The sequence below is a fragment of the Azospirillum formosense genome (assembly GCF_040500525.1).
Classification (GTDB): domain Bacteria; phylum Pseudomonadota; class Alphaproteobacteria; order Azospirillales; family Azospirillaceae; genus Azospirillum; species Azospirillum formosense_A.
In genome coordinates, this window is record NZ_CP159402.1 from 1961108 (window position 1) to 2016476 (window position 55369).

General features: G+C 69.5%; 51 protein-coding genes, 2 tRNA genes and 1 other RNA gene (2 of these 54 cut by a window edge). 35 read left to right on the top strand and 19 right to left on the bottom strand.

Features of this window, described 5'->3' with window-relative positions:
* Positions 1-1683: the 5' portion of an amylo-alpha-1,6-glucosidase gene (locus ABVN73_RS09380; protein WP_353857756.1), read on the bottom strand. Its footprint begins 378 nt before the window's first position; 1683 of the gene's 2061 nt are visible here — the first part of the coding sequence; it begins with the start codon at positions 1681-1683; its stop codon lies off the left edge, out of view.
* The gene (gene treZ / locus ABVN73_RS09385; RefSeq protein WP_353857757.1) at positions 1676-3559 is read right to left on the bottom strand and encodes a malto-oligosyltrehalose trehalohydrolase; all 1884 of its coding nucleotides are present in this window, start codon (positions 3557-3559) and stop codon (positions 1676-1678) included. The genes ABVN73_RS09380 and treZ overlap by 8 nt, the downstream gene beginning before the upstream one ends.
* A 206-nt stretch (positions 3560-3765) precedes the next feature.
* Here treZ and ABVN73_RS09390 point away from each other — a divergent pair, with 206 nt between their 5' ends.
* The gene (locus ABVN73_RS09390; RefSeq protein WP_353857758.1) at positions 3766-4512 is read left to right on the top strand and encodes a ThuA domain-containing protein; all 747 of its coding nucleotides are present in this window, start codon (positions 3766-3768) and stop codon (positions 4510-4512) included.
* Between the two features lie 5 nt (positions 4513-4517).
* Here ABVN73_RS09390 and ABVN73_RS09395 read toward each other — a convergent pair whose 3' ends face one another.
* From ABVN73_RS09395 to ABVN73_RS09415, 5 genes are all read right to left on the bottom strand, one after another.
* Positions 4518-4778: a hypothetical protein gene (locus ABVN73_RS09395; protein WP_353857759.1), complete on the bottom strand. Its 261-nt coding sequence runs from the start codon at positions 4776-4778 to the stop codon at positions 4518-4520.
* 13 nt (positions 4779-4791) lie between these two features.
* The gene (locus ABVN73_RS09400; RefSeq protein WP_353857760.1) at positions 4792-5982 is read right to left on the bottom strand and encodes a zinc-dependent alcohol dehydrogenase; all 1191 of its coding nucleotides are present in this window, start codon (positions 5980-5982) and stop codon (positions 4792-4794) included.
* Complete coding sequence (locus ABVN73_RS09405) at positions 5979-6716, bottom strand: SRPBCC family protein (RefSeq protein ID WP_353857761.1); 738 nt, start codon at positions 6714-6716, stop codon at positions 5979-5981. The genes ABVN73_RS09400 and ABVN73_RS09405 overlap by 4 nt, the downstream gene beginning before the upstream one ends.
* Entirely contained in the window at positions 6713-7150 is a 438-nt protein-coding gene (locus ABVN73_RS09410; protein WP_353857762.1) for a DUF3775 domain-containing protein, read from the bottom strand. The genes ABVN73_RS09405 and ABVN73_RS09410 overlap by 4 nt, the downstream gene beginning before the upstream one ends.
* 79 nt (positions 7151-7229) lie before the next feature.
* Positions 7230-7436 carry a hypothetical protein gene (locus ABVN73_RS09415; RefSeq protein ID WP_353857763.1) on the bottom strand — a complete coding sequence of 69 codons (207 nt, stop codon included), beginning with the start codon at positions 7434-7436 and terminating at the stop codon, positions 7230-7232.
* Between the two features lie 262 nt (positions 7437-7698).
* On the opposite strand from ABVN73_RS09415, the gene ABVN73_RS09420 reads away from it, so the two are divergent.
* The 6 genes from ABVN73_RS09420 (at position 7699) to ABVN73_RS09445 (ending at position 12743) form a co-directional block, all read left to right on the top strand.
* Positions 7699-8358, top strand: coding sequence for a dienelactone hydrolase family protein (locus ABVN73_RS09420; RefSeq protein ID WP_353857764.1), 660 nt, complete (start codon positions 7699-7701; stop codon positions 8356-8358).
* 73 nt (positions 8359-8431) lie between these two features.
* Positions 8432-8806 (top strand): CidA/LrgA family protein, encoded by a 375-nt coding sequence (locus ABVN73_RS09425; RefSeq protein WP_353857765.1) that lies wholly within the window; start codon positions 8432-8434, stop codon positions 8804-8806.
* A complete protein-coding gene (locus tag ABVN73_RS09430) occupies positions 8803-9525 on the top strand; it encodes an LrgB family protein (protein WP_353857766.1) in 723 nt (240 codons plus the stop codon). The genes ABVN73_RS09425 and ABVN73_RS09430 overlap by 4 nt, the downstream gene beginning before the upstream one ends.
* Positions 9526-9914: 389 nt before the next feature.
* Positions 9915-11612: a 2-isopropylmalate synthase gene (gene leuA, locus ABVN73_RS09435; RefSeq protein ID WP_353857767.1), complete on the top strand. Its 1698-nt coding sequence runs from the start codon at positions 9915-9917 to the stop codon at positions 11610-11612.
* Between the two features lie 166 nt (positions 11613-11778).
* Positions 11779-12138: an IS630 transposase-related protein gene (locus tag ABVN73_RS09440; protein WP_353857512.1), complete on the top strand. Its 360-nt coding sequence runs from the start codon at positions 11779-11781 to the stop codon at positions 12136-12138.
* A complete protein-coding gene (locus ABVN73_RS09445; RefSeq protein ID WP_353857768.1) occupies positions 12090-12743 on the top strand; it encodes an IS630 family transposase in 654 nt (217 codons plus the stop codon). The genes ABVN73_RS09440 and ABVN73_RS09445 overlap by 49 nt, the downstream gene beginning before the upstream one ends.
* Positions 12744-12884: 141 nt before the next feature.
* Here ABVN73_RS09445 and glyS read toward each other — a convergent pair whose 3' ends face one another.
* From glyS to ABVN73_RS09460, 3 genes are all read right to left on the bottom strand, one after another.
* Entirely contained in the window at positions 12885-15131 is a 2247-nt protein-coding gene (gene glyS / locus ABVN73_RS09450; RefSeq protein ID WP_353857769.1) for a glycine--tRNA ligase subunit beta, read from the bottom strand.
* A gap of 4 nt (positions 15132-15135) precedes the next feature.
* Positions 15136-16023 (bottom strand): glycine--tRNA ligase subunit alpha, encoded by an 888-nt coding sequence (locus ABVN73_RS09455; protein ID WP_353857770.1) that lies wholly within the window; start codon positions 16021-16023, stop codon positions 15136-15138.
* Positions 16024-16111: 88 nt separating this feature from the next.
* Entirely contained in the window at positions 16112-16381 is a 270-nt protein-coding gene (locus ABVN73_RS09460; protein ID WP_353857771.1) for a hypothetical protein, read from the bottom strand.
* Between the two features lie 182 nt (positions 16382-16563).
* Here ABVN73_RS09460 and ABVN73_RS09465 point away from each other — a divergent pair, with 182 nt between their 5' ends.
* Positions 16564-16791 (top strand): type II toxin-antitoxin system HicB family antitoxin, encoded by a 228-nt coding sequence (locus tag ABVN73_RS09465; RefSeq protein WP_353857772.1) that lies wholly within the window; start codon positions 16564-16566, stop codon positions 16789-16791.
* Positions 16792-16965: 174 nt separating this feature from the next.
* Here ABVN73_RS09465 and ABVN73_RS09470 read toward each other — a convergent pair whose 3' ends face one another.
* The 3 genes from ABVN73_RS09470 to ABVN73_RS09480 are packed head-to-tail and all read right to left on the bottom strand — an operon-like array spanning position 16966 to position 18851.
* Positions 16966-17844, bottom strand: a complete 879-nt coding sequence (locus ABVN73_RS09470; protein WP_353857773.1) for a S49 family peptidase — start codon at positions 17842-17844, stop codon at positions 16966-16968.
* Positions 17845-17889: 45 nt separating this feature from the next.
* Entirely contained in the window at positions 17890-18633 is a 744-nt protein-coding gene (locus ABVN73_RS09475) for a methyltransferase (RefSeq protein WP_353859474.1), read from the bottom strand.
* A gap of 2 nt (positions 18634-18635) precedes the next feature.
* Positions 18636-18851, bottom strand: coding sequence for a DUF2007 domain-containing protein (locus ABVN73_RS09480; RefSeq protein ID WP_014241194.1), 216 nt, complete (start codon positions 18849-18851; stop codon positions 18636-18638).
* 110 nt (positions 18852-18961) lie between these two features.
* Here ABVN73_RS09480 and ABVN73_RS09485 point away from each other — a divergent pair, with 110 nt between their 5' ends.
* The 4 genes from ABVN73_RS09485 (at position 18962) to ABVN73_RS09500 (ending at position 20991) form a co-directional block, all read left to right on the top strand.
* Entirely contained in the window at positions 18962-19978 is a 1017-nt protein-coding gene (locus ABVN73_RS09485; protein WP_353857774.1) for a polyprenyl synthetase family protein, read from the top strand.
* A 109-nt stretch (positions 19979-20087) separates the two neighbouring features.
* Positions 20088-20164: transfer RNA gene (locus ABVN73_RS09490), tRNA-Pro, on the top strand.
* Between the two features lie 215 nt (positions 20165-20379).
* A tRNA-Pro gene (locus ABVN73_RS09495) sits at positions 20380-20456 on the top strand.
* A 121-nt stretch (positions 20457-20577) separates the two neighbouring features.
* A complete protein-coding gene (locus ABVN73_RS09500; RefSeq protein ID WP_353857775.1) occupies positions 20578-20991 on the top strand; it encodes a hypothetical protein in 414 nt (137 codons plus the stop codon).
* A gap of 4 nt (positions 20992-20995) precedes the next feature.
* Here the strand turns inward: ABVN73_RS09500 and ABVN73_RS09505 are convergent, their stop codons facing one another.
* Positions 20996-21385 carry a carboxymuconolactone decarboxylase family protein gene (locus ABVN73_RS09505; protein ID WP_353857776.1) on the bottom strand — a complete coding sequence of 130 codons (390 nt, stop codon included), beginning with the start codon at positions 21383-21385 and terminating at the stop codon, positions 20996-20998.
* 288 nt (positions 21386-21673) lie between these two features.
* Between ABVN73_RS09505 and ABVN73_RS09510 the strand changes: the two genes are divergently transcribed.
* A complete protein-coding gene (locus ABVN73_RS09510; protein ID WP_353857777.1) occupies positions 21674-23764 on the top strand; it encodes an ATP-binding protein in 2091 nt (696 codons plus the stop codon).
* A gap of 39 nt (positions 23765-23803) precedes the next feature.
* On the opposite strand, the gene ABVN73_RS09515 is transcribed toward ABVN73_RS09510, so the two are convergent.
* Together ABVN73_RS09515 and ABVN73_RS09520 are read right to left on the bottom strand one after the other, a co-directional pair.
* Positions 23804-23992 (bottom strand): hypothetical protein, encoded by a 189-nt coding sequence (locus tag ABVN73_RS09515; RefSeq protein ID WP_014241200.1) that lies wholly within the window; start codon positions 23990-23992, stop codon positions 23804-23806.
* A 163-nt stretch (positions 23993-24155) separates the two neighbouring features.
* Positions 24156-24386, bottom strand: a complete 231-nt coding sequence (locus ABVN73_RS09520; RefSeq protein WP_014241201.1) for a hypothetical protein — start codon at positions 24384-24386, stop codon at positions 24156-24158.
* 381 nt (positions 24387-24767) lie between these two features.
* Here ABVN73_RS09520 and ABVN73_RS09525 point away from each other — a divergent pair, with 381 nt between their 5' ends.
* Positions 24768-25649: an NAD(P)-dependent oxidoreductase gene (locus ABVN73_RS09525; RefSeq protein WP_353857778.1), complete on the top strand. Its 882-nt coding sequence runs from the start codon at positions 24768-24770 to the stop codon at positions 25647-25649.
* Between the two features lie 45 nt (positions 25650-25694).
* Here ABVN73_RS09525 and ABVN73_RS09530 read toward each other — a convergent pair whose 3' ends face one another.
* The 3 genes from ABVN73_RS09530 to ABVN73_RS09540 all read right to left on the bottom strand — a co-directional run bounded on the left by ABVN73_RS09530 (position 25695) and on the right by ABVN73_RS09540 (position 32365).
* Positions 25695-27098, bottom strand: a complete 1404-nt coding sequence (locus ABVN73_RS09530; protein WP_353857779.1) for an FAD-linked oxidase C-terminal domain-containing protein — start codon at positions 27096-27098, stop codon at positions 25695-25697.
* A 329-nt stretch (positions 27099-27427) separates the two neighbouring features.
* A complete protein-coding gene (locus ABVN73_RS09535; RefSeq protein WP_353857780.1) occupies positions 27428-31036 on the bottom strand; it encodes a hydantoinase B/oxoprolinase family protein in 3609 nt (1202 codons plus the stop codon).
* 771 nt (positions 31037-31807) lie between these two features.
* Positions 31808-32365 carry a GNAT family N-acetyltransferase gene (locus ABVN73_RS09540; RefSeq protein ID WP_353857781.1) on the bottom strand — a complete coding sequence of 186 codons (558 nt, stop codon included), beginning with the start codon at positions 32363-32365 and terminating at the stop codon, positions 31808-31810.
* Positions 32366-32688: 323 nt separating this feature from the next.
* Between ABVN73_RS09540 and ABVN73_RS09545 the strand changes: the two genes are divergently transcribed.
* From ABVN73_RS09545 to ftsA, 21 genes are all read left to right on the top strand, one after another.
* Positions 32689-33426 carry a TerB family tellurite resistance protein gene (locus tag ABVN73_RS09545; RefSeq protein ID WP_353857782.1) on the top strand — a complete coding sequence of 246 codons (738 nt, stop codon included), beginning with the start codon at positions 32689-32691 and terminating at the stop codon, positions 33424-33426.
* 215 nt (positions 33427-33641) lie between these two features.
* Complete coding sequence (locus ABVN73_RS09550) at positions 33642-35468, top strand: ATP-binding cassette domain-containing protein (RefSeq protein ID WP_353857783.1); 1827 nt, start codon at positions 33642-33644, stop codon at positions 35466-35468.
* Positions 35465-36343: an EamA family transporter gene (locus ABVN73_RS09555; RefSeq protein ID WP_353857784.1), complete on the top strand. Its 879-nt coding sequence runs from the start codon at positions 35465-35467 to the stop codon at positions 36341-36343. The genes ABVN73_RS09550 and ABVN73_RS09555 overlap by 4 nt, the downstream gene beginning before the upstream one ends.
* Positions 36344-36350: 7 nt before the next feature.
* Entirely contained in the window at positions 36351-37061 is a 711-nt protein-coding gene (locus ABVN73_RS09560) for an N-acetylmuramoyl-L-alanine amidase (protein ID WP_353857785.1), read from the top strand.
* Between the two features lie 62 nt (positions 37062-37123).
* Positions 37124-37526, top strand: an RNA gene (rnpB, locus tag ABVN73_RS09565) — RNase P RNA component class A.
* A gap of 553 nt (positions 37527-38079) precedes the next feature.
* Positions 38080-38577 carry an MraZ family transcriptional regulator gene (locus ABVN73_RS09570; RefSeq protein ID WP_038526524.1) on the top strand — a complete coding sequence of 166 codons (498 nt, stop codon included), beginning with the start codon at positions 38080-38082 and terminating at the stop codon, positions 38575-38577.
* Entirely contained in the window at positions 38574-39584 is a 1011-nt protein-coding gene (gene rsmH / locus ABVN73_RS09575) for a 16S rRNA (cytosine(1402)-N(4))-methyltransferase RsmH (protein WP_353857786.1), read from the top strand. Before ABVN73_RS09570 ends, rsmH begins: the two co-directional genes overlap by 4 nt.
* Positions 39581-40309 (top strand): hypothetical protein, encoded by a 729-nt coding sequence (locus ABVN73_RS09580; protein ID WP_353857787.1) that lies wholly within the window; start codon positions 39581-39583, stop codon positions 40307-40309. Before rsmH ends, ABVN73_RS09580 begins: the two co-directional genes overlap by 4 nt.
* A complete protein-coding gene (locus ABVN73_RS09585; RefSeq protein WP_353857788.1) occupies positions 40306-42111 on the top strand; it encodes a penicillin-binding protein 2 in 1806 nt (601 codons plus the stop codon). The genes ABVN73_RS09580 and ABVN73_RS09585 overlap by 4 nt, the downstream gene beginning before the upstream one ends.
* Before the next feature lie 37 nt (positions 42112-42148).
* Positions 42149-43561, top strand: coding sequence for a UDP-N-acetylmuramoyl-L-alanyl-D-glutamate--2,6-diaminopimelate ligase (locus tag ABVN73_RS09590; protein WP_353857789.1), 1413 nt, complete (start codon positions 42149-42151; stop codon positions 43559-43561).
* Positions 43558-45054: a UDP-N-acetylmuramoylalanyl-D-glutamyl-2,6-diaminopimelate--D-alanyl-D-alanine ligase gene (locus ABVN73_RS09595; RefSeq protein ID WP_353857790.1), complete on the top strand. Its 1497-nt coding sequence runs from the start codon at positions 43558-43560 to the stop codon at positions 45052-45054. The genes ABVN73_RS09590 and ABVN73_RS09595 overlap by 4 nt, the downstream gene beginning before the upstream one ends.
* Positions 45055-45064: 10 nt before the next feature.
* Entirely contained in the window at positions 45065-46150 is a 1086-nt protein-coding gene (mraY, locus tag ABVN73_RS09600) for a phospho-N-acetylmuramoyl-pentapeptide-transferase (protein ID WP_014241218.1), read from the top strand.
* 13 nt (positions 46151-46163) lie between these two features.
* Positions 46164-47567 carry a UDP-N-acetylmuramoyl-L-alanine--D-glutamate ligase gene (gene murD / locus ABVN73_RS09605; protein ID WP_353857791.1) on the top strand — a complete coding sequence of 468 codons (1404 nt, stop codon included), beginning with the start codon at positions 46164-46166 and terminating at the stop codon, positions 47565-47567.
* On the top strand, positions 47567-48688 hold the full coding sequence (gene ftsW / locus ABVN73_RS09610; RefSeq protein ID WP_353857792.1) for a putative lipid II flippase FtsW: 1122 nt from the start codon (positions 47567-47569) through the stop codon (positions 48686-48688). The genes murD and ftsW overlap by 1 nt, the downstream gene beginning before the upstream one ends.
* Before the next feature lie 5 nt (positions 48689-48693).
* The gene (gene murG / locus ABVN73_RS09615) at positions 48694-49848 is read left to right on the top strand and encodes an undecaprenyldiphospho-muramoylpentapeptide beta-N-acetylglucosaminyltransferase (RefSeq protein ID WP_353857793.1); all 1155 of its coding nucleotides are present in this window, start codon (positions 48694-48696) and stop codon (positions 49846-49848) included.
* Positions 49849-49931: 83 nt separating this feature from the next.
* A complete protein-coding gene (locus tag ABVN73_RS09620; RefSeq protein WP_353857794.1) occupies positions 49932-50111 on the top strand; it encodes a hypothetical protein in 180 nt (59 codons plus the stop codon).
* Between the two features lie 7 nt (positions 50112-50118).
* Positions 50119-51534, top strand: a complete 1416-nt coding sequence (gene murC / locus ABVN73_RS09625; protein ID WP_353857795.1) for a UDP-N-acetylmuramate--L-alanine ligase — start codon at positions 50119-50121, stop codon at positions 51532-51534.
* A gap of 11 nt (positions 51535-51545) precedes the next feature.
* Positions 51546-52472, top strand: a complete 927-nt coding sequence (gene murB, locus ABVN73_RS09630) for a UDP-N-acetylmuramate dehydrogenase (protein WP_353857796.1) — start codon at positions 51546-51548, stop codon at positions 52470-52472.
* Positions 52469-53419, top strand: coding sequence for a D-alanine--D-alanine ligase (locus tag ABVN73_RS09635; protein WP_353857797.1), 951 nt, complete (start codon positions 52469-52471; stop codon positions 53417-53419). The genes murB and ABVN73_RS09635 overlap by 4 nt, the downstream gene beginning before the upstream one ends.
* The gene (locus tag ABVN73_RS09640; protein ID WP_353857798.1) at positions 53404-54366 is read left to right on the top strand and encodes a cell division protein FtsQ/DivIB; all 963 of its coding nucleotides are present in this window, start codon (positions 53404-53406) and stop codon (positions 54364-54366) included. The genes ABVN73_RS09635 and ABVN73_RS09640 overlap by 16 nt, the downstream gene beginning before the upstream one ends.
* Before the next feature lie 68 nt (positions 54367-54434).
* On the top strand, positions 54435-55369 hold the 5' portion of the coding sequence (gene ftsA, locus ABVN73_RS09645) for a cell division protein FtsA (RefSeq protein ID WP_353859475.1). The gene runs 328 nt beyond the window's last position; the window shows 935 of its 1263 coding nt (coding positions 1-935); the start codon lies at positions 54435-54437; its stop codon lies beyond the right edge, outside the window.

A 55369-nucleotide genomic window follows, 5' to 3' on the forward strand; every position in this document is an offset into this window, starting at 1 on the left:
CCAGCGGGCGCGGTCGAGCACCGGGTTGTCGAGCGAGACGGCGAAGATCTGGTTGGGCCGGCAGGCGTCGTCGTCCCCCCGCTCCCCGTCCACGACGTCGTAGAGGTGCCCGGCGTGGGCGCACCAGAAGCGCGCGTTGAAGGAAGCGCGTGCCCGTTCCGCCAACTCCTCCAGCGGCCGGGCCGCCTGGGCGTCCCCCTCCTCGGTCAGCCAGCCGGCGGTCAGGCACAGCGCGTTGTACCAGAGCGCGTTGATCTCCACAGCCTTGCCCCGGCGCGGCGTGACCACCCAGTCCTCGACCTTCGCGTCCATCCAGGTGAGCTGGTAGCCCTCCCGCCCCTGGCGCAGCAGCCCGTCTCCGTTGTCCACGGCGATGCCGAAGCGGGTGCCGCGCCGGTGATGGTCGATCACCTCGACCAGCCGGGGCAGCAGCAGCTGCAGCGTGTGCCGGTCCCCTGTGGCCTGGACGTAGCGGTTCAGCGCGTGGAAGAACCACAGGGTGGCGTCGGCGGTGTGGTAGAGCCCCTCGTCCTTGCCGTCGGGAAACATGTTGGGGATCAGCCCGTCGCGGATGTAGTGCGCGAAGGTGCGCAGGATCCAGCCGGCCTCCATGTGGCGCCCGGTGGTCAGGGTCAGCCCCTCCAGGCTGATCATGGTGTCGCGGCCCCAGTCGGTGAACCAGTGGTAGCCGGCGATCACCGTGCGCACCTCGTCCCCCTCGGCGCGGGCGCGCATCTGGTCGGCGACGCGGCCCGCCGGTACGAACAGGAAGCTGTCCGCCGACAGCACCAGCTCGGCCATCGGCCCCTCGCGCAACGAGCGGTGCGCCGTCCCGACGATCCGCCGCCGCCGCTCCTTCTCGAAGCGCAGGACGTCGGCGGGCGGCAGCGCCCACAGCCGCTGCCACGGCTCGGTCGCCGCGACGAAGCTCAGCGTCTGTCCCTGGCTGAGCGGACCGCTGAAATAGCCGGGCGTCCACAGCGAGCCGCGCGATTCGTAGCCGCGCTCGGCCTCCACCGGATAGACGATGTCGCGTCGCGCCCCGCCGTCCAGCGTCAGGGGAAGCTCCGCCCCCTCGATGGTCATGCGCAGCACCGGCAGTTCGGGCCCGGCCCAGACCTCGTACTCATGGCCGCGGGCGGTGACGCGGTAGTCGCGGGCCAGCGGCTCGTCCACCGCCGATTCCAGCTTGCGGAAGGCCATCACCGGGCGAAGCCGCAGGCAGATCGGCTGCGGCGCCTTCACCACCCGGTAGGTGACATGGACGATGTTCTGCAGATGCGGCAGCACGATCTGCTTCTCGATCACCACCTCGCCGATCTCGTAGCGCCAGACCGGCAGCCCGGATTCCATGCGGAACTCGGCGAGGCCGGAGGGGGCGGCGTCCGACGGGTAGTTCGGGTCGGGCCACTGGTCCGCCTGCGGGTTGTGGCCGGTCAGCCGCCGCTCGGTGCCGTCCGGTTCGATCAGCACGTCGTTGAGCTGGCTCAGCATCACCACCCGGCCCAGCGGCGCCGGCAGGGCCGCCACCAGCAGGCCGTGATAGCGCCGCGTCACCGCCCCCGACAGGGAGGAGGAGGCGTAGCCGCCCAGCCCGTTGGCGACCAGCCATTCGCGGGACAGCGCGGCGTCCGGCGCGGACCGCAGGACGTCGCGGGTGATCTTGCGGATGAAGTCAGCCATGGGTCTCCTGATCGCTCGCGCCGTTGCCTTCGCCCCGTTCCTCGTCCGGACGGTCCTCGTCCGGAACAGCGTCGGTGATGGTCAGGACGACCGCCGCATGGCCGGGAAGCCGCCAGCCACCATCCGCCGCCTCCAGCGGGGCGATGCCGCAGCCTCCGTAACGGGGATCCTCGCTGGACCACAGGGGCGTCCAGTCCCTGCCAACCGGCGGCGCCAGCAGCGGTTCCGGCAGGACGTCCAGCCGCAGGTCGCGGCCGAGATTGACCAGCAGCAGCCGGTCGTCCCCATCCTCGCCGTAAAAGCGCAGGACGAACGCCTCCTCCCCCAGCACGGCGCCGTCCAGCCCGCCGTCGCCCTGGGCACGGAACACCGTGTCCTCCCGGCGCAGGCGCAGAAGGTCGCGGTGCATCCCCCAGACCTCGGCGTGGGAGTCCCGTTCCGAGTGGTCGAGCGCGCAGCGCCGGAAGGTCTCCTCGTCCTGCGGGCGCGTCAGGTGGGCGCGCATGGCGGGGGTGGCGAGGCTGGGGAACTGGGACAGGAACTCCGCCCGCCCCGCCTCCACCTTGCCGGCCAGATCGGGCTCGTGGTCGGCGAAGTAGTAGAAGGGCGCGCTGGCCGCGAACTCCTGCCCCTGGAACAGCATCGGCGTGCCGGACCCCAGCAGGGTCAGCGCGGTCAGCGCCCGGAAGCGGCCCGGCGTGGTCAGGGCATGGACGCGCTGGCCGCGGCCCGAATTGGCGATCTGGTCGTGGTTCTGCAGGAAGGTGACGAAGGCCGGCCGCGGCAGCCCACGGGCCGGCGCGCCGCGCCGCTTGCCCTGCCAGCGGTACCATTGCCCCTGGTAGAGGAAGCCGTGCTTGGCGGCCGACAGCAGCTCCTGCGGCGTGCCGCGGTAGTCGGTGTAGTAGGCCTCGTTCCGCCCGGTCAGCGCGACCATGGCCGTATGGTGGAAATCGTCGTTCCACAGCCCGTCCAGCCCGCAGCCGCCCTGCTCCACCGGAGTCGCCATGGTGGCCAGCTGGGGTTCGTTCTCGCCGATCAGCAGCGTGCCGCGCCCGCGCGCCGCGCGCCGGACGGCCTGCCCGATCTCCTGGATGATGTGCGGGGTGGAGCGGTCGAAGATCTGCTGGGTGGCGTCCAGCCGCAGCCCGTCCAGATGATATTCGTCGATCCAGAAGGCGGCGTTCGCGCGGAAGAACTCGCGCACCGGCCCGCAGTTCGGTCCGTCGAAGTTGAGCGCGTCCCCCCACTCGTTCTTGTAGCGGGTGGTGAAGTAATCCGGGGCGAACCGCGACAGGAAGTTCCCGCTGGGACCGAGATGGTTGTAGACCACGTCAAGGATCACCGCGAGGCCCAGCGCGTGGGCGCGGTCCACGAAGCGCCGCATGTCGTCCGGTCCGCCGTAGAGCCGTGTCGGAGCGAACAGGTCCACGCCATCGTAGCCCCAGCCGAAACGTCCCGGAAACTCCGCCACCGGCATGAGTTCGAGGACCGTCACCCCCAGGTCCACGAGGCCCGGCAGCTCGCGCTCCGCCGCCGCCCAGCTGCCCTCCGGCGTGAAGGTGCCGATGTGCATCTCGTAGATCACCTGCCCGCGCAGCCCGCAGCCCGTCCAGCCGGCGTCGGTCCAGGCGAAGGCGGAGGGGTCCACCACCTGCGACGGCCCTTCCGGCCCGTCGGGCTGGAAGCGGGAGGCCGGGTCGGGGAACGCCGGTCCGCCGTCGAGCCGGAACCGGTAGAGGCTGCCGACCGGCACGCCCTCCACCATCGCGGCGAAATAGCCGCCGCCTTCCGCGTCCAGCGCCGCCGCGCGCTCGTCCGGCCCGACCAGCAGGTGGACGCTGCGGCAGGCCGGCGCCCAGACCCGGGCCAGCACGCGATCACCGGGGGCCGGTTCGACCCCTACCGGAAAACGGCGGAGGGTGAAGGCCGAACCGCCGGTCTGCGCTGCATCGGGAGGACTCGACACGGAACGCTCCCACCGCAATGTTTCGACCATCGCCCCCAACAGGCGCCGCCTCCCTTCGTCCCATGGGCGATTCCATTGGAACCGACCCCACCCCCCCGGAAAGGACTTCCGCCATGCCGCACCCCTCGCCGCGCGTCCTGATCTGGAACGAATTCCGCCAGGAGCGTCGGGAGGAGGCGGTGACGGCTCAGTATCCCGAGGGGATTCACGAGGCGCTGGCCGCTCCCCTGCGCGCCGCCGGGCTGAGCGTGGAAACCGCCACATTGGACGAACCGGAGCATGGCCTGACCGAGGAGCGGCTGAACGCGGCCGACACGCTGGTCTGGTGGGGCCACCGCGCCCATGCCGAGGTGGCGGACGCGGTGGCGGAACGGGTGAGGCGGCGGGTGACCGAGCATGGGATGGGCCTGGTGGCGCTTCATTCCAGCCATTTCGCCAAGCCCTTCGTGGCGCTGATGGGCACCGGCTGTTACCTGAAGCACCGCGTGGCCGCGGAGAGGGAGCGGCTGTGGGTCGTCGATCCCGGCCATCCCGTGGCGGCGGGTGTTTCCGATTTCATCGAGCTGGACCGCGAGGAGATGTATGGCGAGTCCTTCGACGTCCCGCCGCCGGACGATCTGGTCTTCCTGAGCTGGTTCCAGGGCGGCGAGGTGTTCCGCAGCGGCTGCGGCTGGCGGCGGGGGCTTGGCCGCGTCTTCTACTTCCGGCCCGGCCACGAGACCTACCCCACCTACCACCACCCGCAGATCCAGCGCGTGATCCTGAACGCCGTCCGCTGGGCCGCCCGGCCGGAGGGGTTGGAGGCTCCGGTGCGGGGACGGCGGACCACGCCGCTGGAGCCGATCCCGCCGCGATCGTGAAGCGGTCAGACCCGCTCCCCGAAGCTCCCGGCGGCGGCGTCGATCACGGCGGGGTGGGCGCGCAGCGTGTTGATGGCGGTGTCCCGCTGGGCATCGTCCAATTCCAGCGTGACGATGACATCGGCGCCGCCGCCGCGCTCCGCGTCGCGTTCCTCGCGCGCGGTCTGGACGACGTGGCCGCAGCGGTCGCGCAGCCCCCCGACGATCTCCGCCTCGACGCCGCGCCCCTTCTCCGCCGGATAGGCGTAGATGATCTTCATGGCCATACTCCCCTCCCCGTCACGGCGCGAAGACGACCCGCATGCAGTCGTCGGCCTTTTCCTTGAACATGCGGTAGCCCTGGGGGGCGTCGTCCAACGCCCATTTGTGGGTCAACAGGTAGGCGGGATCGAGTTCACCCTTCTCGATGTGCTCGAACAGGCGCTTGACGTAGCGCTGGCCGTGCTGCTGCCCCATGCGGAAGGTCAGCGCCTTGTTCATCGCCGCCCCCATCGGGAACTTGTCGATGAGGCCGCCATAGACGCCGACGATGGACAGGGTGCCGCCCTTGCGGCAGCACTGGATCATCTGGCGCAGGACGGCGGGCCGGTCGCTCTCCAGCCGCAGCGCCTGCTTGCCGCGGTCGTACAGATCCTCGATGCCCAGCCCTTTGATGGACGGGGCGCCGCTGTCCGCCTCCATGCCCACCGCGTCGATGCAGACGTCCGGCCCGCGCCCGCCGGTCATCGCCAGCAGGGCGTCGTGGATGTCGACTCGGCTGTAATCCAGCGTCTCGGCCCCCGCCTTCATCTGGGCGGCGCGCAGCCGGTCGGGGAAGCGGTCGATGCCGATCACCCGCTCCGCCCCCATCAGGAAGGCGCTCTTGATGGCCATCTGTCCGACGCCGCCGCAGCCCCAGACGGCCACCACGTCGCCCGGCTTGATGCCGCCCATGTCGGCGGCCATGTAGCCGGTCGGCACGGCGTCGGAGACGAAGACCGCCTGCTCGTCCGTCACCCCTTCCGGCACGCGGAAGCAGTTGGTGTCGGCGAAGGGGACGCGGATGTATTCGGCGTGGCTTCCGGCGTAGCCGCCGAAGGCGTGGCTGTAGCCGAAGATGCCGGCGGTGCAGTGCCCGTAGGCCGCCTCCTCGAAGGCCGGCTGCGGGTTGGAGTTGTCGCAGAGCGAGAATTCCTCATGCTCGCAATGCCAGCATTTGCCGCAGCCGATGATCGACACGGTGATCACCCGGTCGCCGCGGTTCAGCCGCGTCACCTCCGGCCCCTTCTCGACCACCTCGCCCAGGAATTCGTGGCCGATGATGTCGCCGGCCCGCATGGTGGGGACGTAGCCGCCGATCAGATGCAGGTCCGACCCGCAGACCGAGGACAGGCCGACCTTGATGATCGCGTCCTGCGGGCCGAGGATCGTGGGGTCCGGCACCCGCTCCACCCGCAGGTCGTTCACGCCGTTCCAGCAGAGAGCCCTCATCCCGTCACCTCCTGCAATCGCGATCCGGCTCCGCTCCGCCCGGCCCGCCCGCTCGGCTGGCCCTCGATGGTGGGAAGCTCCCCGACCTCCATGATCCGCTTGAGGCGGCGCAGCGCCTCGCGCGCCTGTTGCTCCGGCGCGGCGCCGAACAGGCGGGACACCGCGTCGCCGCCCATGCCTCCCGGCGGGTGGTAGGCCAGCGTCAGGCTGACCTCCGTCCCGCGCCCGCCCGGCGCGGGACGGAACAGGACGGTGCCGCGGTGCGGCAGATCCGCCCCGTCCAGCGTGTGCCACGTGATGAGTTCGTTCTCCCGCACCTTGTCGATCCGGCTGTTCCAGACCACCGGAACGCCGCCGGGGCCATGGGCCTTCCAGCGGCTTTCCGTGTCGGACAGGATCTCCACGGCGTCGAGGTGGGGGAACAGCGCCGCCAGATGGCGGACGTTGCGCCAGTGGCGGAACAGCGTCTCGGCCGGGACGGCGATGGTGACGTTCGCCTGGGTGGTCGTCGGCTCCCGGCGCGGCGCCGGCAGCGCAACGTGCCGCAGCGGCCTGGACAGCGGAACCCCCGCCGCACCGGCGAGGAACAGCCCGCCGCCGAGCGCGGCCAGCGCCCAGCTTCCCCGCCGCGCCCCGGCGAAGCCCAGCGCCGTGCCGCCGAGGATGGCGGCCCAGCGTTCGAGCGTCCCGGCGGAGCCCTCCGGGCGCCAGCCGTCGTCCCGGCCCCGGGTCATTGCCCGTCCTTCTTCTTGTTGATCAGGTTCAGTTCGTACAGCCCCTTCATCAGGTCGTCGTGCAGGTCGATGCGCTCCGCGATGTCGGTGTAGTGGGTGGCGTCGGGCGCCCGCCCGGCCTCGTCCAGAGCGCGCTCCCACTGGTTCCCGGCGAAGTCGCCGCGCCCCACGAACATGACCGCGCGCAGTTCCATCCGCTGTTCGGGCGTCAGGTCCTCCAGCATCTTCTGGAGCTGGCTCAGCGCGCCGCTGGCGTCGGACGACAGGATGCTGAGGGCGTCGAGATCGGTCGGGTTCCGCGAACCGCGTTCGCTGGTCTGTTCCCCAAGGTCGATGTTGCGCATTCCCGCGAGGAAACGCTGGCGGTCGGCCACGGCCTCGTACGCGAGGTCGGCGGCCTGCTTCACGGTGTCGACCGAAATCTGTTTGAGCATGTGTCGCACTTCTTTTCAGTTGCACGGCTTTGCCCGACGCCAACAGCCGGGCTGGGGGTTCGTCGCGGAACGGCGGCGGTCAGTCGTCCCGCCGGCGCTGCTCGTCGGAGGCGCCGCGGGACCCGCCGGAGCCGGAGCCGCGCTCGCGCCCCTGCCCGCTGGACTGGTTCTGGCCGGGCTTGTTGCCGGCGGCCTTGTCCGCGTCCTCATGGCCGGACTTGGCCGCCTTTCCGGCGCCGCCGGACTGGTGCTTTTCCTGCTCGGTGTCGCGGTTGCTGCGGGACATGGGGTTTCTCCCGGTGTGGTTTGTCGGATTGGCGGCGCCCGGCGCCGCGGACGCTGCGCGCGGCCCGTGTGGGGAGCCCCTGTGGGGGAGCCCCTGTGGGGGAGCCCCTGTGGGGGAGCCCCTGTGGGGAGCCCGTGTCGCGGACCGCCTCTCGGCACAACCAGAGACGGTGCGGCGAGGTTCCGGCGCGACAGGCCGGAGCAACACGGATGCCCGGTGGCGTGTTAACCCCCGCAAGACCTTGGCAAGCCGGAGAACAGACATGCCGCTCCTGTCGGCGCAGATCGGCGAGACCGTGGACGGGGGGTTCGCCCCCGTGCGCCTGGACACCGACCGCGGCACCGTGGAAGCCCGCCTCCATGCCGCGCCCGATGGGCACAAGGCGGCGGGAACGCTGGCCGTCCTGTGGCTGGGCGGCGTCGGCGGCGGCTTCGACTCGCCGGCCCATGGGCTCTATGCGCGGCTGGCCGAGGATCTCAGGCCGGACGGCATCGCCTCGCTGCGCGTCCGCTACCGCAACCCGCGCGCCCTGGACGAGGCCGTCTACGACGCGCTGTGCGGCCTGACCTTCCTCGGCCGGATGGGCATCCACCACGTCGCGCTGGTCGGCCATTCCTTCGGCGGGGCGGTGGCGATCCAGGCCGCGGCCTCCAACCGCGGCGCGGTCTGCACGGTGGTGACGCTGGCGACCCAGGGGCTGGGCACCGACGCGGTGGCGGACCTCAGCTGCCCGGTGCTGCTGGTCCATGGCGAGGCCGACGAGGTGTTGACGCCGATGTGCTCGATCCACGTCCACCGCATGGCGCGCGAACCGAAGAAGCTGGTCCTGATGCCCGGCGCCGGCCACTGCCTGGACGAGACCGCCGAGGCCGTCTGCCGCGAGGTGCGCGACTGGATCAAGGCTCAACTGCTGGAGCGGTAGGGCATATCCTCTCCCCCACGGCGTCCTCCGGGATTAGGCTGCGGCACCTCCCCGAAAAGCCCGGAGCCCGCCGATGCTCGGCACCCTGACCCTTCTTCTCTCCTGCCAGCTGGCGGGGGAATTGACCGCCCGCCTGCTGCATCTGCCCGTGCCGGGGCCGGTGCTGGGCATGGTCCTGCTGTTCGCCGGCCTGCTGGTCCGCGGCGGCGTGCCGGAGCCGCTGCAGGAGACGGCGGGCGGCATCCTGCGCCATCTGTCGCTTCTCTTCGTTCCGGCGGGCGTCGGGGTGATGGCGCACCTGAACCGGCTGGAGGCGGAGGCCCTGCCCATCGCCGCCGCCCTGCTGGGCAGCACGCTGATCGGCGTCGCTCTGACCGCCTGGGTGATGAGCGTGCTGAGCCGCCGCGGGCCCGACGCCGAGTCCAGGGATGCGGAGGACGCGCCATGAGCCCCGATTTCCACGAGATCTGGGTCTATCTGTCGGCCAGCCCGCTCGCCGGCCTGACCCTGACGCTGGCCGCCTATCAGGCGGGAATGTGGGTGTTCGAGCGGTTCGGGCGGCGCCCCGCGCTGAACCCGGTGATGATCGCGGTGCTGCTGATCGCCGCGACGTTGATGGTGGCGGGGATCGACTACCGCACCTATTTCGACGGCGCGCAGTTCGTGCATTTCCTGCTCGGCCCGGCCACGGTGGCGCTGGCGGTCCCGCTTTACCGCCAGTTCCAGCAGGTCCGCCGCTCCGCCGTGGCGCTGCTGGTCGCCCTGGTGACCGGTTCCGCCGCGTCGGCCTTGAGCGCGGTGGGCATCGCCTGGGCGCTGGGCGCGTCGGAGCACACGATGCTGTCGCTGGCGCCGAAGTCGGTGACCTCCCCCATCGCCATGGGCGTGTCGGAGCAGATCGGCGGCCTGCCCTCCCTCACCGCGGTCTTCGTGATCCTGACCGGGATCATCGCCGCCTCCTTCGGCACCTGGGTCCTGAACCTCGTCCGGGTGACGGACTGGCGGGCGCGCGGCTTCGGCATGGGGGTGGCCGCCCATGGCATCGGCACCGCCCGCGCGCTCCAGGTCAACGAGGTGGCGGGTGCCTTCGCCGGCTTGGGCATGGGGCTGAACGGGCTGGTGACGGCCATCCTGCTGCCGGTCCTCTACCGCCTGTTCTTCGGCTGAGGCCGCGCTTCGCGAAAGAAGATTTCATGGAATCGTGGCTTGACAGAGCAAGCCTGCCTGCGCAGAGTGTGGACCATGACTCGCATCGACCACACGAACGCCCTTCTGCGACTTATCACCCCGGCGCTTTGAGCGTCCGGGTCGTCTGCGTTCGTCTGCCCTGTTCTCTGGTCGAAGTGTCAGTTTTCCCATGAGCACCTATTGCACGCGCCCATTCGGCACGCGCCCTTGCGGGGTGAAGCGTGTCTCCCGGCTGGGGCCGGGGCTGCGACTTAGGAACGGTCGCTGAGCCGCCCGGCAGCTCGGCGACCGTAGTCCCGCCGGTCCCCACACGACACGAGACAACGCCCCGCCGCAAGACCGGGGCTCCCAAGGGATCACGAAGCGTCATGAACCACATCGCCACCCCCGCCGCCTCCTCTGCCGCCAAGCACGAGAAGTACGTCCCCTTCGCCCCGGTGAAGCTGACCGACCGCCAGTGGCCGAACCGGACCATCGAGAAGGCTCCGGTCTGGTGCTCGGTGGACCTGCGCGACGGCAACCAGGCGCTGATCGAGCCGATGGGTCCGGACCGCAAGCGCGCGATGTTCGACGCGCTGCTGAAGATGGGCTTCAAGGAGATCGAGATCGGCTTCCCCGCCGCCTCGCAGACCGATTTCGACTTCTGCCGCGAGATCATCGAGGGCGGCAAGATCCCCGACGGCGTGACCATCCAGGTGCTGACCCAGGCCCGCGAGGAGCTGATCCGCCGCACCTTCGAGGGCATCAAGGGCTCCAAGCGCGCCATCGTCCATCTGTACAACTCCACCTCGGAGCTGCAGCGCCGCGTCGTCTTCGGGCTGGACCGCCAGGGCATCGTCGACATCGCCGTCGCCGGCACCAAGCTGATCAAGCAGCTGGCCGCCGAGCATCCGGAGACCGAGATCGTCCTGCAGTACTCGCCGGAGAGCTTCACCGGGACCGAGCTGGAGTTCGCCCTGGAGATCTGCGAGGCGGTGATGGAGACCTGGGGCGCCAGCGCCGCCAACAAGGTCATCCTGAACCTGCCGGCGACGGTGGAGATGTCTACCCCGAACATCCACGCCGACCAGATCGAGTGGTTCTGCCGCAACATGAAGAACCGCGACGCGGCGATCATCTCCCTGCACCCGCACAACGACCGCGGCACCGGCGTCGCGGCGGCGGAGCTGGGCATTCTGGCCGGCGCCGACCGCGTGGAAGGCACCCTGTTCGGCAACGGCGAGCGCACCGGCAACGTGGACGTGATCACGCTGGCGCTGAACATGCTGACCCAGGGCGTCGATCCGGAGCTGCGCATCGACGACATCAACGAGATCGTCCGCGTCGCCGAATACTGCACGCAGCTGCCCGTCCATCCGCGCCACCCCTACGCGGGCGAGCTGGTCTTCACGGCCTTCTCCGGCTCGCACCAGGACGCCATCAACAAGGGCCTGAAGGCGCTGGCCAAGTCCAACCACGGCACCTGGGAGGTCCCGTACCTGCCCATCGACCCGCAGGACCTGGGCCGCAGCTACGAGGCGGTGATCCGCATCAACAGCCAGTCGGGCAAGGGCGGCATCGCCTATGTGCTGGAGAAGGATTACGGCATCCAGATCCCGCGCCGCCTGCAGATCGAGTTCTCCAAGACGGTGCAGCGCATCGCCGACGAGACCGGCAAGGAGCTGGCCCCCGCCGACATCCACAACGCCTTCAAGGCCGAGTATCTGGACATCGACGCCCCGCTGGCCCTGATCGAGCATTCGACCGAGCCGCGCGGCCCGAACTCCGGCGCCCGCGTGCTGAACGTGGTGGTGTCGCGCGACGGCGTGGTCAGCACGCTGAAGGGTTCGGGCAAGGGTCCGATCGACGCCTTCCTGGACGCGCTGCGCCAGGGTGCGGGCATCGACCTGCATGTGGTTGACTACCGCGAGCACGCCGTCGGCGAGGGCGAGGACGCTCAGGCCTGCGCCTATGTCGAGGTGAAGACCAAGGACGAGCGCACCCTGTTCGGCGTCGGCATGGACGCGGACATCGTGACCGCCTCGCTGCGCGCCCTGGTCAGCGCCGCGAACCGCGCCGCGCGGTAAGGGGTTTGGGACAAGAAAAAGGGGCGCCCGCTGGGGCGCCCCTTTTTTGTTGGGTGGGGAGTGCTGGCGCTGGGCCCCCTCCCTAAAGCGGATTGTCGCTGAGTATAGACGGAATTTTGGCTGGCCTGAGCGGTTGGAGGAAGACACAGCTGAAGGACCGCGCGCCATGGGCCAGCCATATTCCTCCGATCTGCGCGAACGGGTTCTGCTGGCTTATGAGCGCCACGAGGGCGGCCCCGAGTTGCTGGCGCGGCGCTTCCAGATCAGCCGAGCCTGCGCGTACAACTGGGTGCGGGCCGCACGCCTTGAGGGGCGGCGGGTCGCCAAGCCGCATGCCGGCGGCGTACCAGCCAAACTGGACGCGGAGGGCGTGAGCGTGCTGCGGGCCTTGGTGCGGGAGGATAATGACGCGACACTGGCACAGTACCGCGACCGGTTGGCCGCACGCACCGGCATCGCGCTGAGCCCGGCGGTGGTGTGCCGCACCTTGAAGCGGCTGGGGTTGGCGCGCAAAAAAAGACGCTGAGGGCCAGCGAGCAAGAGCGCGCGGATATCGCCGCGGAACGCGCGGCCTACCGGGACGATGCGGTGGTCCATGAACCGGCGCGTTTGGTTTTCCTCGATGAAACCGGCATCAACACCCAGATGACGCCCACCCAGGCCCGGGCGCCGCGCGGCCAGCGGGCGCTCGGATCCGTGCCCTGTGGGTCGTGGCACCGCGTCACGGTGCTCGGGGCGTTGAGCGCCGAAGGCATGCTGGCCGCCATGAGCATCGAGGCGTCCACCTCCTCGGCCGTGTTTCTCGCCTTTGTCGAGCAGGTGCTCTTGCCCGTGCTTCGGCGCGACAAACCCGGCGCCGTGGTCGTGATGGACAACCTTTCCGCTCACAAGCGGGCCGATATCCTCGCCGCCTTTGAGACGGCGGGGATCCGTGTCCGCTTCCTCCCGCGCTACTCGCCCGACCTCTCGCCCATCGAGCCCGGCTGGGCCAAGCTCAAAGGAATCCTGCGCGCCAAGGAAGCCCGCACCGTCGAGGCCCTCAACGAGGAACTCGGCCCAGCCCTCAATGCGATCACCGCTACCGACGCCAAAGCGTGGTTTAAGCTATGCGGCTACCCGAATCTAAACTGAACCGAAATCCGCTTTAACCCTCCCCCGCCTGCGGCGAGGGAGGGGACTTTGGAACTTTCCCCTCTCCCGCGAAGCGGGGGAGGGAGGGACCCACGCGCAAGCGTGGGAGGGTGGGGCACCGCGACGGCACCCCCTCCCCCATCACCCCTCGATGCGCGAGAAGTCCGCCACCGCGTTCAGCGTCGCCCGGATCTGGCTGAGCAGCCGCAGGCGGTTGGCCCGCAGATCGGCCTGCTCGGCGTTCACCGTGACCTTGTCGAAGAAGGCGTCCACCGGGCCGCGCAGGCGGGCCAGCGCCGCCATGGTGCCGGTGAAGTCCTCCTGCGCCAGCAGCGGCCGGGCCGTCTCGCCAGCGGCGGACAGGGCGCCGTAGAGGTCCTTTTCCTCGGCCAGCGTCAGCAGGGCCGGATCGACCGGCTGGTCGTAGGCCTTGCCGTCCTTCTTCTCCTCGATGCGGACGATGTTGCTGGCGCGCTTGTAGGCGGCGAGCAGGTTCGCCCCCTCCTCCGACCCGACGAAGGTCTGGAGCGCCTTCACGCGGGCCAGCAGGCGGACGAGATCGGCCTCGCCACCAAGAGCGAACACCGCGTCGATCAGGTCGTGCCGCACGCCCTGGTCGCGCAATGTGACCTTCAGGCGGTCGGCAAAGAAGGCCATCAGTTCAGAAATAACCCTCGGACCATTTTCTCTAAACTTCTGCACTCCCGGCAAGTTAGGAAGCTTCTCGTCGATCTGTTCAATGAAGGAAAGAATTGCCTCATTAGTTCCACGACCGGCGCCCATGACATCAAGTGTTCCAGCCACAGATCTTTGATAATTTCCTTTAAAGGCTTTCAAGTCATGGGCTAGCAAGACGTCAAAATACTGCACATAAGCGACGACTATGGCTTCTCCGAGCTCTAGTTTAATCCCATTCTCCAGGATCAGCCGGATGACACCCAGCGCGGCGCGGCGCAGCGCGTAGGGGTCCTTGGAGCCCGTCGGCTTCTCGTCGATGGCGAAGAAGCCGACCAGCGTGTCGAGCTTGTCGGCCAGGGCCACGGCAACCGACACCGGAGCCGTCGGGCAACTGTCGGAGGGACCGAGCGGCTTGTAATGCTCGGCGATGGCCTCGGCCACTGCCGAGTCCTCACCGTCGCCCAGGGCGTAGTAGCGGCCCATGATGCCCTGGACCTCGGGGAACTCGCCGACCACCTCGGTCACGAGGTCCGCCTTGGACAGCCGCGCGGCGCGGGTCGCGGCGTCCACATCGGCGCCGATGGCGTGGGCAATCTTGCCGGCCAGCACCTGCACACGGGCAACCTTATCCGCCACCGTGCCGAGCTTGGCGTGGAAGGTGATGGCGCCCAGCTTGGACACGCGGTCTTCCAGCTTCGTCTTGCGGTCCTGGTCCCAGAAGAACTTGGCGTCGGACAGGCGGGCGCGCAGAACGCGCTCGTTGCCGGCGACGATGGCCTTGCCGCCGTCCGCCGTCACCGTGTTGGCGACCACGACGAAGCGCGGCGCCATCTTCCCGGCCTTGTCCAGCAGGGCGAAATACTTCTGGTGCGTGCGCATGGAGGTGATGAGGACCTCCGACGGCACGTCCATGAACTTTTCATCGATGGTGCCGACCAGGGCGACCGGCCATTCGACGAGGCCGGCGACCTCCTCCAGGAGCCCGTCGTCCGGCGAGAGGGTCAGCCCTTCCGTCGCGGCCAGCGCCTCGGCATCGGCCTTGATCTTGGCCTTGCGCTCGGCGCGGTCGAGAACGACGTGCGCGGCGCGCAACTTGGCCTTGTAGTCGGCGAAGTCGGTGACCGTGACGGCCTCCGGCGACAGGAAGCGGTGGCCGCGGGTGCTGTTGCCGAACACCAGCTTGCCCTGCGCGCCGCCCAGGTCGAAGGAGCCCTCCAGCACCGCGCCGCCGAACAGCGCGATGATCGAGTGCAGCGGGCGCACCCAGCGCACCGTGCCGGTGCCCCAGCGCATCGACTTCGGCCAGGGGAAGTCGCCCATGACCGCCGGGATGATCTCGGCCAGCACCTCCGCGGTGGCGCGGCCCTTCTTCTCCGCCACGGCGAAGTAGAAGATACCCTTTCCGGTGTCGCGCTGTTCGCACTGGTCGAGGCTGGTCAGGCCGGCGGACTTCAGGAAGCCGGCGACCGCCTGCTCGGGCGAGCCGACGCGCGGCCCCTTCTTCTCTTCGCGGACGTCGGCGGTGCGCTCGGCCAGGCCGTCGATCACCAGCGCGAGGCGGCGGGGGGTGGAATGGGCCTCGGCCGACGCGAAGGTCAGGCCGTTGGCGGCCAGCTTATCGGTGACGAGACGCTTGAGGTCGTCCGCCGCGCGCGCCTGCATGCGGGCCGGGATTTCCTCGGAAAAGAATTCGATCAGAAGTTCGGGCATGATGTTACTTGGCCCCCCCGGCGGTCCACGCCTCGCAGCAGGCTTTCGCCAGCGCGCGCACACGGCCGATGTAGGCGGCGCGCTCCACGACGCTGATGACGCCGCGCGCGTCCAGCAGGTTGAAGAGGTGCGACGCCTTGATGCACTGGTCGTAGGCCGGCAGCGCGACGCCCTTGGCGATCAGCGACTGGCACTCCGCCTCGGCGTCCTTGAAATGCTGGAGCAGCATGTCGGTGTTGGCGTGTTCGAAGTTGTGGGCCGAATACTCGACCTCGGCTCGATAGAACACGTCGCCGTACTTCACGCCCTGCCCGTTGAAGTCCAGGTCGTAGACGTTCTCCACGCCCTGCACATACATGGCCAGACGCTCCAGCCCGTAGGTCAACTCGACCGCGACCGGGTCGCACTCGATGCCGCCGACCTGCTGGAAGTAGGTGTACTGGGTGACTTCCATGCCGTCGCACCAGACTTCCCAGCCGAGGCCCCAGGCGCCCAGCGTCGGGCTTTCCCAGTCGTCCTCGACGAATCGGATGTCGTGCAGCGACGGGTCGATGCCCAGCACCTTCAGGCTTTCCAGATACAGCTCCTGCGGGTTGGCCGGCGAGGGCTTCAGGATCACCTGATACTGGTAGTAGTGCTGGAGCCGGTTCGGGTTCTCGCCGTAGCGGCCATCCTTCGGGCGGCGCGAGGGCTGCACATAGGCCGCCTTCCACGGCTGCGGGCCAAGCGCGCGCAGCGTCGTCGCCGGGTGGAAGGTGCCCGCACCCACCTCCATGTCGTAGGGCTGGAGGATCACGCAGCCCTGCTCCGACCAGAACTGGTGGAGCTTGAGGATCAGGGCCTGAAAGGACAGGCCGCGGCTGTCTTGGGAAGACCCGCTCGGGGAGGCCATCGGCGGTCACTTATGATTGGTGTGGAAAAACGCGCCGCACGATACGCGGCGGTATCCCCGGAATCAAGCGCCCGCCAGGGGTTGCGGCTCAACGCCCGTAGGGGCAGACCGGCCGGCCGCAGGCCACGGCGGAGCGCGGGGCGACGTAGGCGCCGCATTCCGGGCACTTCTCCATGTCCTCCGCAGCCACCTGGGGCGACCCGCCGCCGCTGGTGGAGGTGGGCTTTCCGGAGCCGCGACGCTCCCGCTCGCGCAGGCGGTCCCGACCGACCGCGCCGACGCGGTTGTACCAGCGCCAGCCGAACCACACGGCGCCGATCACCAGGATCAGGAACAGGATCTTGGAGAGACTGAACATGGAAGGAGGATTAGGGGGTGCGGGGCCGCGCGGTCAAGAGCGGCCTTCACCCCGAACGGCTGACCCGTCGAAAATGGATCGAACATCGAAAGAAGCGCCCGTCCGGCGCAAAGAATCCTTGTCGTCGGCAGCGGAAGCGGCACCTAATGGAGGAAAACCGCGCGCAGAGGAGACGCAACGTCATGAACGCCAGCGCCTATCCGGTCATCGTCCGCCCCCTGCCCCCGGATCAGGGTGTCGGCTATGTGGCCGAGGTGCCCGACCTGCCGGGCTGCACCGCGGGCGGAGCCACCCCCGCCGACGCCAGCACGGCGGCGCTCGAAGCCATCGCCGCCTGGATCGAGAACGCCCGCCGCACCGGGGAGCCGATCCCGCCCCCGTCCGAACGCCTGCGCGAAGTCACCCAGTGAGAGTTTGAAATACCGGTAACAGGGGGTAAGTCCCCGTACTGGGCCCCCACCCTAGCCCTCCCCCGCTGCGCAGGGGAGGGAGGAACTCCGCCGAGCGACCCTCAATTCCCTCCCCTGCGAGAGCGGGGGAGGGTCAGGGTGGGGGCCTTACGGCGACCACAAACCGAAAAAAACTCAGAGGCCGTAGCGCGACCAGAGCGCGCGCTCCTCGACGGCGGACAGAGCCGCCGCGGGAAGCGCCGCCGCAAGACCGTCCAGCGCGCCCGCCCCCACCGGCGCGTCCACGCGGAAGCCCATGCGGCGGAACCAGCGCTTGTCCTCCTGCACCACGCGCAGCCGGACCTTCTCGCCGAAGCGGCCGCGCAGCACGCTGCGCAGGTCGCCGATGCCGTCGATCAGCCCCAGCTCCAGCGCGCGCCGCCCTGCCCAGAAGGCGCCGGAGAACAGCTCCTCCTCCGCCCCGGACAGGCGGGCGCCGCGGCGGTCGCGCACCATCGCCTTGAAGGCGTCGTGGATCTCCGCCTGGATCGCCTTCAGATGGGCCACCCCGTCCTCCCGCTCCGGCGAGAAGGGATCGAGGATCACCTTCCTGTCGCCCGCGGTGTAGAGCCGCCGCTCGATGCCGTAGCGCTGGATGAACTCGTGCGCGCCGAAGCCCGAGGACACCACGCCGATCGAGCCCAGGATGCTGCTCTCGTCCGCCCAGATCTCGTCCGCCGCGCAGGCCAGCCAGTAGCCGCCGGACGCCGCGGCGTCCTCGCAGAAGGCGAAGACGGGCACCTTCTTCTCGGTGGCGAGGTCGCGGATGCGCTTGGCGATCAGCGCCGACTGCACCGGCGATCCGCCCGGCGAGTTGACGACCAACGCCACCGCCGCCTGCTTCTTCGGCGCGAAGGCGCGCTCGATCAGCCCGGCCATGCTGGACATGGTCAGGCCCTGACGGAAGGCTCCGGCCTGGCCGATGACACCGGACAGGCGGAGGACGGACACGATCGGCCCGGCGTCGCGCCAGGGGCCGAACGGGAGTTTGGCGAGCAGCTTCGTCATGTTCATCGCCGGTTGAAATGGTGGCGCTGACGCCGGTTTGAAAGTGTCGGCTTAAGCGATCAGCGGTTCCATGTCGCGCAGAATTCGCTGCGCCTGCCCGCCATAGGCGCCGTCTGGGCCGTGCAGCACCAGCCCGGCGGTGAGCCGCGCGGGCGAGCGCCCTCCCTTGCGCACCGACAGCAGGAGCCGCCGCGCCTCCTCCCCCGCCTTTGGCCAGAGCGGGACGAGCGTCAGGGAGCCGAATCGGGCGCCGTGCAGGGTGGCCAGGATCTCGTCCACCCGGTCGGCCCGGTGGACCATGGTCAGCGTACCGCGCGGCTTCAGCATCGCGGCGGCGAAGCGCACCCAGTCGGCCAGCCCCGCCTCCCCCTCCACGTTGGCGGCGGCCTTCCAGGGATCGGGCGGCAGGCTGGCCGCCCCGGCGCGCAGGTAGGGCGGGTTCATCATCACCCGGTCGAAGGTCCCGGACACCAGCTCCGGCGGCGGGGCCAGCAGATCGCCCTCGAGAACGCTCACCCGGCCATCCAGCCCGTTGAGGGCGGCGTTGCGCCGGGCAAAACCCGCCGCCTCCGCCCGCTTCTCCAGCCCGACGAGCAGGGCGCCGGGCACGCGGACGGCGAGGCACAGCGCGGCCGCCCCGGTGCCGGTGCCGACGTCCAGCACCCGCTCCCCCGCCCCGGCGGCGGTGGCCGCGGCGAGCAGCACCGGGTCGATGGCGGCGCGGTAGCCGGCCTGCGGCTGGTGCAGGCGGACGCGCCCGTCGAGAAGCGTGTCGAACGCCGCATCGCTCTCCATGGTCACGCCCCCAACTCCTCCCCGGCGTCGCGCAACAGGCGGCAGGCGGCGGCGTGATCCTCCTCCGCCACCATCAGCCGGCGGGGGATGGCGCCGATGGAGCCTTCCAAAATGCTGGTGTGGGTGTCCAGCACGATCCCCTCGATTCCCGCGTCGGTCAGCAGGGCGAGAAGCCAGCTCAGACGGACCGGATCGGTGGTGCGCAGCAGTTCCTTCATGAAATCCCGGCTGTTCTGTGCCCTTATTCGCCTTGCGGACTTGACCGAAGAGGCTATGCCGTTATGCTCCCTGCCGGAATTCGTCACGTCAATCATCATTGGAGTCGACCTTGGCGGTCGTGACCAACCTCGAGCCGAAACGGCGGAAGTCCACCCCGCTCGACGATCTGACCGCCCTGGTGGCCGATGACCTGGGCGCGGTCAACGAGATCATCGTCCAGCGGATGCACTCGTCCGTGGAGATGATCCCGCAGCTCGCCGGCTACCTCATCGCCGCGGGCGGCAAGCGCCTGCGCCCCGTCCTCACCCTCGCCGCCGCCGAGCTGTGCGGCTACAAGGGCGAGGACCACAAGATGCTGGCCGCGGTGGTGGAGTTCATCCACACCGCCACCCTGCTGCACGACGACGTCGTGGACGAGAGCGACCTGCGCCGCGGCCTCGCCTCGGCCAACGCGGTGTTCGGCAACAAGGCCAGCGTGCTGGTCGGCGACTTCCTGTTCTCCCGCAGCTTCGAGCTGATGGTGGAGGTCGGGTCGCTCGACGTGCTGCGCATCCTGTCCAAGGCGTCCGCGGTGATCGCCGAGGGCGAGGTGCTGCAGCTGCGCACCACCAACGACACCGAGACCAGCGAGCAGGCCTATCTGGAGGTCATCAAGGCCAAGACGGCCGAGCTGTTCGCCGCCGCCTGCCGCGTCGGCGCCGTGGTGGCCGAGCGCCCGCAGGCGGAGGAGCTGGCGCTCTACGACTACGGCATGAACCTGGGCATCGCCTTCCAGCTCGTCGACGACGTGCTCGACTATTCGGCCAAGCAGGCGAAGCTGGGCAAGACGGTCGGCGACGACTTCCGCGAGGGCAAGATCACCCTGCCGGTCGTGCTGGCCTTCCGCCGCGGCAACGACGAGGAGCGGGCCTTCTGGCGCCGCACCATGGAGGAGCTGGACCAGCAGGAGGGCGATCTGGAGCGCGCCCAGGAGCTGATGGCCAGGCACAACGCGCTGAAGGACACCGTGGAGCGCGCACGCCACTACGGCTCCATCGCGCGCGACGCGCTGGGCCTGTTCCCGGACACCCCGGTGAAGGCCGCCCTGCTGGAGGTGCTGGACTTCGTGATCGAGCGCGATTTCTAAGCTCCGGGAACTTTTTCGCCGCTGGGGGTGATTTTCACGTTGCAGCCCCCGGTTCAAGCGGCTATATACGCGGCCCACGGTGACGCCGGCCACGGCGCCACCGACGGACCGGAGAGTAGCTCAGCCTGGTAGAGCACTGCTTTCGGGAGGCAGGGGCCGGAGGTTCGAATCCTCTCTCTCCGACCAGCATGAAAGGGCCGATGCGGCAACGCATCGGCCCTTTCGCTTTTCCAGCCCGGCAACCGGCCGTTGCGACGGCCTTCCCGGCGGGTTGCCCTCCGGCTTTCGCGGCCCGGCAAAAAAACATTCCGCAAATGCCGCTTATTCCCATTGCAGCCCGCGGGCAATGGGTCTATACACCCGCTCCACGGCGACGCTGGCAACGGCGGCACCGATTGGACCGGAGAGTAGCTCAGCCTGGTAGAGCACTGCTTTCGGGAGGCAGGGGCCGGAGGTTCGAATCCTCTCTCTCCGACCAACACGAAAAGGGCCGATGCGGCAACGCATCGGCCCTTTCGCTTTTCCGGCCCGCCGTTGCGGCACAGGTCGCGCTCCCGCCTGTTGTTCGTGCAAGGCGATACAATGACGGGAGCGGACCCATGGAACAGGCGATCGGACAGGAACCCCAGGCGGCGGGCGGCCCGGTGGGGACGGAGATCGACCCCAAGGCCGTCGTGGTGTCGCGCGCGGTGCGCGACCTGCTCCAGCCCCACGGCTTCCACCCCCGCGACATCGGCAGCGGACTGGGCGGCGGCATGGCCTGGAACCGGCGCGGCGGCGACGACACCCACGAGATGATCACCTGCAACGGGCGGCTGTCCGGCGACCCCGACCGGGCGGAATGGACCGCCGGGCGCTACGGCAACCGCGGCGGTTTCGTGGAGGTCACCGGCCTGACGCTGCGCGGCGCGCTGGACGCGGTGGCCGTGCTCCCCCGCCCGGTGCGGGTGGACGGCTCGCTGGCCGAGGGCATCTACCCGTCGCTCGAGGACGCCCTCGACGACATCGCGTGACGGGCTATTTTAACGCCTCGTCGATCTCCACCTGATAGCCCTTGGCGAGGCGGTTGGTCTCGTTGGCCATGCCGATGACGGCCATCAGCTCGCCGAACTGGGCGTCGGTCATGCCGGCGCGCCGCGCCGCCGCCTCGTGCGAGCGGATGCAGTAGTCGCAGCCGTTGGTCACGCTGACTGCTACGAAGATCATCTCCTTGACCAGCGGGTCCAGCGCGCCGGGGGCCATCACCTCCTTCAGGCTCTCCCAGGTGCGCTTGAGGGTGGGCGGGTGATGGGCGGCCATCTTCCAGAAATTGTTGACGTCGGGCACCTTGCGGGCGGCCTTGATGTCGTCGTAGACGGCGCGCACTTCCGGAGCGGCGTCGGCGTGCTCGATGGGCTTCAGGGGCATGGCTGATGGTCTCCGCGGGGGATGGCACCGGTGCGGGGCACCGGCGGCCCCCAGTGTCGCCCCTGAAGCCCGGCGGGACCAAGGGGTAGGCGCGTTTTCCTGAAAGTCATAGGGCCGCCGGAAAGTTGAGGTTGCCCCGAATGCCGTGGAGCGGCATAGCTTCGTCCCCACGATGGCCCGCGCCTTGCTCTCCGCCCCATCGCCTCCCGCCGCTCCCCCACTCGGTCGTCATTCCCGCAGCCCATGCCCCTCCGCCACCTCGACGCCCTGGCAAACGAATCGGCAAGCATGGTGCGCCTTCTCCGCATCCTGCTGGTGGCCTCCGTTCTGGTGCCGACCCTGCTGCTCGCCGCCATCGCCTGGCGCGGCTTTCACGAGGAGGAAGTGCAGGCCGAGCGCAACATCCGCAAGACCGTGCTGATCCTGCACGAGCACATGCAGAAGGTCTTCGACACGGTCGAGCAGGTCCTGGACCGGCTGGACGAGCGGACCGCCGGCATGAGCTGGGACGAGATCGGGCGTTCCGACGATCTGCACGGCTATCTGAGGACGCTGGTCGAGGAGGTCCCGCAGATCGGCGTCGTCGGGCTGGTCGACCCGAACGGCACGCTGCGCAACGACAACCGCCTGTTCCCGGCTCCGTCGATCAACGTCGGCGACCGCGAGTATTTCCGAATCCAGGCGGCCGGTGACGCCGGCATCCTGGTCAGCGAGGCGATCACCGGGCGCGGATCGGGCAAGCGGCAGTTCAACGTCACGCGCCGCCGCGCCGCCGCGGGCGGACCGGAAGGGCCGTTCAACGGCGTGCTGCTGACCGCGGTGCTGACCGATTACCTGGCCGATTTCTATCAGCTCGTCGTCTCCGGCCCGAAGGAGGCGATCTCCCTCGTCCGCCACGACGGCTCGGTCCTGGTCCGCTTTCCCTCGATGGGCGACCGCCAATCCCGTCACGCCACCGACAGCATCCTGCTCGGCGCCATGGCGAGCGGGCAGACCGAGGGGGTGTTCCGCACCCGGGGCCGCCTGGACGGCGTGCCGAGGCTCAACGGCTTCATGCACGTCGCGCCCTACCCGCTCTACGTCACCTACGGCATCCCGATCGCCGACATCCGGGCCGTTTGGATGCGCAAGGTCCTGCTCCACGCCGCCTTCACCGTGCCGGCGATGCTGGCCCTGGTCGGCATCACCCTGCTGGCGCTGCGCCGCGCGCAGAGCGAGGTCCGGGCGGTCCGCCACTGGACCGAGGAGGCCCGTGCCCGCGAGTCCCTGGAGAACGCGCTGCGCCAGTCGCAGAAGCTGGAGGCGCTGGGCCAGCTCACCGGGGGCGTCGCCCACGATTTCAACAACCTGCTGACCGCCGCCCTGGCCAACCTGCATCTGATGGAGCGGCACCTGCCGGCGGAGGGGGAACGCTATCTGGACGGAACCCGCGCCGCGCTGGAGCGCGCCCGGACGCTGACCGGGCAGCTCCTCGCCTTCTCGCGCCAGGAGGCGGTGGACCCCAAGGTGGTCGATCTGGGGGATGCGCTGCGGGTCATGGCCGATCTGCTGGAACGCTCCATCCGTGCCGAGATCGCCCTGGATTGGGCCCTTCCCAGCGCCCCGCTGCGGGTCGAGGTGGACCCGGTCCAGCTTGAGCTGGCGGTGTTGAATCTCGTGGTGAACGCCCGCGACGCGATGCCGGAGGGCGGCCGCATCCGCATCGCCGCCCGGCAGGAGGAGACGCCCGAAGGCCCGCTGGCCGTTCTCGAGATCACCGACACCGGCGACGGCATGCCGCCGGAGGTCGCCGCCCGCGCCTTCGAGCCCTTCTTCACCACCAAGCCGCACGGCAAGGGGACGGGGCTGGGCCTGTCGATGGTCTACGGCTTCGCCCGGCAGTCGGGCGGCAACGCCACCATCTCCAGCGCGCCGCGCCGCGGCACGGTCGTCCGCGTCACCCTGCCGGTGTCCGGCCGGGCGCCCGAACCGGAGACGGCGGTGGACGCCGCGGAAGCGGCGCCGGGCGGTCCCGTGCGCCTGCTGGTGGTCGAGGACAACGCGCTGGTCCTGATGGCCACCGTGGAGGGGCTGACCCAGGAGGGCTTCGAGGTGGTCACCGCCGACCACGGCGCCGCCGCTCTGGAGATCCTGGAGCAGGACGCCGCCTTCGACGTGATCGTGACCGACGTGGTGATGCCCTACGGCGTGTCGGGAATCGATCTGGCGCGGCGGGTCCAGGAGCGCTGGCCCGGCATCCGGGTTCTGCTGATCTCAGGCTACAGCCCCGAATCGCTGAGCGGGCTCAAGGCCGACGCCGCCGTCCTGCCCAAGCCCTTCACCCCCGACCAGCTCGCCGCCCGCGTCCGCGCCCTGCTGCGAACCGTGAAGACCGCCTGACCGAAGACCGGCCGACCCAGGACCAACGGACCGGACGGATCAGAGCAGGACGCTGATGAACATCGGCGCCCACAGCACCGCCGACCAGATCAGGCCCAGGAAGATGCCGTGGGTGAGGTCGGTGAAGGTCGGCTCCGAAAGGCAGTGCATCCGCCAGAACGCTTCGCGGTCGTTCATGCCCTGACGCTGCCCCTGACGCTGCGGGGTGTGGTTCTGAGCGTCCTTCATGGCCGTATCCTCGTTGGGGCCCAAATGGGAAGGAACCGGCGAAGGGCGCCGCGGTTCCGCACCGCAACGGGAACAATGATGGGACGGGAGAGGCACCGCCAAAAAGGAAAAGGCCCCCAGCCCTTTCGGACGGGAGGCCTTCCGGTCGATCGGGATGAGCCGCTTACTTGGTGCGGATCATCGGGGTGAGCTGGTCGCCCCAGTTGCCCGTCGCGTTGTGATAGCGGGCGGTGCGCATCAGCTCGACCGTCACGCCGGCCTCCACGGCCTTGACGACGGCGTCGTTCAGGCGGTGCAGGCTGTTGGCGAGGACGCGGATGGCGCTCTCCTGCTCGTCCGTGAGGTTCGAACGCTCGTCCGGCGGCGCATCCTGGAAACCCGACTGATTCGTCATGCGGCTATCCTTCCCTTGTTCTCCGGCCCGGGTCTTGCGGCCCCGGCTCTGCCCTGGTTCACCGGCGCCGTTGCGCCGGCATGGCCGAGTACTGCGCTGCAAACCCGACATCAACGTCTTAACACATCACGCGCCGGTAGCAAGGGCGCGGCAAGACAACCTCGTTCGAAAGAGTCATGCCTCCCGCGGCAGAATGCCGCCGCCCGGTGATGCCGGACGGGGGAAGGGGCGCCGCGCTCTTCAATCGCGCTGCGCTCGACGGACGGCGTTTGATCGGGACGCGCTCCCGGCCTAGCTTGGCGGTTCAAGGGCAGACGCCGACCGAAGGCGATCGCCGACAAGAAACGATCCGCAGCCGATACAGCAGAGAAAGACAGGACCATGGCCGACACCGCGACCGATTCCCGCTCCGTCGCCTTTCTGGGGCTTGGCACCATGGGCTTTCCCATGGCCGGCCACCTGGCCGTCCGGGGCGGCCACCGGGTGACCGTCTTCAACCGCACCGCCGCCAAGGCCGAGGCCTGGACCGCCCGCTTCGGTGGAACCCGCGCCGCCACCGCGGCCGAGGCCGCCCGCGACGCCGAGGTGGTCTTTCTCTGCGTCGGCGGCGACGACGACGTGCGGGCGGTGGCCGGCGAGGCGATGACCGCCATGAAGCCCGGCACCATCGTCGCCGACCATTCCACCGTGTCCGCCGCCGTCTCGCGCGAGATGGCCGAGCTGGCCCGCGCGCGCGGCCTGTTCTTCCTCGACGCGCCGGTGTCCGGCGGGCAGGCCGGGGCGGAGAACGGCGTGCTGACGGTGATGGTGGGCGGCGACGGCGACGCCTTCGCCCGCGCCCAGCCGCTGATGGCCTGCTACGGCCGCTCCGTCACCCACATGGGGCCGGCGGGCGCCGGCCAGCTGACCAAGATGGTCAACCAGATCTGCATCGCCGGCCTTCTGCAGGGGCTGGCCGAGGGCATGGCCTTCGCGCAGAAGGCCGGGCTGGACGGCCACAAGGTCGTGGACGTGATCGGGAAGGGGGCCGCCCAGTCCTGGCAGATGGACAACCGCGCCAAGACGATGCTGGACGGCAAGTTCGACTTCGGCTTCGCCGTGGACTGGATGCGCAAGGACCTGGGCATCGTCCTGGACGAGGCCCGCAACAACGGCGCCAGCCTGCCCGTCACCGCCCTGGTGGACCAGTTCTACGCCGAGGTGCAGGGGATGGGCGGCAACCGGCTGGACACCTCCAGCCTGATGACGCGCCTGACGCGCTGAGCGGAACGCAATGGGGAGCGCCGCGGCGCTCCCCCTTCACCGTCCTCAGATGCGGACGACCTTGCCGGGGTTCATCCGGTTGTCCGGGTCGAAGGCGCGCTTCAGCTCGCCCATCACGGCGAAGGCGTCGCCAGCCTCCTTCTCCAGGAACTCCATCTTGCCGTAGCCGATGCCATGCTCGCCGGTGCAGGTGCCGCCCATGGCCAGCGCCCGGTCGACCATGCGGTCGTTCAGGCGCTTGGCCTCGGCCAGCTCCTCGGGCTTGTCGGGATCGATGACGTAGACGAGGTGGAAGTTGCCGTCGCCGACATGGCCGACCAGCGGGGCCAGCATCGAGGATTCGGCGATGTCCTTCTTGGTCTCCAGGATGCAGTCGGCCAGCCGCGAGATCGGCACGCAGACGTCGGTCGGCCAGCCCTTGGAGCCGGGACGCAGCGCCAGCGCCGCGTAATAGCCGTCGTGACGGGCCTGCCAGAGCTTGGAGCGGTCCTCCGGACGGGTCGCCCAGGTGAACTCGGTGCCGCCATTCTCCGCGGCGATGGCCGAGACCATCTCCGCCTGCTCCTTCACCCCGGCGGCGGTGCCGTGGAACTCGAAGAACAGGGTCGGGGCGACCTTGTAGTCCAGCTTGGAATACTTGTTCACCGCGTCCATCTGGACCTCGTCCAGCAGCTCGATGCGGGCGACGGGGATGCCGGACTGGATGGTCTGGATCACCGTGTCCACGGCGCCGCGGATGTCGTTGAACGGGCAGACCGCCGCCGAAATCGCCTCAGGGATGCCGTAGAGGCGCAGCGTCACCTCGGTGATGATGCCGAGCGTGCCCTCCGCCCCGACGAACAGGCGGGTCAGGTCATAGCCGGCGGCGGACTTGCGGGCGCGCCCGCCGGTCTTGATGATCCGGCCGTCGGCCAGCACCACGGTCAGCCCCAGCACGTTCTCGCGCATGGTGCCGTAGCGCACGGCGTTGGTGCCGCTGGCGCGGGTGGAGGCCATGCCGCCCAGCGAGGCGTCGGCGCCGGGATCGATGGGGAAGAACAGGCCGGTGTCGCGCAGATGCTCGTTGAGCTGCTTGCGGGTCACGCCGGCCTGGACGGTGACGTCGAGGTCCTCCGGGCTGACGCGCAGAACCTCCTTCATGGTCGACACGTCGATGCAGATGCCGCCGGCCAGCGCCGCGACGCCACCCTCCAGCGAGGTGCCGGTGCCGAAGGGAATGATCGGCAGCTTGTGCTTCGCGCAGAGCTTGACGATGGCGCTGACCTCCTCGGTGGAGGCGGCGAAGGCGACGCCGTCGGGCGGGAAATTGGGGTGGTAGGACTCGTCCTTGCCGTGATGCTCGCGCACCGCCGCGGCGGTGGTGAAGCGGTCCCCAAGCAGGGCCTTGAACTCGGCCTTCATCTCGTCGGTGAAGGCGACGCGAGGCTGGGCGGCGGGTACGGCGGTCATGGACGAATCTCCCCGGGGGTCCTTTTGGCACGAAGCCGTGCGGTGGTAGGACCGGAGAAGCTAAGCCCCGCCGCCTGCGCAGACAAGCGACTCGCGCGCATGGGTGGGGGGCATGCGCTTAAGTCCCTCTCCCGCCTCTCGCGCCCGCATGCGGGCGCTGACGGCGTCAGGCGGCCTTTGGCCGCCGAAAGCCCCGGGAGAGGGTGGCGCCGAAGGCGCCGGGTGAGGGTCGTTCGAGGATCAAACACCGATCCTTGCCTGTACCCTCACCCTTCCCGCGCGTTGCGCGGGCCCCTTCCCTCCCCCGGGGCGGGGGAGGGATTCCCCTCTCACATCTCCTCGTAACCGCCACCGCCCGGAGTCTCGACGACCAGCACGTCGCCCTCCCCCATGGCGGTCTTGTCCTGGGGCCCGAGTTCCTCGACCGAGCCGTCGGTGCGCTGGACCCAGGTGCGCCCGATCTGGCCGGGGGCGCCGCCCTTCAGGCCGAAGGGCGGAACCCGGCGGTGGTTGGACAGGATGGCGGCGGTCATCGGCTCCAGGAACTTCAGGCGCCGCACCACCCCGTCGCCGCCGCGCCAGCGCCCCGCCCCGCCCGATTCGCGGCGGATGCGGAAGCTGTCCAGCAGCACCGGGAAGCGCCACTCCAGCACCTCCGGGTCGGTCAGGCGCGAGTTGGTCATGTGGGTGTGCACCGCGTCCGTCCCGTCGAAGCCGGGGCCGGCGCCGGAGCCGCCGCAGACCGTCTCGTAATACTGGTAGCGCTCGTTGCCGAAGGTCGTGTTGTTCATCGTCCCCTGGGCCGAGGCCAGCACGCCGAGCGCGCCGTACAGCGCGTCGGTGACGCACTGGCTGGTCTCCACGTTGCCGGCGACCACCGCGGCGGGGTAGCTGGGCGACAGCATGGTGCCCGGCGGGATGACGATCTCGATGGGCTTCAGGCAGCCCTCGTTCATCGGGATCTCGTCGTCCACCAGCGTGCGGAAGACGTAGAGCACCGCCGCCCGGCACACCGCCGTCGGGGCGTTGAAGTTGCTGGTGAGCTGCGGGCTGGTGCCGGTGAAATCCACCCGCGCCGACCGCTCGTCCTTGTCGATGGTGATGCGGACCTTGATGACCGCGCCGTTGTCCAGCTCCTGCACGAACTCGCCGTCGGTCAGCACGTCGATGACGCGGCGGACCTGCTCCTCGGCGTTGTCCTGGACCAGCTTCATGTAGGCGTTGACCGTCTCCAGCCCGAACTGGGCGACGATGCGGCGAAGCTCGCGCGCGCCCTGCTCGTTGGCGGCGATCTGGGCCTTCAGGTCGCCCAGGTTCTGCGCCACGTTGCGCGCCGGCTGCGGCCCGGCGGTGAAGAGGGCGACGACCTCCTCCTCCAGGAAGCGGCCCCGCTCGACGAGCTGGATGTTGTCGAGGAGGACGCCCTCCTGGTCGATGGTCGTGCTGTCCGGCGGCATCGAGCCGGGGGTGATCCCGCCGACGTCGGCGTGGTGCCCGCGCGAGGCGACGTAGAACAGCACGCGCTCGCCAGCCTCGTCGAAGACCGGGGTGATGACGGTGATGTCCGGCAGATGCGTGCCCCCGTGGTAGGGGTCGTTCAGCATGTAGACATCGCCGGGGTTCATCGCGCCGTGGCGCCGCTCGACGATGGCGCGCACGCTCTCGCCCATGGAGCCGAGATGCACCGGCATGTGCGGGGCGTTGGCGATCAGCCCGCCGTCCGCGTCGAACAGGGCGCAGGAGAAGTCCAGACGCTCCTTGATGTTCACCGAATAGGCGGTCTTCTCCAGGGTGAAGCCCATCTGCTCGGCGATGGACATGAAGAGGTTGTTGAAGACCTCCAGCATCACCGGGTCGGCCCTGGTGCCGATGGCGAGGCGCTGCGGCAGCTCCTCGAAGCGGGTGAGCACGAGGTGGTTCTTGCGGGTCACCTCGGCGATCCAGCCGGGCTCGACCACCGTGGTGGCGATCTTCTCCCGGATGACGGCGGGGCCGGTCACGCGGTTGCCGGGCTGGAGCTGGTCGCGGTCGTAGACCGGCGCCTCGCGGTCGGCGCCGCCGGTGTGCAGGGTGACGGTGGCGAGGCGGCGCGGCAGCGCGCCGGTGACGCCGGGCAGATCCTGGTCGTCGGCGCTCTCGGTGCGGCCCACCGCCTCCACCGACACGGCCTCGACCACCAGGGCCTTGCCCTCCATCATGAAGCCGTAGCGCTGGCGGTGCGCCGCCTCGAAGGCCTCGGCCATGGCGTCGAGCGGCCCGAAATCGACGATCAGCGGGCTGTCGGAGCCCTCGACCTTGATGTGCGCCTTGCGCAGGACGGCCAGCCGGTCCTCCGGCACGCCCTGGCGGGCCAGCTCCATGCGCCCCTCGGCCTCCAGCGCGGCGAGCGTGGCGGTCAGCTCGTCCACCAGCGCGTCGTCGAGCCGGGCCTCCACCGCGCGCTCGCGGATCGCCACCGTGTCGGCGAGGCCGATGCCGTAGGCGGACAGCACGCCGGCGTGCGGGTGCAGGAAGACCTTTCGCATGCCCAGCGCGTCGGCGACCAGACAGACATGCTGCCCCGCCGCCCCGCCGAAGCCGTTCAGCGTGTATTGGGTGACGTCGTAGCCGCGCTGCACCGAGATCTTCTTGATGGCGTTCGCCATGTTGTCCACGGCGATCTTCAGGAAACCCTCGGCCACCTGATGCGGGGTCATCTCGGTGCCCAGCGCCGCGTTCACCTCCTCGGCCAGCTCGGCGAACTTCTCGCGCACGATGGCGGCGTCGAGCGGCTGGTCGGCCTCCGGCCCGAAGACGTGGGGGAAGAAGTCGGGGTGCAGCTTGCCGACCATCACGTTGCAGTCGGTCACGGTCAGCGGCCCGCCGCGCCGGTAGCAGGCCGGGCCGGGGTTGGCCCCGGCGCTCTCCGGCCCGACGCGGAAGCGCGCCCCGTCGAAGAAGCAGACGGAGCCGCCGCCCGCCGCCACGGTGTGGATGTGCATCATCGGGGCGCGCATCCGCACCCCGGCCACCACCGTGTCGAAGGCGCGCTCATACTCGCCGGCGTAGTGCGACACGTCGGTGGAGGTGCCGCCCATGTCGAAGCCGATGACCCGGTCGAAGCCGGCCATGCGCGCGGTGCGCACCGCCCCGACGATGCCGCCCGCCGGGCCGGAGAGGATGGCGTCCTTGCCCTGGAACCAGCGCGCGTCGGTCAGCCCGCCGTTCGACTGCATGAACATCAGCCGCACGCCGGAGAGGTCCCCGGCCACCTGCTCCACATAGCGGCGCAGGATCGGCGACAGGTAGGCGTCCACCACCGTGGTGTCGCCGCGCCCGACGATCTTCATCAGCGGGCTGACCTGATGGCTGACCGACACCTGGGTGAAGCCGATGGAGCGGGCCAGCGCCGCCACCTGCTTCTCATGGTCCGGAAAGCGGTAGCCGTGCATCAGCACCACCGCGGCGGCGCGGAAACCGTCCTGGTAGGCCTGCTCCAGCTGGACCCGCACGGCGCGCAGGTCCACGGCCTTCAGCACCGTGCCGTCGGCCTTGACCCGCTCCGGCACCTCGGCCACCCGCTCGTACAGCAGCTCGGGCAGCACGATGTGGCGGGCGAAGATCTTCGGGCGGGCCTGGTAGCCGATGCGGAGCTGGTCGCCCAACCCCTCGGTAATCAGCAGCAGCGTGCGCTCGCCCTTGCGCTCCAGAAGCGCGTTGGTGGCGACGGTGGTGCCCATCTTCACCGCCTCCACCGCCTCCGCCGGGATCGGCTGACCGGCGGCGAGGCCCAGCAGGTCGCGGATGCCCTGGATGGCGGCGTCGCGGTAGCGTTCCGGATTCTCCGACAGCAGCTTGTGCGTGATCACCGACCCGTCCGGGCGTTTGGCCACGATGTCGGTGAAGGTGCCGCCGCGGTCGATCCAGAACTGCCACCGGCCCTGCGCTTGGGACGCCATACCCCACTCCCTGATGTTTCCGATTTCCGGGGAGTGTGACGATACGCCGCCGCAGGTCAAGCCGGGGAGTGCAAATGCGGAGAGGCGCAACGAAGCGACGAGAACTTGTCTCAAGACATGCAATCATGCGATACACGACACGCTGCACCGTAGCAGAGGCCTGCTCAGATGACCGCGCCATCCTCGTTAAAAGAACATGAGATTGATGAATTCGTCTTATGGCCGGTTTTCGCAGCAGCTCTCACCGCCGCCCTCGCCATAGCGGTCGGGGCCTCGTCTTTTTCTCTCATCTTTATTGCGATTTTTGTCTTACCGTTATTCTTTACTACTGTATATTCATCAGTATTTTCCATTACATACGCTTTAAAATGCCAATGGCGTAGGGCGGTTTCCTTAGGCCTCCTCCCACTGTTCATTGCAGGAATATTCATATTCCCACAAACCGTTGGCGGTTCACTGGTTCTACTCGGCCAATCGGTCCGATTTCAAGCGAACCTACCCAGTTATGAATTGGAGATCGCAAAGCTTCCAAACAATGGGAAACGCTTGGTCACGTTTTCATGGGACGGCTTTGCGGGTTATGCAACAATCCTTATATACGATGAAAGTGACGAATTATCGAAACCCCTCCACGAGGTGGATGATATTAGAAGGGACATTATTCGAGAATGTATAATAACGCCATATCGTGGCCATTATTATTGGTGCAACACGAAATAATGTTCAAATATTCAGAGCTATTCACGAATCCCGCCTGATTACAGAGCCAACCTAAGCGGCAACCTTCAGAACGGCCGGAAGGCTGTCCAGCACGGCGTTCACAGCCCCCGCCCCATCCTCGAACGCCTCCAGCGCCAGCGAAACCTGGGAGGGCCGCGGCAGATCGAAGGTGATGGCGAACTCCCCGCCGTCGCGCTCCATCGTTCCGCCGAAGCGGCGCGACAGGGCGCGCATGCGGGTGTTGTCGGACAGGCACATCAGGTGGACCTGCCGGATGCCCCGGTTGGCTGCGATGGACAGCGAGCGGCGGACCAGGGTGGAGCCGACGCCCCGCCCCTGAAACCCCGTCTCGACGCTGATCGCCAGTTCCGCGGCACCCGGCCACAGCAGCCGGTCGAAGCACAGCTCCACCGCGCCGCGCAGTTCGCCGCGGTCGAACAGGCCGAGCAGCGTGGTCCGCGTCCAGTCGAGCGACTCGCAATGCTTGATAATGACGTCGTCGGAGACGGTGCCGGTGAAGCGGGCGTAGCGGTCCGCCTTGTCCAGCCCCAGCAGATGCGCGCGGTATTGGCCGCGCTCGGTGGGGAGAAGCTTGCGGATGGCGGACATGGGGGGACTCGTGGCGCTGGTGATTCGGGACATCGCACCGCTTCGCGTCGTCCGCTTCCCCATCGGCGGCCCGGATCGGCCGTCCTCTTTTGTTGCGGCGCAACATGGAGAAGACGGGAACCAAGGGCAAGCCCCCCTGGCAACGACGGCACAACTCTGTTGCAGCGCAGCAACATCCCGCCCCGCCGGAAAATCCCAAACCTCCAACGGATGAAAAGGGCGCGGAGCGCGAAGATGCTGGTAATCAACGAAAAAGTATGGGGCCGGTTGGCGCGGTGCCGGACTGCCGGTATGCTGCTCCCTCGGGCGAAAGGCGGATAAAAATGAGCATCTGGGGCAGCGTCCTGGGCGGGGCGGCCGGTTTCACCATCGGCGGCCCGATCGGGGGCCTGATCGGCTTGGCCGCCGGCTACGCCGTGGGGCGCGGCATTCGCGGCCTGTGCGGCCCGGCGGACGCCACCAAGTCCATCGCCTTTACCATCGGCGTGATCGCCCTGTCGGCGAAGATGGCCCGCGCCGACGGCGTGGTGAAGCGGGTGGAGGTGGACACCTTCAAGCGCCTGTTCCGCGTCCCGCCGGAGGAGCTGGACACGGTGGGCCACGTCTTCGACCTCGCCCGCAAGGACACCCACGGCTTCGAGGAATACGCCCAGCAGATTGCCGGCCTGTTCGAGGACCGCCGCGCCGTCTTGGAGGAACTGCTCGACAGCCTGCTGGCCATCGCCGAGGCCGACGACGAGCTGCACGAGACCGAAGTCGAGTATCTGCGCACGGTCGCCCACATTTTCGGCTTCACCGACGAGGAGTTCGAGCGCATCGTCGCCGGCCACCACATCGCCGGCACGCCCAACGAGACCGATCCCTACGGCGTGCTCGGCGTCTCCCGCCGGGCCAGCGACGAGGCGATCAAGGCCGCGCACCGCCGTCTGGTGCGCGAGCATCACCCGGACGTGCTGATCGCCCAGGGCATGCCCCAGGAGTTCGTGGATCTGGCGACGCAGAAGGTCGCCGCCATCAACGCCGCCTTCGACCGGATCGAGAAGGAGCGCGGGCGCGGGTGAGAGGTGGTTTCGTCGCCCCCTCCCCATCTCCCCCCGCTTCGCAGGGGGAGGAGCCATTCCGTCCCCTGCGAAGCGGGGGGAGGGTTCGGGTGGGGGCCCGACGGAACCACGCCTTCGTCCCTCCCGACGCATCCCCGCCCCGGCGCAATCGGGTGTCGCGGGCCTGCGGACCGCACGCTATATAAGCACACCTCCGCACACCGTATCGTTGGGTCATGGCTCCTCCCGCTCCGATCACCGCGCTCCAGGGCGTGTCCGTCACCTTCGGTGGCCGTCCGCTGTTCGAAACGATTGACCTGTCCATCGGGCGGGGCGACAAGGCCTGCCTGGTCGGGCGGAACGGGTCCGGCAAATCGACGCTGATGAAGGTCCTGGCCGGCATGATCCAGCCGGACGGCGGCACCGTCTTCACCCAGCCCGGCGCCCGCATCGCCTATCTGCCGCAGGAGCCGGACTTCACCGGCTGCGCCACCGTCCACGACTACGTCGCCGCCGGCCTGCCCGCCGACGAGCGGGACGAGGCGCACCGGGTGGACGCCGTGCTGGACCGGCTCCAGGTGCCGGGCCATCTCGACCCCAGCACGCTGTCGGGCGGCGAGGCGCGGCGCACGGCGCTGGCCCGCACGCTGGTCGGCGCCCCCGACGTGATGCTGCTGGACGAGCCGACCAACCACCTCGACCTCCCCACCATCGAGTGGCTGGAGGAGGAGCTGCTGGCCTACCGCGGCGGCCTGCTGCTGATCTCGCACGACCGCAGCTTCCTGAACCGGCTGGCCAAGCGCACGCTGTGGCTGGACCGCGGCACGGTGCGCGCCACCGACCGCGGCTTCGCCGAGTTCGAGACCTGGCAGGCCGAGGTCTTCGAGTCGGAGGAGATCGCCGCCCAGAAGCTCGACCGCAAGATCGAAGGCGAGATGAAGTGGCTGCGCGAGGGCATCTCGGCCCGGCGCACCCGCAACATGGGCCGCGTGCGCGCCCTGCTCCAGCTCCGCACCGACCGCGCCGAGCGCATCAAGGGCGGCCAGCAGGCCAAGCTCGCCGTCGCCGAGGCCGAGCGCGGCGGCCGTCTGGTCATCGAGGCGGATCGCATCTCGAAGGGCTTCGACACGGCGGACGGCCGCAAGACCATCGTCAACGACTTCTCCACCCGCATCCTGCGCGGCGACCGGGTCGGGCTGATCGGGCCGAACGGCGCCGGCAAGACCACGCTGCTGAAGATGCTGACCGGCCAGATGGAGCCCGACAGCGGCACGATCCGGCTGGGCACCAACATGGAAACCGCCTATTTCGACCAGCGACGCGAAGGGCTGGACCCCGAGGACACCATCCGCAAGGTGCTGTGCCCCTTCGGCGGCGACAGCGTGATGGTCAACGGCCAGCCGCGCCACGTCGCCGGCTACATGCGCGACTTCCTGTTCGACACGCGCCAGCTCGACAGCCCGGTCAAGGCGCTGTCGGGCGGCGAGCGCAACCGGCTGCTGCTCGCCCGGCTGTTCGCGCGGCCCAGCAACATGATGATCCTCGACGAGCCGACCAACGACCTCGACATGGACACGCTGGACCTGCTGGAGGACGTGCTCGGCGACTATCAGGGCACGCTGCTGCTGGTCAGCCACGACCGCGACTTCCTCGACCGGCTGGTCACCAGCACCATCGCGGTGGAGGGGGACGGGGTGATCGCCGAGTATCCCGGCGGCTATTCCGACTATCTGGTGCAGCGCCCGCCGCCCAAGGAAAAGGCCGCCGCCCCGGCCAAGGCGAAGCCCGCCGCCGCCCCGGCGGCCGCCAAGCCGAAGGGCAAGCTGAGCTACAAGGACCAGCGCGAGCTGGACGACCTGCCCGCCCGCATGGACAAGCTGACCGCCGAGGTGGCGAAGCTCGAAGCGGCGCTGGCCGACCCCGACTTGTTCGCCCGCGACGCCGCCAAGTTCCAGAAGACGTCCGATCAGTTGCAGGCGAAACAAAATGAGCTGGCCGCCGCCGAGGAGCGCTGGCTGGAGCTGGAGGCCCTGCGCGAGGAGCTGGAAGGCGGCCGCGGATGAGTCTGCGCGACTCGCTGCTGGCGCTCCTGGTCATGGCGACCTGGGGCCTGAACTTCGTCGTCGCCAAATGGGGTCTGGCCGAGTTTCCGCCGCTGTTCATCATGGCGCTGCGCTTCATCGCCGTGGCGGCGCTGATCCTGCCCTTCAAGCGCATCCCCTGGAGCGCGGTGCGGCCCATCGCGATCCTGTCGGTGACGCTGGGGACCGTGCATTTCCCGCTGATGTTCACCGGGCTGAACGGCATCGACGCGGCCACCGCCTCGCTGGCCGCGCAGGCGCAGGTGCCCTTCTCCTCCCTGCTGGCCGCCCTGATCTTCAAGGACAAGCTGGGCTGGCGCCGGGCCATCGGCATGGCCGCGGCCTTCGCCGGCGTCGCGGTGATCGCGGGCGAGCCGCGGCTGTCCGGATCGCTGGTGCCGCTGTTCATGATCCTCGGCGCCAGCTTCGCCTTCGCCGTCGCCAGCATCCAGATGAAGATGATCGTCGGGGTGGACGGCTTCGCGCTGAACGGCTGGATGGCGCTGTTCGCCGCCCCGCAGCTCCTTCTGCTCTCCTTCCTGTTCGAGGAGGGGCAGATGGCCGCGCTCACCGACGCCACCCTCTGGGGCTGGGGCGCCATCGCCTACATGGCCGTGGGCGTGACGATCGGCGCCTATGGGATGTGGTACCCGCTGCTGCGCAAATACTCGGTCAACCAGACCATGCCCTTCCTGCTGACCGTGCCGGTCTTCGGCGTGCTGGCGGGCGTTCTGCTGATGGACGATCCCTTCACGCTGCGGCTGGTCCTGGGCGGGCTGTTGACCGTGGGCGGCATGGCCGTCATCGTCAAGCGGCGCCCGACGGCGCTGGCGGAGAAGGTGACGAATCCGACCTGAGGACACCATGATGCGCACGGGCATCGGATGCATCGACCGCCCCTCCCCCAACCACGGGCCGCGGCCCGACGGCGTGGGGGTGGAACTGCTGATACTCCACTACACGGGAATGCCCACCGCCGAGTCGGCACTGAGCCGGCTGTGCGATCCCGCCGCGCAGGTCAGCGCCCATTACACAGTGGACGAGGATGGCGCCGTCCACGCCCATGTGCCGGAGGACCGGCGCGCCTGGCACGCGGGCCTGTCCTCCTGGCGGGGGCGGGCCGACGTCAACAGCCGCTCCATCGGAATCGAGATCGTCAATCCGGGGCACGAGTTCGGCTACCGCCCCTTCCCCGCCGTCCAGATGGCCGCGGTGGCCGATCTCTGCCTGGACATCATGGGGCGTCATGGAATCGCGCCGGCCGATGTGCTCGGCCACAGCGACATCGCGCCCGCCCGCAAGGAGGACCCCGGCGAGCTGTTCGACTGGCCGGGTCTGGCCGCCCGCGGAATCGGGCTGTGGCCCGAGCCCACCCCGGCGGACGACCTGGCGAGCGACTCGGCGGATTCCGCGGAGGATGTGATGGCGCTTCTGGGACGCTATGGGTACGACACCGCCGAATCGCGGGTCCTGCTGTCCTTCCAGCGTCATTTCCACCCCGAGCGCCTCACCGGGGAGCCCGACCCGGAGACGCTGCGCCGGCTGCGCGCGCTGCTGCGGATGACCGGCCGCTGAGATTCCGAATCGCTCCCGAACACCGTTGCGATTCGAACGGCAACTCTGTACACAGTGCCGCGCCAGATGGCCGGATGGCCGCCTTCGACCTCATGGATCGGGGGAGGAAAGTCCGGGCTCCACGGAAACACGGTGCCGGCTAACGGCCGGCGGGGGCGACCCTAGGGAAAGTGCCACAGAGAGCAGACCGCCACCGGCCTCGTGCCGGCGGTAAGGGTGAAAGGGTGCGGTAAGAGCGCACCGCGCGCCTGGCAACAGGGGCGGCACGGTAAACCCCACCGGGAGCAAGACCGAATAGGGGCGGCACGGCCCGCCATCTCTCAGGAGATGGTCTGGGGCCAAGCGCGTTTCCGCGCCGCCGCCCGGGTTGGTTGCGTGAGGCGCCGGGCAACCGGCGTCCCAGATGAATGGCCATCCATCAGGGTAACCTGAGGACAAAACCCGGCTTACAGGCCATCTGGCGTTTATCCCCACCACCTCCGGACAACGGACCACCCCTTTTCCGCGGCGCGGGACTGGGATGGCGCCCCCTTGTCCACAGATGTCCCCAGCTTCATCCACAGCCGGTGGATAACTGTGGGGCAAATTCCCATGCCGTCCCATGCCACGCCTCGGCAGGTTACCCCGGCAGGCTATACCATTCGTAGGATGCGATTCGCCTTTATGGAAAGCCACATGGTGGGAACCATTTGCGGGACTCGCGGAACATCCTGCGAACTCTGTGGGGCAACCCCGCGTAATCGCTCATTAGCGCGCTGGTATATTGCCGATTCTCGCCGATTCCGTTCACCTATTTGCACGCTGGCAACACATCGCCCCAAAAGTCTTGACAGCACCATATGAATACTGGAGGGGGCGTTGACGCCCAAACTGTCCCATGCTATCCCATGAAAGCCCAGTTCGGAGGGGGAACTACCCAACCAAGGTAGCCAAACCGGGCGCGTTCAGCGGCAAGAGCGGATAGGGCTTCGCGACGGCGAAGTCCGGCAACGGGATAAGGGGGGCGTTCGTCAGGCCGATGGCCATTTTCCTGTCCACATACGTCAACAAAGTTGACAGGAAAGGCCGCTGCTCCATCCCGGCGCAGTTCCGGCAGTCGCTTGCCAAGACGTCGGCCCCCGGCACCGTTTACCTCTGGCCTTCGCTGAATCATCAGGCGCTGGAAGGCGCCGATCAGGATTATCTCGACGTGCTGTCCGAAAGCCTGGAATCCCCCGATCTGGATTCGGACGAGCGCGACATGATCGAGACCTTCATCTTCGGCAAGCTGATCCCCGTCTCGCTGGACACCGAAGGCCGAATCGTCCTGCCCAAGGAACTCGCCGAATTCGCCGGAATCGACGAGGAAGCCGCCTTCATCGGCCGCCGCAAGACCTTCCAGATCTGGGAGCCCGGCGCCCTGAAGGCCCATGAACAGACGCTGCGCGACCAGGTCGTGCGCAAGGACATTTCGCTGAGCCAGATCGTCGCCAAGGCGTCCCGCGCGGCCGCCGGCCGGGGAGGGGAGGGCGCATGATCGTGAAGCCCCCTGCCCCCGCTCCCGTCTCCGCCACCCCGGCCTCCCCGCACATCTCCGTCCTGCTGAACGAGGTCGTGGACGCGCTCTCCCCGCGCGACGGCGGCGTCTATGTGGACGGCACCTTCGGCGCCGGCGGCTACTCCCGCGCGATTCTCGATCGGGCCGACTGCCGGGTCTGGGGGATCGACCGCGACCCCGAGGCCATCGAGCGCGGCCATCAACTCGCCCTCGCCTACCCAGGTCGGCTGGCGATCGTCGAAGGCCGGTTCGGCGACATGGACCGGCTGCTCGCCGAGCACGGCGTCGAATCGGTGGACGGCGTGGCGCTGGACATCGGCGTCTCCTCCCCGCAGATCGACGAGCCGGAGCGCGGCTTCTCCTTCCGATTCGACGGCCCGCTCGACATGCGGATGGGACGCGATGGGCCGACCGCCGCCGATGTGGTGAACACCGCCACCGAGGCCGAGCTGGCCGACATCGTCTTCCATTACGGCGAGGAGCGCATGGCCCGCCGCGTGGCCCGCGCCATCGTCGCTGCGCGGCTGGACACCCCCTTCGCCCGCACCAAGCAGCTGGCCGACGTGGTGCGGTCGGTGGTGCCGAAGGGGAAGGGCGACGCCATCGACCCGGCGACCCGCACCTTCCAGGCGCTGCGCATCCATGTGAACGACGAGCTGGGCGAGCTGCGCCGCGGCCTCGCCGCCGCCGAATCGCTGCTGAAGCCCGGCGGCCGCCTCGCCGTCGTCTCCTTCCATTCGCTGGAGGACCGGGAAGTGAAGACGTTCCTCAAGGAACGCTCCTCGCCCCCGCCCTCCCCGTCCCGACACGCGCCGAGCCTTGCGGCGGACGCGCGTTCCCCATCCTTCCGGCTCCTGTCGCGCAAGCCCATCGTGCCGACGGACCAGGAAGCCCACGGCAACCCACGCGCGCGCTCTGCCCGGCTGCGCGCGGCTGAACGCACGGCGGCGCCGGCTTACCCGGCGCCCGGCAAGGAGGCGGCATGAAATACAAATCCGCACTTTTCTGGGGTGGCCTGATCGCCGCCGCCGGCTTCGTCCTGTTCGAGACCAGCTACGAGGTTCAGGAGCTGGAGGAAAAGCTGGGCTCGCTCAACCGCAAGATCATGGTGGAGCAGGAGGCCATCCAGGTCCTCAAGGCCGAGTGGAGCTTCCTCAACGACCCGACCCGTCTCGAGAATCTGTCGCGCGAGCATCTGGCGCTGCAGCCGACCGAGGCGCGCCAGTTCGTGGCGATGAACATCGTCCCGATGCGCCCCTCCCCCACCGTCGCGCCGGAGGAGGCTCCGCTGCCGCCGATGGTCCGCAACCAGACGCCGGGCAAGGCGCCGAACGTGGCGACGGCCTCGACCGGGGACAGCGTCGTGGGCGGCGGCGCCATCGTGCAGGGCGGCCCCCAGGGCGGCGTCATCATTCCGGCCTCGGCCTCGCCGATCAAGCCGGCCCCGATCAAGCCCTCGGCCATCGTGCCGGCCTCGGCCAAGGCCCCGCCGCTTCCGTCCGCCGCCAAGTCGGCGCCGGCGCCCGTGGTGACGACCCGGCCGACGGAGGTCGCCACCAAGCCGCCGGTCACCGCGCGGACGCTGGCTCCGCCGCCCGCGGCCCGTCCGCAGCCGCAGCAGGCCGGCCTCCAGGCCGCCCCGCCCGCGGCCGCCCCGGCCCAGCATGACAGCATCGGTCTTCTCGTCGCCCGTCTCGGAGCCAATCGATGAGCGTTCCGCCGCCCGGCATCGATCCCGCGCACGGCGCCTACAGCGTCCCGCCCCCGGCTTCCAAGCCGCGGACGACGCTGTCGGTCGCGCTGGAGCAGAGCCGGAACCGGTTGATGGTGACCGCGGCCATGGTCGCCGTGGTCTTCTCCGCCATCGGCGTGAAGCTGGTGGACGCGACGCTGTTCAACCACGCGGCGGAACCGCGCCCGCGCATGGCCGCGGAGGTCGACGCCCCGCCGGTCAACCGCGCCGACATCGTGGACCGCAACGGCAACCTGCTGGCGACCTCGCTCGCCACGCAGTCGCTCTACGCCGACCCGAAGCTGATCAGCCGGCCGGACGAGGTGGCGCGCAAGCTGACCACCGCCCTGCCGGAGCTGGACTACAAGGACCTGCTGACCAAGCTCAGCGGCGACAAGCGGTTCGTCTGGATCAAGCGCAACCTGACGCCCAAGCAGCAGGCGGCGGTGTTCCGGCTGGGCCTGCCCGGCGTCTATTTCGAACGGGAGGAGCGCCGCTTCTACCCGGCCTCCAACCTGACCTCGCATCTGGTCGGCTTCACCGGCGTGGACAACAACGGCCTCGCCGGGCTGGAGCAGCAGTTCAACAAGCGGCTGACCACCGACCCGAAGCCGCTGCAGCTTTCGATCGACCTGCGCCTTCAGCACATCATGAAGAAGGAACTGCAGGCGACGATCGAGGAGTTCAGCGCCATCGGCGCCACCGGCATCGTTTACGATGTGCGGAACGGCGAAGTCCTGTCGATGGTGTCGCTGCCCGACTTCGACCCGCACAACCCCACGGGGCTCGACCCGGACACGCTGTTCAACCGCGCGACGCTCGGCGTGTACGAGATGGGCTCCACCTTCAAGATCTTCAACACGGCGATGTCGCTGGATTCGGGCAAGATCCGCGTGTCCGACACCTTCGACACCATCAACAACATCAAGGTCGGCCGCTTCACGATCCGCGAGTTCCACGCGTTCAAACACAACCTGACCGTGGCGGAGGTGTTCCAGGAATCGTCGAACCTCGGCTCGGTGCGCATGGCGCTGACGCTCGGCGTGCAGCACCAGAAGTCCTTCATGACCAAGCTGGGGATGACCCGCCCGACCTCGCTGGAGCTGCCGGAGAACGGCTGGCCGCTGGTGCCCAACCCGTGGCGGGAGGTCAACGCGATGACCATCTCCTTCGGCCACGGCATGTCGGTCAGCCCGATGCACACGGTCAACGCCGCGGCCTCGATCATCAACGGCGGCGTGCTGCACCCGCCGACCCTGCTGAAGCGCGACCCCGCGGTCGAGGTCCCGGGCGAGCAGGTCATCAGCCCGAAGACCTCGGCGCTGATGCGCCGCCTGTTCCGCTTCGTGGTCACCGACGGTACGGCGAAGTCGGCCAACGCCAAGGGCTACGTCGTCGGCGGCAAGACCGGCACGGCGGACAAGCAGAAGGGCCGGAGCTACGCCCGGAACTCGCGCATGTCGTCGTTCCTCGGCGCCTTCCCGATGCACGACCCCCGCTACATCGTCTATGTCCTGGTCGATGAGCCGAAGGGCACCAAAAAGACCTACGGCTTCGCCACCGGCGGCTGGGTCGCCGCCCCGGCGGTCGGCCGGATCGTCAAGCAGATCGGCCCGCTGCTGGGCGTCCAGCCGGTGGACGAGACCTCCCCCGAGATCATCAACGCCACCTACATCAACGCCGCCGGTCAGACGACCCCGCCCGCACCGCCGCCTCCGCCCGCGCAACCGAAAGGCAGCACCGTTGCTTCTGTCCCACCTGCTGGCAACAAGCCGCGCTGACGCGACGTCCTCCTCCGTCGAGGGGTCCGCCGTCGAAGTGCCAGCCGTCGACGTGACCGGGTTGACCGCGGACAGCCGCGCGGTCAGGCCCGGTTTCGTCTTTGCCGCCCTGCCCGGGGCGAAGGCGGACGGGCGCGCCTTCATCGCCGACGCGCTGGCCAAGGGCGCCGTCGCGGTGGTGGCGCCCATCGGGACCGTCCTGCCCGCCGGCAGCGCCGCGACGCTGCTCGCGGACGAGCAGCCGCGCCGCCTCTTCGCGCGCCTCGCCGCCGCCTTCCACGGGCGGCAGCCGGACACCGTGGTCGCCGTGACGGGCACCAACGGCAAGACCTCCACCGTGCAGTTCGCCAGCCAGATATGGGACCTGATGGGCCTGAAGGCGGCCAGCCTGGGCACGCTGGGGCTGATCGGGCCGGGGCTCGACGATTACGGCGGGATGACCACGCCGGACCCGGTGTCGCTCCACCGCGACCTCGCCGCCGTCAAGGACAAGGGGATCGAGCATCTGGCGATGGAGGCGTCCAGCCACGGGCTGGAGCAGTTCCGACTGGATGGCGTGGTCCTCAAGGCCGCGGGCTTCACCAACCTGACCCGCGACCATCTGGATTACCACGGCACGATGGAAGCCTACCTCCGGGCCAAGGCGATGCTGTTCGGACGGGTGTTGCCCGATGGGGGAACCGCCGTCCTGAACGCCGACAGCGGCACCTTCGCCGAACTTGCCGGGATTTGTTCACAGCGCGGTCACCGCGTCTTCGGATACGGTCTGGCCGGTCGCGAGATCCGGGTGAACGGGGTCGAGCCGCTGGCCCACGGCCAGCGCCTGGACCTGACGGTCCTGGGCCGCGACATCACCGTGGACCTGCCGCTGGCGGGCCGCTTCCAGGCGTGGAACGTGCTGTGCGCGCTCGGCCTGGTGATCGGCTCCGGCGCGGACCGCGACGAGGCTCTGGCCACCCTGACCCGCCTGGAAGGCGTGCCGGGGCGCCTGCAGCACGTCGCCACCCACCCCTGCGGGGCGGCGGTCTATGTCGATTTCGCCCACACGCCCGACGCGCTGGAAACGGTGCTGCTGGCGCTGAAGCAGCACGCCCGGAACCGCCTGATCGCGGTGTTCGGGTGCGGCGGCGACCGCGACCGCGGGAAGCGGCCGGTGATGGGGGAGCTGGCCGGCCGTCTGGCCGACCGCGCCATCGTCACCGACGACAACCCGCGCACCGAGGTGCCGGCGGCCATCCGCGAGGAGGTCCTGGCGGGCCACCCGGCCCTGGAGGAGATCGGCGACCGGCGCGAGGCCATCCGCGCCGCCGTCCGCAGCCTCCGGCCCGGTGACGTCCTGGTCATCGCCGGCAAGGGACATGAGCATGGTCAGATCGTCGGGACGGAGGTCCTTCCCTTCGACGACGCGACCGAGGCACGAGCCGCCGTGGCAGAGGTTGGAGCAGCATGAGCGAGGCCAAGACCGTCCTGTGGACCGCCGAGGACGCCGCCGCCGCCACCAGCGGTCAGGCGACGCGCCCCTGGGCGGCGACCGGGGTCAGCATCGACAGCCGCAAGGTGGCGCCGGGCGACCTGTTCGTCGCCATCAAGGGGCCGAACTTCGACGGGCACGACTTCGTCGCCAAGGCGCTGGAGGCCGGCGCCGCCGCGGCGCTGGTCAGCACCGTGCCGCCGGGCGTGCCGGGCGACGCCTCCCTTCTGGCGGTGGAGCAGGACACGCTGGCGGCGCTGGGCGATCTCGGCCACGTCGCGCGGCTGCGCACCCAGGCCAGGGTGGTGGGCGTCACCGGCTCGGTCGGCAAGACCAGCACCAAGGAGGCGCTGCGCCACGTCCTGTCGGCGCAGGGCCGCACCTTCGCCACCGAAGGCAGCCTGAACAACCATTGGGGCGTGCCCCTGTCGCTGGCCCGCATGCCGGAGGACAGCGAGTTCGGCGTGTTCGAGCTGGGCATGAACCACGCCGGGGAACTCGGCCCCCTGTCGCGGCAGGTCATGCCCGACGTCGCGGTCATCACCACGGTCGAGGCGGCGCATCTGGAGTTCTTCGACTCCGTGGAGGCGATCGCCGACGCCAAGGCCGAGATCTTCGAGGGCATGAACCCCAACGGGGTCGCCGTCCTCAACCGGGACAACCCGCATTTCGCGCGCCTTCTGGCCGCCGCGCGCACCCAGGGGCTGAGCCGCATCTGGAGCTTCGGCTCCCGCGCCGACGCCGACGCGCGTCTGGTGGACTGCTCCCTGCACGCCACCTGCAGCGCCGTCACCGCGGTCATCCGGGGCGAGCGCATCCAGTACTGCCTGGCCTTGCCCGGCCAGCACTGGGTGATGAACAGCCTCGCCGTTCTGCTGGCGGTTAAGGCGCTGGGCGCCGACGTCGCCGCGGCGGCCCGCGCGCTGTCCACCATCGCGCCGGTGAAGGGCCGCGGCACGCGCAAGCGCGTCCAGGCCGCCCGGGGCGCCTTCACCCTGATCGACGAGAGCTACAACGCCAGCCCCGCCGCCATGACCGCGACCTTCGCGGTGCTCGGCAAGATCGACCCCGGCGCGGGCGGGCGGCGCCTCGCCGTGCTGGGCGACATGCGGGAGTTGGGCGAGCGCGCCGATGCCCTGCACGCCGCGCTGGCCGAACCGCTGCGCGCCGCGCGTGTGGACGCGGTCTATGCCTGCGGCCCGCACATGCGCGCCCTGTTCGACCGTCTGCCCGCCGCCATGCGCGGCGCCTGGACGGAAACCAGCGCCGAACTGGCCCCCCTCCTGGCCGGCGCGGTGCGCGGCGGCGACGTGGTGCTGATCAAGGGTTCGCTGGGCAGCCGCATGGCGACGGTGGTGGACGCCCTGTCCGCCCTGGACACCAAAGACGACAAACAAACCGACAAGAACAACAACGGCACCTCCCCCGCGGCTGACACGGATCAGGCCGCGGCGCAGGGCCACAAAGGCTGACCGCTCCACGATGCTCTACAACCTGCTCTTCCCCCTGGCGGACGTCTTCACGCCGTTCAACCTGTTCCGGTATCTGACCTTCCGGACGGGGGGCGCGGTGCTGACGGCGCTCGTCATCAGCTTCGTGTTCTTTCCGCGCCTGATCGCGTGGCTGAAGCGCAAGCAGGGCGAGGGCCAGCCGATCCGCTCCGACGGGCCGGAAAGCCATATGAAGAAGAAGGGCACGCCCACCATGGGCGGCCTGATGATCCTGATCGCCGTGTCGATCAGCACGCTGCTGTGGGTGGACCTGACCAACGCCTACACCTGGATCGTGCTGCTGGTGACGATCGGCTACGGGCTGATCGGCTTCGGCGACGATTACCTGAAGCTGACCAAGCGCAACACCAAGGGCCTGTCGGGCCGCTTCCGCCTGACCTGGGAAATCATCATCGGCGTCTCCGCCGCCGCCGCCATCATGTATGTGTCGGCGCCGCCGCTGTCCGGCGGCCTGGCCGTGCCCTTCGTGAAGGATTTCCTGATCCAGCTTTCCTGGTTCTTCATCCCGGTCGGCGCCTTCGTCATGGTCGGCGCCTCGAACGCGGTGAACCTGACCGACGGGCTGGATGGGCTGGCCATCGTGCCGACGATGATCGCGGCGGGCTGCTTCGGCCTGATCGCCTACCTCACCGGCAACGCGATCTTCGCCAACTACCTCCAGATTCACCATGTGCCCGGTGCTGGTGAGCTTGCCGTTTTCTGCGGGGCTCTGGTCGGTGCGGGGATCGGTTTCCTCTGGTACAACGCGCCCCCCGCCATGGTCTTCATGGGCGACACCGGCTCGCTGGCCCTCGGCGGCGCGCTGGGAGCCGTCAGCGTGGTCACCAAGCACGAGATCGTGCTGGCGATCATCGGCGGCCTGTTCGTGCTGGAGACCGTGTCGGTGATCGTCCAGGTCGCCTCGTTCAAGCTGACCGGAAAGCGGGTGTTCCGCATGGCGCCTCTGCACCATCACTTCGAGAAGAAGGGATGGGCGGAGTCCACCGTGGTCATCCGCTTCTGGATCATCGCCTCCATCCTGGCCCTCGTCGGCCTGTCCACGCTGAAGCTCCGCTGAGGGTCGCCGCCCGATGATCAACCTGTTCTACATGGAAGGGCTGCCGGTGGCGGTCATGGGGCTTGGCAAGTCGGGCCTCGCCACGGCGGAGGCGCTCGCGCAGAGCGGCGCCGAGGTCTGGGTGTGGGACGACAACGAAGCCAGCCGCGCGGACGCGCTGAGCAAGGGCTACAAGGTCGTCGACCTGACCACGGCGGACCTGACCGAGCTGACCACCATCGTCTGGTCGCCGGGCATCCCGCACACCCACCCGAAGCCGCACCCGGTGGCCCTGCGCGCCCGCGCCGCGAACATCGAGCTGGTCTGCGACATCGAGCTGCTGGCCCGGTCGGAGCGCGATTCGGCCTACATCGGCATCACCGGCACCAACGGGAAGTCCACCACCACGACCCTGATCGGCCATGTGATGGAGGCCGCCGGGCGGCGCATCGCGGTCGGCGGCAACCTGGGCACGCCGGCGCTGACCTTCCCCTCCGTCGGGGCCGGCGGCAGCTACGTGCTGGAGATGTCGAGCTACCAGCTCGAGCTGACCTATTCGATCACCTTCGACGTGGCGGTGCTGCTCAACATCACGCCGGACCATCTGGCCCGCCACGGCGGCATGGACGGCTACGTCGCCGCGAAGAAGCTGATCTTCCACCGCCAGACCAAGCCGCGCACCGCGGTGATCGGCGTGGACGACCCGACCTGCCGGGCGATCTGGGAGGAGCTGAAGGCCAAGGGCGACCAGGTGATCTGGCCGGTCTCCGCCCTGGGTCCGGTCTCCGGCGGCGTCTACGCCGCGGACGGCTGGCTGGTCGACGACACCTTCGGCGCGGCGGAGCGCGTGGCCGAGCTGGCCGCCTTCCCGGCGCTGCTCGGCACGCACAACTGGCAGAACGCCGCCGCGGCCTTCGCGGCCTGCAAGGCGGCGGGCGTGCCGACCCCGGCCATCGTCGCCGCCATGACCACCTTCCCCGGCTTGGCCCACCGCCAGCAGCTGGTGCGGACCATCGACGGCGTGCGCTTCGTCAACGACAGCAAGGCGACCAACGCCGACGCGACGGAAAAGGCGCTGGCGACCTTCGACCCGATCTACTGGATCCTCGGCGGCCAGGCGAAGGAGACCGGGCTCGACGGGCTGGAGGCCTACGCGCCGCGCGTCCGCCACGCCTTCCTGATCGGCGAGGCGTCGGACCGTTTCGCGGCGTGGCTGGAGGCCAACAAGGTCCCGCACACCCGCTGCGGCACGCTGGACGTGGCGGTCAACGCCGCGGCGGAGCTGGCGCTGGCCGAGGCGCTGCCCGGCGCCTGCGTGCTGCTGTCGCCGGCCTGCGCCTCCTGGGACCAGTTCGCGAATTTCGAGAAGCGCGGCGAGGCCTTCGCCGACGCCGTGAACCGCCTCGAAGGCAACGCCGTTCCGGGGGACCGCGCCTGATGATGACCTTCGACCGCACCGACCAATCCATCTTCGGCCGCTGGTGGTGGACGGTCGACCGCTGGCAGCTCGCCGCGCTGGCGGTGCTGATGGCGCTCGGCACGGTCCTGATCACCGCGGCCAGCCCGCCGGTGGCGGAGCGCATCGGCATCCAGGACACCTTCTACTTCGTCGAACGCCACCTGATGATGCTGATCCCCAGCGTCGCCATCATGTGCGGCGTCTCGCTGCTCAGCCCGCGCGGCGTGCGGCGGGCGGCGCTGGCGGTCTTCCTGATCTCGGTGGCTCTGGTCTACGCGACGCTGGTGGTCGGCGTCGAGATCAAGGGCGCGCGGCGCTGGATCCACGTCCCCGGCCTGTCGATCCAGCCGTCGGAGTTCGTGAAGCCGGCCTTCGCGGTGGTCGGGGCGTGGCTGTTCTCGCTGTCGCGCACCAACCCCGGCTTTCCCGGAACGATCCTGTCGATCCTGCTCTACGGCCTCACCGTCGGCGGCCTGCTGCTCCAGCCCGACCTGGGCATGACGGTGGTGGTGTCGGCGGTGTGGTTCTCCCAGTTTTTCCTGGCCGGCCTCAACATCATGCTCGTCGGCGGCCTGGGCGTGCTGGGCGTCGCCGGCCTCATCGGCGCCTATTTCACGCTGCCGCACGTCCACAGCCGCATCAACCGCTTCCTCGACCCGTCGAGCGGCGACACCTATCAGGTCAGCCGCTCGCTGGAGGCCTTCGCCAACGGCGGGCTGATGGGCACCGGTCCCGGCCAGGGAACGGTGAAGTACTCGCTGCCGGACAGCCACGCCGACTTCATCTTCGCCGTCGCCGGCGAGGAGATGGGGCTGATCTTCTGCCTGATCATCATCCTGCTGTTCGCCTTCATCGTGCTGCGCGGCTTCGCGCGGGTGTTCAACGACACCAACTACTTCGTGCTGCTGGCGGCGAGCGGCCTGCTGATCCAGTTCGGCCTGCAGGCGGCGATCAACATGGGCTCCGCCCTGCATCTGATGCCGACCAAGGGCATGACGCTTCCCTTCATCTCCTACGGCGGCTCCTCGCTGCTGGCGCTGGGCTTCGGCATGGGCATGGTGCTGGCGCTGACCCGCAAACGCTTCGGCCCGGCGGAGTGACGACGATGGCCGACACCACGCAACGCCCCGCCCTCCAAAAGCCGATTATCCTCGCCGCCGGCGGCACCGGCGGGCACTTCTTCCCAGCGGAAGCGCTGGCGCGCGAGCTGCTGGCCCGCGGCGAGGCGGTGGCGCTGGTCACCGACAAGCGCGGCCAGGCCTTCGGCGACAGCCTGCCGGAGGTGACGGTCCACCGCATCCGCTCCGCCGCGCCGGGCGGCAATCTGCTGGCCAAGATGAACGCGGCGTGGCAGATGGGCCTCGGCCTGCTCGGCGCCAACGCGCTGATGCGCCACCTGAAGCCGGCGGCCGTCGTCGGCTTCGGCGGCTACCCCTCCGTCCCCACGGTCTACGCCGCCGCGCAAGCGCGTGTGCCGGTGATGCTGCACGAGCAGAACGCCGTGCTGGGCCGCGCCAACCGGATGCTCGCCGCCGCCGCCCGCCGCATCGCCGTCGCCTTCCCCGAGGTCGCCTCGGTGAAGGCGGAGCACCGTCCGCGCCTCGTCCGCACCGGCAACCCGGTCCGCCCGGCGATCGCCGCTCAGCGCGACGCCGCCTACGCCGTTCCCGCCCCCGGCGGCCCCGTCCGCATCCTGGTGATGGGCGGCAGCCAGGGCGCCCGCGTCTTCTCCGAAGTGATCCCCGAGGCGCTGGGCCGCCTTCCCGCCGATCTCCGCGCCCGCATCCATCTGGCGCAGCAGTGCCGGCCCGAGGATCTGGAAGCCGCGCGCGCCGCCTACGCCGGCATGGGTCTCGGCGGGCTGGAACTGGAGAGCTTCTTCCGCGACGTGCCGGACCGGCTGGCCGCCTGCCACCTCGCCGTCACGCGGGCCGGCGCCTCGACCATCGCCGAGTTGACCTGCATCGGGCGCCCCGCCATCCTCGTGCCATATCCCCATGCCATGGACGACCACCAGACGGCCAACGCGCGGCAGCTCGCCGCCGCCGGAGCCGCCTGGGTGATGGCGCAGCCGGACTTCACCGCCGACGCGCTCGCCGCCCGCCTGACGGAACTGCTGGGGTCGCCGGATGCCTTGACCGCCGCGGCCCGGGCCGCCCACGGCTGGGGCATGGCCGACGCCGCCCGCCGGCTGGCCGACGCCGTGCTCGACATGATCGCCAACCCCAACCACGCCCGAACCAAGGAAGCCGCGGAATGAACAAGGCAACGCGCAGCACCATCGCACGCCCCCGCTCGTCCCGGCCCCCCTCGTCCCGGCCTCTGGGAGACTGGCCGGCGGACATGACGCGGACCGAGGGCGCCTGGAGCAACCGGCCCGACTGCCCGCTGCTGCCGCGCGCCGGCGCCGGCTTCCTGCGCGACCGCCTGCACGTCACGATCGGTTCCCAGCCCCTTCCCTACGGCCTGTCCGACATGGCCGTGGACGCCACCCTCAGCCTGATGCTCCGCCGCGGAAAGTAATCCAGACATGCGCGCCCTCCCCCTCTCGATCGGCACCATCCATTTCGTCGGCATCGGCGGCATCGGCATGAGCGGCATCGCCGAAGTGCTGCGCAACCTCGGCTACACCGTCCAGGGCTCCGACCTGGCGGAGAGCGCCAACGTCAAGCGCCTGCGCGGGCTGGGCATCCAGATCAGCATCGGCCACCGCGCGGAGAACATCGCCGGGGCCGCGGTCGTCGTCGTCTCCTCCGCCGTCAAGCGCGACAACCCGGAGGTCGTCGCCGCCCGCGCCGCCCTGGTCCCGGTGGTCCGCCGCGCCGAGATGCTCGGCGAGCTGATGCGCCTGAAATGGGCCATCGCCATCGGCGGCACCCACGGCAAGACCACGACCACCTCGATGGTCGGCAACATGCTGGAGCACGCCAACCTCGACCCCACGGTGATCAACGGCGGCATCATCAACGCCTACGGCACCAACACGCGGCTGGGCTCCGGCGACTGGATGGTCGTCGAGGCGGACGAGAGCGACGGCACCTTCATCAAGCTGCCGGCCTGCATCGCCGTGGTCACCAACATGGACCCGGAGCATCTGGACTATTACGGCACCTTCGACAACATGCGGGCTGCCTTCGACAGCTTCGTCCAGAACATCCCCTTCTACGGCTTCGCCGCGCTCTGCATCGACCATCCCGAGGTGCAGGCGATGATCCCGCGCGTGTCGGACCGCCGCATCATCACCTACGGCTTCAGCCCGCAGGCCGACGTGCGCGCCGTGAACATGCGGCTGGGCACCGAGGGCGCGGAGTACGACGTGGTGATCGACGACCGCCACACCGGGGAGAGCCGGACGATCATCGGCGTCCGCCTGCCGATGTACGGGCCGCACAACGTCCAGAACTCGCTGGCCTGCTTCGCGGTGGGCAACGAGATGGGCCTGCCCGACGTGGTGATGCGCGACAGCATGGCGAAGTTCCAGGGCGTCAAGCGCCGCTTCACCAAGACCGGCGAGTCGAACGGCATCACCGTGATCGACGATTACGGCCACCACCCGGTGGAGATCGCCGCCGTCCTGAAGGCCGCGCGCACCGCCGGCACCGGCCGCACCATCGCCGTCGTCCAGCCGCACCGCTATTCGCGCCTCGCCAACCTGTTCGAGGAGTTCTGCACCTGCTTCAACGACGCCGACGCGGTGATCGTGGCCGACGTCTACGCCGCCGGTGAGCAGCCGATCGAGAACGTCAACCGCGACAGCCTCGTCGAGGGCCTGCGCATGCACGGCCACCGCCAGGTGCTCGCCCTGCACGGCCCGGACGAGCTGCCGCAGCTGGTCCGCGAGATCGCGCGGCCCGGCGACCTCGTGGTCTGCCTGGGCGCCGGCAACATCACCCAATGGGCCAACGCCCTGCCGGGCGAGCTGGACAAGCTGTCGGGCAAGGCGTGACGGGTTCTCCGATGTCCACCACCGCCACCGCCCTGATCGACCGGATGCCCACCTGCCGCGGACGGCTGACCGCCGCGGCGCCGCTCGCCAACGTGACGTGGTTCCGCGTCGGCGGGCCGGCGGAGGTCATGTTCCGCCCGGAGGACGCCGATGACCTGGCGGGCTTCCTGGCCGGGCTGCCGGACGACGTGCCGGTGACGGTTCTGGGCGTCGCCTCCAACCTGCTGATCCGCGACGGCGGCATCCCCGGCGTGGTGATCCGGCTGGGCCGCAGCTTCGCCGGCATCGCGGCGGACGGGCTGACGCTGGCGGCCGGGGCCGCGGCGCTCGACCTGAACGTCGCCGCCGTGGCGCGCGACGCCGGCGTCGCCGGGCTGGAGTTCCTGTCGGGCATCCCCGGCACCATCGGCGGCGCGCTGCGCATGAACGGCGGCGCCTACGGCCACGAGATCAAGGACGTGCTGGTTTCCGCCCAGGGGGTGACCCGCCGCGGCGAACGCGTGTCCTACGACAACGCCGGCATGGGCTTCACCTACCGCCACGCCGGGGTGCCGGAGGACGTGATCTTCACCGGCGCCACCCTGCGCGGCACGGCCGGCGACCCGGCGGAGATCGCCCAGCGCATGGCGGAGATTTCCGGCAAGCGCGCCGACACCCAGCCGGTCCGCTCGCGCACCGGCGGCTCGACCTTCAAGAACCCGCCCGGCCACAAGGCGTGGGAGCTGATCGACCGGGCGGGCTGCCGCGGCCTGACCGTCGGCGGCGCGCAGGTGTCGGAGAAGCACTGCAACTTCCTCATCAACCAGGGCACCGCCACCGCGGCGGAGCTGGAGGCGCTGGGCGAAGAGGTCCGGCGCCGGGTGTTCGAGACCTCCGGCGTCACGCTGGAGTGGGAAATCAAGCGGGTCGGCGTGGCCCGCGAAGGAGCGTCCGCATGACCACCCCCCACAAGAAGCATGTCGCCGTCCTGATGGGCGGCTGGTCGGCGGAGCGCGAGGTGTCGCTGGTCAGCGGCGCCGGCGTCGCCAAGGCGCTGGAGGAGGAAGGCTACCGCGTCACCGCGGTGGACGTGCAGCGCGACCTGGAGGGGCTGCTGCGCGCGCTGACCGACCCGCGTCCCGACGCGGTGTTCAACGCCCTGCACGGACGCGGCGGCGAGGACGGCACCATCCAGGGCGTGCTGGAATTCCTCGGCATCCCCTACACCCATTCCGGCGTGCGCGCCGCCGCCGTCGCCATGGACAAGGCGATGACCAAGGCGCTGCTCGCCCCGGTCGGCGTGCGCTCGCCCAAGGGCCTCGTCCTCACCAGGGGCGAGCTGACCGGCGGCGCCCACCCGATGCCCGCCCCCTATATCGTCAAGCCGGTGGACGAGGGTTCGACCGTCGGGGTCACGCTGGTGCGCGAGGGGCAGAACAGCCCGGTCGGCGACGCCTGGACCTTCGGCGAGCGCGCCCTGGTCGAGGAGTTCATCCCGGGCCGCGAGCTGACCGTCGGCGTCATGGGCGGGCTGGACGGCGAGTGCCGCGCCATCGCCGTGACGGAGATTCGCTTCGAGGCACAGGTGTATGACTACACGGCTAAATACAGCGCCGGTCATGCCGTTCATACTGTGCCCGCGCAGATTCCCGAGAACGTCGCGGAAGAAGCCAAGAGGCTGGCGATTTTGGCCCACCGGACCCTGGGGTGCCGCGGCGTTTCGCGCAGCGACTTCCGCTGGGATGACCGTAAAAGTGGGACCGACGGACTCTATTTCCTGGAAATCAACAACCAGCCGGGCATGACGCCGCTGTCGCTGGTTCCCGAACAGGCCGCAGCCGTGGGCATCTCCTACGGGGCCCTCGTCGCTTGGATGGTGGAGAACGCCGCATGTCAACTCGACTGAGCATCGATCCGCAGTTCCGCGCCGGTTTCGGGGGCTCTGCGAACCGGGGCCGCGACGACATGGCGGTGCCGCCGCGCGCCATGGCGAAGTCGGCCCAGAAAGGCAACCGCCGCCGCGCCTGGCCGCGCTGGACCCGCCCCGCGGTCAAGGCGGCCATTCTGCTGACTCCGGTCCTGGTCGTCGCCGGCATGGCCGCGTCGGCGTGGCAGCGCGGCACGTTCGCCGAGACCACCGCGGCGCTTCATGAAAGCCTGATCCAGGCCAGCGCGTCGGCCGGCTTCGCCATCGCCGACGTGCTGGTCGAGGGCCGGACGGAGACCGAACCGGCCTCCATTCTGCGCGTGCTCGGCGTGCAGCGCGGCGACCCGATCCTCGCCGTGACGCTGTCCGACGCCAAGGAGAAGCTGGAAAGCCTGCCCTGGGTCGCCTCGGCCTCCATCGAGCGGCACCTGCCCGACATCCTGTTCGTCCGCCTGACGGAACGGCAGCCGATGGCGATCTGGCAGCACGACCGCAAGTTCACCGTCATCGACCGCGAAGGCCGCCCGCTGGCCGACGCCACCGAGTTGGCGCGGCGCGGCAACCGGCGGATCGAGACGCTGCCGCAGGTCGTCGGCGCCAACGCGCCGATGCAGGTGCCCAAGCTGCTCGCGGCCCTCGACAACGTGCCGGCGCTGCGCGAAAAGGTGAGCGCCGCCTCCTGGGTCGGCGACCGCCGCTGGGATCTCAAGCTGAAGAACGGTGTCGTGGTGAAACTGCCGGAAGCCCGCATGCAGGCCGCGCTGCGCCAGTTGGCGGAGCTGGACGCGACGGGTCAGGTCCTGGACCGCGACATCGTGGCCATCGACCTGCGGCAGAACGACCGCGCCGTGCTGCAGACCTCCGCCACCGCCGTCCTGCCCTGGACGGAGGAGGAGAACAAGAAGAAGCCCGGCAAGAAGACGTGATCCTTCCTCACCCCTTCTCCTGACTTACGAACGACCGGACGCATCGAGGCCATAGGGTTGTGCTGAACATGGGCTTCAACGGGGCGAAAAAGCCAAAACGAGCCACCCGCGGCGGGATCATCGCCGCGCTGGACGTCGGCTCGACCAAGGTGTGCTGCCTCATCGCCCGCGTCGAGGATGCGGGGGCCGTTCGCATCGTGGGGATCGGCCACCAGATCGCCACGGGCGTCCGCGCCGGCGCCATCATCGACATGGAGGCGGCGGAGACGTCCATCGGCGCCGCCGTCCATGCGGCGGAGCAGATGGCCAACGAGACGATCCGCGACGTGATCGTCAACGTGTCCTCGCCGATCTCCCACGGCTTCAACGCCGAGGTCGCCGTCTCCGGGCAGGAGGTGACGGAAAGCGACGTCCGCCGCGCGCTGGCCCACGCCCGCAGCCTGCAGGTCGGCCCGGACCAGGCGCTGGTCCACGCGATCCCCGTCGGCTTCGCGCTCGACGGCAGCCGCGGCATCCGCGACCCCAAGGGCATGTACGGCGAGCGGCTGGGCGTCCAGGCCCACGTCATCACCTCGCCCGCCGGGGCGGTGCGCAACCTGCAGACCTGCGTGGCGCGCTGCCACCTCGACATCGAGGGACTGGTCGCCAGCCCCTACGCGTCGGGCCTCGCCTGTCTGGTCGACGACGAGATGGAGATGGGGTCCGCCTGCATCGACATGGGCGGCGGCACCACGACGATCTCGGTCTTCTCCGAAGGCACGCTGGTCTGGTCGGACTGCATCCGGCTGGGCGGCAACCACGTCACCAACGACATCGCGCGCGGGCTGACCACGCCGGTCGTCCACGCGGAGCGCATGAAGACGCTGCACGGCAGCGCCATCACCAGCCCCGCCGACGAGCGCGAGATGATTGACGTCCCCCAGGTCGGCGAGGAGGAGCGCCTCGGCGCCAACAACCTGCCGAAATCCTATCTGGTGCGCATCATCCAGCCGCGGCTGGAGGA

What these genes read in the sequence shown, in the direction of transcription:
- ABVN73_RS09520 (WP_014241201.1), bottom strand. Translation starts at nt 24,386, where the DNA reads ATGACGAATCAGTCGGGTTTCCAGGATGCGCCGCCGGACGAGCGTTCG.
- ABVN73_RS09390 (WP_353857758.1), top strand. Translation starts at nt 3,766, where the DNA reads ATGCCGCACCCCTCGCCGCGCGTCCTGATCTGGAACGAATTCCGCCAG.
- ABVN73_RS09420 (WP_353857764.1), top strand. Translation starts at nt 7,699, where the DNA reads ATGCCGCTCCTGTCGGCGCAGATCGGCGAGACCGTGGACGGGGGGTTC.
- ABVN73_RS09560 (WP_353857785.1), top strand. Translation starts at nt 36,351, where the DNA reads ATGATGCGCACGGGCATCGGATGCATCGACCGCCCCTCCCCCAACCAC.
- ABVN73_RS09480 (WP_014241194.1), bottom strand. Translation starts at nt 18,851, where the DNA reads ATGAAGGAACTGCTGCGCACCACCGATCCGGTCCGTCTGAGCTGGCTT.
- ABVN73_RS09570 (WP_038526524.1), top strand. Translation starts at nt 38,080, where the DNA reads ATGGCCATTTTCCTGTCCACATACGTCAACAAAGTTGACAGGAAAGGC.
- murD (WP_353857791.1), top strand. Translation starts at nt 46,164, where the DNA reads ATGATCAACCTGTTCTACATGGAAGGGCTGCCGGTGGCGGTCATGGGG.
- murC (WP_353857795.1), top strand. Translation starts at nt 50,119, where the DNA reads ATGCGCGCCCTCCCCCTCTCGATCGGCACCATCCATTTCGTCGGCATC.
- ABVN73_RS09440 (WP_353857512.1), top strand. Translation starts at nt 11,779, where the DNA reads ATGGGCCAGCCATATTCCTCCGATCTGCGCGAACGGGTTCTGCTGGCT.
- ABVN73_RS09455 (WP_353857770.1), bottom strand. Translation starts at nt 16,023, where the DNA reads ATGGCCTCCCCGAGCGGGTCTTCCCAAGACAGCCGCGGCCTGTCCTTT.
- ABVN73_RS09415 (WP_353857763.1), bottom strand. Translation starts at nt 7,436, where the DNA reads ATGTCCCGCAGCAACCGCGACACCGAGCAGGAAAAGCACCAGTCCGGC.
- ABVN73_RS09540 (WP_353857781.1), bottom strand. Translation starts at nt 32,365, where the DNA reads ATGTCCGCCATCCGCAAGCTTCTCCCCACCGAGCGCGGCCAATACCGC.
- ABVN73_RS09410 (WP_353857762.1), bottom strand. Translation starts at nt 7,150, where the DNA reads ATGCTCAAACAGATTTCGGTCGACACCGTGAAGCAGGCCGCCGACCTC.
- ABVN73_RS09460 (WP_353857771.1), bottom strand. Translation starts at nt 16,381, where the DNA reads ATGTTCAGTCTCTCCAAGATCCTGTTCCTGATCCTGGTGATCGGCGCC.
- mraY (WP_014241218.1), top strand. Translation starts at nt 45,065, where the DNA reads ATGCTCTACAACCTGCTCTTCCCCCTGGCGGACGTCTTCACGCCGTTC.
- ABVN73_RS09525 (WP_353857778.1), top strand. Translation starts at nt 24,768, where the DNA reads ATGGCCGACACCGCGACCGATTCCCGCTCCGTCGCCTTTCTGGGGCTT.
- murG (WP_353857793.1), top strand. Translation starts at nt 48,694, where the DNA reads ATGGCCGACACCACGCAACGCCCCGCCCTCCAAAAGCCGATTATCCTC.
- ABVN73_RS09550 (WP_353857783.1), top strand. Translation starts at nt 33,642, where the DNA reads ATGGCTCCTCCCGCTCCGATCACCGCGCTCCAGGGCGTGTCCGTCACC.
- ABVN73_RS09640 (WP_353857798.1), top strand. Translation starts at nt 53,404, where the DNA reads ATGTCAACTCGACTGAGCATCGATCCGCAGTTCCGCGCCGGTTTCGGG.
- glyS (WP_353857769.1), bottom strand. Translation starts at nt 15,131, where the DNA reads ATGCCCGAACTTCTGATCGAATTCTTTTCCGAGGAAATCCCGGCCCGC.
- ABVN73_RS09425 (WP_353857765.1), top strand. Translation starts at nt 8,432, where the DNA reads ATGCTCGGCACCCTGACCCTTCTTCTCTCCTGCCAGCTGGCGGGGGAA.
- ABVN73_RS09430 (WP_353857766.1), top strand. Translation starts at nt 8,803, where the DNA reads ATGAGCCCCGATTTCCACGAGATCTGGGTCTATCTGTCGGCCAGCCCG.
- ABVN73_RS09555 (WP_353857784.1), top strand. Translation starts at nt 35,465, where the DNA reads ATGAGTCTGCGCGACTCGCTGCTGGCGCTCCTGGTCATGGCGACCTGG.
- ABVN73_RS09635 (WP_353857797.1), top strand. Translation starts at nt 52,469, where the DNA reads ATGACCACCCCCCACAAGAAGCATGTCGCCGTCCTGATGGGCGGCTGG.
- ABVN73_RS09465 (WP_353857772.1), top strand. Translation starts at nt 16,564, where the DNA reads ATGAACGCCAGCGCCTATCCGGTCATCGTCCGCCCCCTGCCCCCGGAT.
- ABVN73_RS09400 (WP_353857760.1), bottom strand. Translation starts at nt 5,982, where the DNA reads ATGAGGGCTCTCTGCTGGAACGGCGTGAACGACCTGCGGGTGGAGCGG.
- ABVN73_RS09505 (WP_353857776.1), bottom strand. Translation starts at nt 21,385, where the DNA reads ATGCCCCTGAAGCCCATCGAGCACGCCGACGCCGCTCCGGAAGTGCGC.
- ABVN73_RS09595 (WP_353857790.1), top strand. Translation starts at nt 43,558, where the DNA reads ATGAGCGAGGCCAAGACCGTCCTGTGGACCGCCGAGGACGCCGCCGCC.
- murB (WP_353857796.1), top strand. Translation starts at nt 51,546, where the DNA reads ATGTCCACCACCGCCACCGCCCTGATCGACCGGATGCCCACCTGCCGC.
- ABVN73_RS09620 (WP_353857794.1), top strand. Translation starts at nt 49,932, where the DNA reads ATGACGCGGACCGAGGGCGCCTGGAGCAACCGGCCCGACTGCCCGCTG.
- leuA (WP_353857767.1), top strand. Translation starts at nt 9,915, where the DNA reads ATGAACCACATCGCCACCCCCGCCGCCTCCTCTGCCGCCAAGCACGAG.
- ABVN73_RS09395 (WP_353857759.1), bottom strand. Translation starts at nt 4,778, where the DNA reads ATGGCCATGAAGATCATCTACGCCTATCCGGCGGAGAAGGGGCGCGGC.
- ftsW (WP_353857792.1), top strand. Translation starts at nt 47,567, where the DNA reads ATGATGACCTTCGACCGCACCGACCAATCCATCTTCGGCCGCTGGTGG.
- ABVN73_RS09510 (WP_353857777.1), top strand. Translation starts at nt 21,674, where the DNA reads ATGGTGCGCCTTCTCCGCATCCTGCTGGTGGCCTCCGTTCTGGTGCCG.
- ABVN73_RS09405 (WP_353857761.1), bottom strand. Translation starts at nt 6,716, where the DNA reads ATGACCCGGGGCCGGGACGACGGCTGGCGCCCGGAGGGCTCCGCCGGG.
- ABVN73_RS09585 (WP_353857788.1), top strand. Translation starts at nt 40,306, where the DNA reads ATGAGCGTTCCGCCGCCCGGCATCGATCCCGCGCACGGCGCCTACAGC.
- ABVN73_RS09515 (WP_014241200.1), bottom strand. Translation starts at nt 23,992, where the DNA reads ATGAAGGACGCTCAGAACCACACCCCGCAGCGTCAGGGGCAGCGTCAG.
- rsmH (WP_353857786.1), top strand. Translation starts at nt 38,574, where the DNA reads ATGATCGTGAAGCCCCCTGCCCCCGCTCCCGTCTCCGCCACCCCGGCC.
- ABVN73_RS09580 (WP_353857787.1), top strand. Translation starts at nt 39,581, where the DNA reads ATGAAATACAAATCCGCACTTTTCTGGGGTGGCCTGATCGCCGCCGCC.
- ABVN73_RS09475 (WP_353859474.1), bottom strand. Translation starts at nt 18,633, where the DNA reads ATGGAGAGCGATGCGGCGTTCGACACGCTTCTCGACGGGCGCGTCCGC.
- ABVN73_RS09470 (WP_353857773.1), bottom strand. Translation starts at nt 17,844, where the DNA reads ATGAACATGACGAAGCTGCTCGCCAAACTCCCGTTCGGCCCCTGGCGC.
- ABVN73_RS09535 (WP_353857780.1), bottom strand. Translation starts at nt 31,036, where the DNA reads ATGGCGTCCCAAGCGCAGGGCCGGTGGCAGTTCTGGATCGACCGCGGC.
- ABVN73_RS09530 (WP_353857779.1), bottom strand. Translation starts at nt 27,098, where the DNA reads ATGACCGCCGTACCCGCCGCCCAGCCTCGCGTCGCCTTCACCGACGAG.
- ABVN73_RS09545 (WP_353857782.1), top strand. Translation starts at nt 32,689, where the DNA reads ATGAGCATCTGGGGCAGCGTCCTGGGCGGGGCGGCCGGTTTCACCATC.
- ABVN73_RS09500 (WP_353857775.1), top strand. Translation starts at nt 20,578, where the DNA reads ATGGAACAGGCGATCGGACAGGAACCCCAGGCGGCGGGCGGCCCGGTG.